56 protein-coding genes and 2 pseudogenes (1 of these 58 running past the window's edge) are annotated in these 57,671 nt (G+C 41.1%); 44 read left to right on the top strand and 14 right to left on the bottom strand.

Translation table 11 applies throughout. From position 1 onward, the window contains the following. The 6 genes from FJG96_RS08910 to FJG96_RS00840 all read left to right on the top strand — a co-directional run. Window positions 1–34, top strand: the 3' portion of a protein-coding gene (locus tag FJG96_RS08910; protein WP_005774735.1) for a DUF5993 family protein. It extends 119 nt beyond the left edge of the window; the window shows 34 of its 153 coding nt (coding positions 120–153); its start codon lies beyond the left edge, outside the window; its stop codon occupies window positions 32–34. 10 nt (window positions 35–44) lie between these two features. After that, on the top strand, window positions 45–620 hold the full coding sequence (locus tag FJG96_RS00860; RefSeq protein ID WP_139412349.1) for a disulfide bond formation protein B: 576 nt from the start codon (window positions 45–47) through the stop codon (window positions 618–620). Window positions 621–674: 54 nt separating this feature from the next. After that, window positions 675–929 (top strand): hypothetical protein, encoded by a 255-nt coding sequence (locus FJG96_RS00855; protein ID WP_139412348.1) that lies wholly within the window; start codon window positions 675–677, stop codon window positions 927–929. Between the two features lie 957 nt (window positions 930–1,886). Then, window positions 1,887–2,024, top strand: coding sequence for a hypothetical protein (locus FJG96_RS08770; RefSeq protein WP_180338214.1), 138 nt, complete (start codon window positions 1,887–1,889; stop codon window positions 2,022–2,024). Window positions 2,025–2,278: 254 nt separating this feature from the next. Beyond that, on the top strand, window positions 2,279–2,530 hold the full coding sequence (locus tag FJG96_RS00845; RefSeq protein WP_139412347.1) for an AbrB/MazE/SpoVT family DNA-binding domain-containing protein: 252 nt from the start codon (window positions 2,279–2,281) through the stop codon (window positions 2,528–2,530). Beyond that, complete coding sequence (locus FJG96_RS00840; RefSeq protein WP_005774742.1) at window positions 2,527–2,925, top strand: type II toxin-antitoxin system VapC family toxin; 399 nt, start codon at window positions 2,527–2,529, stop codon at window positions 2,923–2,925. Before FJG96_RS00845 ends, FJG96_RS00840 begins: the two co-directional genes overlap by 4 nt. A gap of 181 nt (window positions 2,926–3,106) precedes the next feature. On the opposite strand, the gene FJG96_RS00835 is transcribed toward FJG96_RS00840, so the two are convergent. The 3 genes from FJG96_RS00835 to FJG96_RS00825 form a co-directional block, all read right to left on the bottom strand. After that, entirely contained in the window at window positions 3,107–3,496 is a 390-nt protein-coding gene (locus tag FJG96_RS00835) for a helix-turn-helix domain-containing protein (protein WP_139412346.1), read from the bottom strand. 537 nt (window positions 3,497–4,033) lie between these two features. Beyond that, window positions 4,034–4,402, bottom strand: a complete 369-nt coding sequence (locus FJG96_RS00830) for a helix-turn-helix domain-containing protein (protein ID WP_139412345.1) — start codon at window positions 4,400–4,402, stop codon at window positions 4,034–4,036. Between the two features lie 422 nt (window positions 4,403–4,824). Next, window positions 4,825–5,007, bottom strand: a complete 183-nt coding sequence (locus tag FJG96_RS00825) for a hypothetical protein (protein WP_139412344.1) — start codon at window positions 5,005–5,007, stop codon at window positions 4,825–4,827. A 576-nt stretch (window positions 5,008–5,583) separates the two neighbouring features. On the opposite strand from FJG96_RS00825, the gene FJG96_RS00820 reads away from it, so the two are divergent. The 12 genes and pseudogenes from FJG96_RS00820 (at window position 5,584) to FJG96_RS08760 (ending at window position 16,899) form a co-directional block, all read left to right on the top strand. Then, a complete protein-coding gene (locus FJG96_RS00820; RefSeq protein WP_139412343.1) occupies window positions 5,584–5,772 on the top strand; it encodes a TylF/MycF/NovP-related O-methyltransferase in 189 nt (62 codons plus the stop codon). Further along, on the top strand, window positions 5,763–6,971 hold the full coding sequence (locus FJG96_RS00815) for an MFS transporter (RefSeq protein ID WP_246046888.1): 1,209 nt from the start codon (window positions 5,763–5,765) through the stop codon (window positions 6,969–6,971). The genes FJG96_RS00820 and FJG96_RS00815 overlap by 10 nt, the downstream gene beginning before the upstream one ends. Window positions 6,972–7,704: 733 nt before the next feature. Further along, window positions 7,705–8,941: pseudogene (locus FJG96_RS00810) on the top strand (MFS transporter). A 374-nt stretch (window positions 8,942–9,315) separates the two neighbouring features. Further along, on the top strand, window positions 9,316–9,519 hold the full coding sequence (locus FJG96_RS00805) for a hypothetical protein (protein ID WP_139412341.1): 204 nt from the start codon (window positions 9,316–9,318) through the stop codon (window positions 9,517–9,519). 207 nt (window positions 9,520–9,726) lie between these two features. Then, window positions 9,727–9,945, top strand: coding sequence for a translation initiation factor IF-1 (gene infA, locus FJG96_RS00800; protein ID WP_004857577.1), 219 nt, complete (start codon window positions 9,727–9,729; stop codon window positions 9,943–9,945). Between the two features lie 229 nt (window positions 9,946–10,174). Next, window positions 10,175–10,924, top strand: a complete 750-nt coding sequence (locus FJG96_RS00795) for a Maf family nucleotide pyrophosphatase (RefSeq protein ID WP_139412340.1) — start codon at window positions 10,175–10,177, stop codon at window positions 10,922–10,924. Between the two features lie 111 nt (window positions 10,925–11,035). Beyond that, a complete protein-coding gene (gene yacG, locus FJG96_RS08765; protein WP_425456562.1) occupies window positions 11,036–11,290 on the top strand; it encodes a DNA gyrase inhibitor YacG in 255 nt (84 codons plus the stop codon). 86 nt (window positions 11,291–11,376) lie between these two features. After that, entirely contained in the window at window positions 11,377–11,499 is a 123-nt protein-coding gene (yacG, locus tag FJG96_RS00785) for a DNA gyrase inhibitor YacG (RefSeq protein ID WP_139412715.1), read from the top strand. Window positions 11,500–11,585: 86 nt separating this feature from the next. After that, window positions 11,586–11,708 carry a DNA gyrase inhibitor YacG gene (gene yacG / locus FJG96_RS00780; protein WP_425456561.1) on the top strand — a complete coding sequence of 41 codons (123 nt, stop codon included), beginning with the start codon at window positions 11,586–11,588 and terminating at the stop codon, window positions 11,706–11,708. A gap of 77 nt (window positions 11,709–11,785) precedes the next feature. Then, window positions 11,786–11,917: pseudogene (gene yacG, locus FJG96_RS00775) on the top strand (DNA gyrase inhibitor YacG); the annotation flags it as partial. Between the two features lie 1,082 nt (window positions 11,918–12,999). After that, window positions 13,000–15,579 (top strand): ATP-dependent chaperone ClpB, encoded by a 2,580-nt coding sequence (clpB, locus tag FJG96_RS00770; protein ID WP_139412339.1) that lies wholly within the window; start codon window positions 13,000–13,002, stop codon window positions 15,577–15,579. A 1,158-nt stretch (window positions 15,580–16,737) separates the two neighbouring features. Next, window positions 16,738–16,899 carry a hypothetical protein gene (locus tag FJG96_RS08760; RefSeq protein WP_180338211.1) on the top strand — a complete coding sequence of 54 codons (162 nt, stop codon included), beginning with the start codon at window positions 16,738–16,740 and terminating at the stop codon, window positions 16,897–16,899. An 870-nt stretch (window positions 16,900–17,769) separates the two neighbouring features. Here the strand turns inward: FJG96_RS08760 and FJG96_RS00765 are convergent. Together FJG96_RS00765 and tnpA are read right to left on the bottom strand one after the other, a co-directional pair. After that, the gene (locus FJG96_RS00765; RefSeq protein WP_139412714.1) at window positions 17,770–18,159 is read right to left on the bottom strand and encodes a VOC family protein; all 390 of its coding nucleotides are present in this window, start codon (window positions 18,157–18,159) and stop codon (window positions 17,770–17,772) included. A 199-nt stretch (window positions 18,160–18,358) separates the two neighbouring features. Next, window positions 18,359–18,775: an IS200/IS605 family transposase gene (gene tnpA, locus FJG96_RS00760; protein WP_139412338.1), complete on the bottom strand. Its 417-nt coding sequence runs from the start codon at window positions 18,773–18,775 to the stop codon at window positions 18,359–18,361. Window positions 18,776–18,835: 60 nt separating this feature from the next. On the opposite strand from tnpA, the gene FJG96_RS00755 reads away from it, so the two are divergent. Then, on the top strand, window positions 18,836–19,975 hold the full coding sequence (locus tag FJG96_RS00755; protein ID WP_139412337.1) for an RNA-guided endonuclease InsQ/TnpB family protein: 1,140 nt from the start codon (window positions 18,836–18,838) through the stop codon (window positions 19,973–19,975). A gap of 534 nt (window positions 19,976–20,509) precedes the next feature. Here the strand turns inward: FJG96_RS00755 and FJG96_RS00750 are convergent. The 3 genes from FJG96_RS00750 to FJG96_RS00740 form a co-directional block, all read right to left on the bottom strand. After that, a complete protein-coding gene (locus FJG96_RS00750; protein ID WP_026500964.1) occupies window positions 20,510–20,872 on the bottom strand; it encodes a helix-turn-helix domain-containing protein in 363 nt (120 codons plus the stop codon). 446 nt (window positions 20,873–21,318) lie between these two features. After that, window positions 21,319–21,462, bottom strand: coding sequence for a hypothetical protein (locus FJG96_RS00745; protein ID WP_246046869.1), 144 nt, complete (start codon window positions 21,460–21,462; stop codon window positions 21,319–21,321). A gap of 458 nt (window positions 21,463–21,920) precedes the next feature. Next, entirely contained in the window at window positions 21,921–22,064 is a 144-nt protein-coding gene (locus tag FJG96_RS00740) for a hypothetical protein (protein ID WP_246046868.1), read from the bottom strand. Between the two features lie 781 nt (window positions 22,065–22,845). Here FJG96_RS00740 and FJG96_RS00735 point away from each other — a divergent pair. From FJG96_RS00735 to FJG96_RS00655, 21 genes are all read left to right on the top strand, one after another. Then, entirely contained in the window at window positions 22,846–23,160 is a 315-nt protein-coding gene (locus FJG96_RS00735; protein ID WP_139412336.1) for a hypothetical protein, read from the top strand. Between the two features lie 54 nt (window positions 23,161–23,214). Continuing rightward, window positions 23,215–23,370 (top strand): hypothetical protein, encoded by a 156-nt coding sequence (locus tag FJG96_RS08755; RefSeq protein ID WP_246046890.1) that lies wholly within the window; start codon window positions 23,215–23,217, stop codon window positions 23,368–23,370. A gap of 63 nt (window positions 23,371–23,433) precedes the next feature. Then, a complete protein-coding gene (locus tag FJG96_RS08750; RefSeq protein ID WP_180338204.1) occupies window positions 23,434–23,583 on the top strand; it encodes a hypothetical protein in 150 nt (49 codons plus the stop codon). 91 nt (window positions 23,584–23,674) lie between these two features. After that, window positions 23,675–23,881 carry a hypothetical protein gene (locus FJG96_RS08745; protein WP_180338210.1) on the top strand — a complete coding sequence of 69 codons (207 nt, stop codon included), beginning with the start codon at window positions 23,675–23,677 and terminating at the stop codon, window positions 23,879–23,881. 254 nt (window positions 23,882–24,135) lie between these two features. Then, window positions 24,136–24,342: a hypothetical protein gene (locus FJG96_RS08740; protein WP_180338209.1), complete on the top strand. Its 207-nt coding sequence runs from the start codon at window positions 24,136–24,138 to the stop codon at window positions 24,340–24,342. Between the two features lie 127 nt (window positions 24,343–24,469). Then, window positions 24,470–24,691 (top strand): hypothetical protein, encoded by a 222-nt coding sequence (locus FJG96_RS08735; RefSeq protein ID WP_180338208.1) that lies wholly within the window; start codon window positions 24,470–24,472, stop codon window positions 24,689–24,691. Window positions 24,692–24,765: 74 nt separating this feature from the next. Next, entirely contained in the window at window positions 24,766–26,127 is a 1,362-nt protein-coding gene (locus FJG96_RS00720; protein ID WP_005774760.1) for a PBSX family phage terminase large subunit, read from the top strand. Next, complete coding sequence (locus FJG96_RS00715) at window positions 26,112–27,977, top strand: portal protein (RefSeq protein WP_425456558.1); 1,866 nt, start codon at window positions 26,112–26,114, stop codon at window positions 27,975–27,977. The genes FJG96_RS00720 and FJG96_RS00715 overlap by 16 nt, the downstream gene beginning before the upstream one ends. Before the next feature lie 123 nt (window positions 27,978–28,100). Continuing rightward, window positions 28,101–28,244, top strand: coding sequence for a hypothetical protein (locus tag FJG96_RS08730; protein ID WP_180338207.1), 144 nt, complete (start codon window positions 28,101–28,103; stop codon window positions 28,242–28,244). An 89-nt stretch (window positions 28,245–28,333) separates the two neighbouring features. Beyond that, window positions 28,334–29,107, top strand: a complete 774-nt coding sequence (locus FJG96_RS00710) for a hypothetical protein (protein WP_139412713.1) — start codon at window positions 28,334–28,336, stop codon at window positions 29,105–29,107. 428 nt (window positions 29,108–29,535) lie between these two features. Beyond that, window positions 29,536–30,654, top strand: a complete 1,119-nt coding sequence (locus FJG96_RS00705; RefSeq protein ID WP_139412334.1) for a N4-gp56 family major capsid protein — start codon at window positions 29,536–29,538, stop codon at window positions 30,652–30,654. Window positions 30,655–30,738: 84 nt separating this feature from the next. Then, on the top strand, window positions 30,739–31,434 hold the full coding sequence (locus FJG96_RS00700) for a phage adaptor protein (RefSeq protein WP_139412333.1): 696 nt from the start codon (window positions 30,739–30,741) through the stop codon (window positions 31,432–31,434). Window positions 31,435–32,053: 619 nt separating this feature from the next. Next, window positions 32,054–33,517: a hypothetical protein gene (locus FJG96_RS00690; protein ID WP_139412332.1), complete on the top strand. Its 1,464-nt coding sequence runs from the start codon at window positions 32,054–32,056 to the stop codon at window positions 33,515–33,517. A 372-nt stretch (window positions 33,518–33,889) separates the two neighbouring features. Beyond that, window positions 33,890–34,381, top strand: a complete 492-nt coding sequence (locus FJG96_RS00685) for a hypothetical protein (RefSeq protein WP_139412712.1) — start codon at window positions 33,890–33,892, stop codon at window positions 34,379–34,381. Continuing rightward, the gene (locus tag FJG96_RS00680) at window positions 34,378–35,511 is read left to right on the top strand and encodes a tail fiber domain-containing protein (RefSeq protein WP_139412331.1); all 1,134 of its coding nucleotides are present in this window, start codon (window positions 34,378–34,380) and stop codon (window positions 35,509–35,511) included. Before FJG96_RS00685 ends, FJG96_RS00680 begins: the two co-directional genes overlap by 4 nt. Continuing rightward, window positions 35,508–36,512: a phage tail protein gene (locus FJG96_RS00675; protein WP_139412330.1), complete on the top strand. Its 1,005-nt coding sequence runs from the start codon at window positions 35,508–35,510 to the stop codon at window positions 36,510–36,512. The genes FJG96_RS00680 and FJG96_RS00675 overlap by 4 nt, the downstream gene beginning before the upstream one ends. A 1,610-nt stretch (window positions 36,513–38,122) precedes the next feature. Further along, the gene (locus tag FJG96_RS00670) at window positions 38,123–38,323 is read left to right on the top strand and encodes a hypothetical protein (RefSeq protein WP_139412329.1); all 201 of its coding nucleotides are present in this window, start codon (window positions 38,123–38,125) and stop codon (window positions 38,321–38,323) included. Between the two features lie 33 nt (window positions 38,324–38,356). Continuing rightward, the gene (locus FJG96_RS00665; protein WP_139412328.1) at window positions 38,357–38,554 is read left to right on the top strand and encodes a hypothetical protein; all 198 of its coding nucleotides are present in this window, start codon (window positions 38,357–38,359) and stop codon (window positions 38,552–38,554) included. Between the two features lie 3,355 nt (window positions 38,555–41,909). Continuing rightward, window positions 41,910–42,353 (top strand): hypothetical protein, encoded by a 444-nt coding sequence (locus FJG96_RS00660; protein ID WP_139412327.1) that lies wholly within the window; start codon window positions 41,910–41,912, stop codon window positions 42,351–42,353. A 242-nt stretch (window positions 42,354–42,595) separates the two neighbouring features. Then, window positions 42,596–42,763, top strand: coding sequence for a hypothetical protein (locus FJG96_RS08725; RefSeq protein WP_180338206.1), 168 nt, complete (start codon window positions 42,596–42,598; stop codon window positions 42,761–42,763). A 1,378-nt stretch (window positions 42,764–44,141) separates the two neighbouring features. Beyond that, window positions 44,142–44,903: a DUF4167 domain-containing protein gene (locus FJG96_RS00655; RefSeq protein ID WP_139412326.1), complete on the top strand. Its 762-nt coding sequence runs from the start codon at window positions 44,142–44,144 to the stop codon at window positions 44,901–44,903. Between the two features lie 2,001 nt (window positions 44,904–46,904). Here FJG96_RS00655 and FJG96_RS00650 read toward each other — a convergent pair. The 4 genes from FJG96_RS00650 to FJG96_RS00635 all read right to left on the bottom strand — a co-directional run bounded on the left by FJG96_RS00650 (window position 46,905) and on the right by FJG96_RS00635 (window position 50,529). Continuing rightward, entirely contained in the window at window positions 46,905–47,333 is a 429-nt protein-coding gene (locus FJG96_RS00650; protein WP_139412325.1) for a hypothetical protein, read from the bottom strand. Between the two features lie 55 nt (window positions 47,334–47,388). Continuing rightward, window positions 47,389–47,754 (bottom strand): hypothetical protein, encoded by a 366-nt coding sequence (locus FJG96_RS00645; protein WP_139412324.1) that lies wholly within the window; start codon window positions 47,752–47,754, stop codon window positions 47,389–47,391. A gap of 944 nt (window positions 47,755–48,698) precedes the next feature. Next, window positions 48,699–49,712 carry a sensor histidine kinase gene (locus FJG96_RS00640; RefSeq protein ID WP_139412323.1) on the bottom strand — a complete coding sequence of 338 codons (1,014 nt, stop codon included), beginning with the start codon at window positions 49,710–49,712 and terminating at the stop codon, window positions 48,699–48,701. Between the two features lie 22 nt (window positions 49,713–49,734). Beyond that, window positions 49,735–50,529, bottom strand: a complete 795-nt coding sequence (locus tag FJG96_RS00635; RefSeq protein ID WP_139412322.1) for a response regulator — start codon at window positions 50,527–50,529, stop codon at window positions 49,735–49,737. Between the two features lie 166 nt (window positions 50,530–50,695). On the opposite strand from FJG96_RS00635, the gene FJG96_RS00630 reads away from it, so the two are divergent. The 3 genes from FJG96_RS00630 to FJG96_RS00620 all read left to right on the top strand — a co-directional run bounded on the left by FJG96_RS00630 (window position 50,696) and on the right by FJG96_RS00620 (window position 53,111). Next, window positions 50,696–50,899 (top strand): NepR family anti-sigma factor, encoded by a 204-nt coding sequence (locus tag FJG96_RS00630; RefSeq protein ID WP_139412321.1) that lies wholly within the window; start codon window positions 50,696–50,698, stop codon window positions 50,897–50,899. A gap of 7 nt (window positions 50,900–50,906) precedes the next feature. After that, window positions 50,907–51,461 carry an RNA polymerase sigma factor gene (locus FJG96_RS00625; RefSeq protein WP_005774782.1) on the top strand — a complete coding sequence of 185 codons (555 nt, stop codon included), beginning with the start codon at window positions 50,907–50,909 and terminating at the stop codon, window positions 51,459–51,461. Between the two features lie 225 nt (window positions 51,462–51,686). After that, on the top strand, window positions 51,687–53,111 hold the full coding sequence (locus FJG96_RS00620) for a sensor histidine kinase (protein WP_139412320.1): 1,425 nt from the start codon (window positions 51,687–51,689) through the stop codon (window positions 53,109–53,111). Between the two features lie 490 nt (window positions 53,112–53,601). Here the strand turns inward: FJG96_RS00620 and FJG96_RS00615 are convergent, their stop codons facing one another. Together FJG96_RS00615 and FJG96_RS00610 are read right to left on the bottom strand one after the other, a co-directional pair. After that, window positions 53,602–54,753 (bottom strand): metallophosphoesterase, encoded by a 1,152-nt coding sequence (locus FJG96_RS00615; RefSeq protein WP_425456557.1) that lies wholly within the window; start codon window positions 54,751–54,753, stop codon window positions 53,602–53,604. Window positions 54,754–55,292: 539 nt separating this feature from the next. Further along, window positions 55,293–57,272 (bottom strand): M23 family metallopeptidase, encoded by a 1,980-nt coding sequence (locus FJG96_RS00610; protein WP_139412318.1) that lies wholly within the window; start codon window positions 57,270–57,272, stop codon window positions 55,293–55,295. Window positions 57,273–57,362: 90 nt separating this feature from the next. Here FJG96_RS00610 and FJG96_RS08720 point away from each other — a divergent pair, with 90 nt between their 5' ends. Then, a complete protein-coding gene (locus FJG96_RS08720; protein WP_180338205.1) occupies window positions 57,363–57,533 on the top strand; it encodes a hypothetical protein in 171 nt (56 codons plus the stop codon). Window positions 57,534–57,671 lie beyond the last annotated feature (138 nt).

The following is a 57,671-nucleotide window of genomic DNA, read 5'->3' as shown; positions in this document are numbered from 1 at the left end:
TCACGCAACTTCTACTTTGAATTTATCTTTTTGAGAGAATAGCCATGGAAAATGTTGAACAAAAAAATCCTCATTTCGTCATTTTTATGAATACACTAGGACTGATTGGATTGTCCATTGTCTTGGTGGTTGCTTTTTATTATCAATTGGTAAAATTTGAGTTACCTTGTCCCCTTTGTCTACTGCAACGCGTTGGATTGATGCTGGCTGGATGTGGGTTCTTGCTCAATATTCACCATAGGGTGAAAAATACCCATTATGGGATGGTTATTATCGGTTGTATGGTCACCAGTGCTGTTGCTGCTCGGCAGGTATTTTTGCATATCACACCTGATGATCTGGGATATGGTTCAACGTTCTTTGGATTGCATTTTTATACTTGGGCTTTCATTATTTCTGTCCTTTGTATCTTTGCTGTTGCATTCGTCATGATTTTAGGTGAATTGGCACACAAGTTTAAAGAGTTTTCTTCTTTTCCAATCTTAAGTAAAACAGCAAGTTTCTTATTTGTATTTTTAATCGCGGCAAATTTGATTTCGACCATATTGGAATGTGGTGGTGGACAATGCGCCGATGATCCTGTAAGGTACGAATTGTTAACAAATTGGTTCCCTTCATAGTCTTGAATTTTTTAAAATATCCCTCATCATAACTTTACGATTAAAGAGGCGGAGATGTTAAAAAATCCGCTTCTTTTTTATTTGGGCGATGATTCATCAAAATTTTTGATCTTCTCAAAGGGATCCTTTATCCAAGAGATTGGCTTTTACGCTTATTTGCGATTAATCTGTAAAAAAGACTTGGTTTATCGTCTTTTGGGGTTTGTAATTTTTTTTAAAAAAAACCGTGTTATCGTTGAGCGGTGTTGGACGATTCGTTCGAGGGGACTTGTCTTGAGCCGTTGGATTGTCGAGCGGTGGTGGGGATAAAAAAAGCCCACGTTTGTTAAGAGTACATTAACGATAAAAATTTTTATTCTTGATTTTTTTTAACTTTGTGCTAGATAACTCTTTGTATTCATTTTGGTGCTTCTAAAGTATTTTAGGTACTTTTAGAGGGAGTAGTTTAAGATTTTGAAAATTATTCCAATAATTTTCTCTGAGGTTTGTTTATAAGAGACGAACCTTTTTTTTTAATCTTCCTTGTCGATGTTTTTTTCTGTGAAGCTTTTGTTTTAGAAAAGCATGAGCATTTTGATGATGTTTCTTCTTACGAAAAAACATTGACGTAGAAAAACAATTTATCATTGTGGATGTTGAAGGCGAAAAGCAAAAAAGTTTTCTCATGTCTCACTTTTTGAGGGTGAATCCATTCAATAGATCTTTGTTCATTATAAAAAGCACCGCTTGTGGGGCAAGATTCTCTAAAAAATTGTAAAAATGCTTTTTATGACCCCTTTTGATCACCAAAATGGGAGCGTGAAATTTTGTGCTGGTCAATAAAATAATAGACCGATTTATCTCTATGATTGAAATTAAAGTGGGGAATCGAAATTAAAGTGGGGGATTGACGTGAAAATGGACACAAGATTTTTAAGGCGGTTTTTAAAAAGCGTGGCCGTATCATCATTTTGTACAGATATTTCTGTAAATCTTTAAAAGCGTGAAAATAGAAAAACGCAAAAAAGAATGGGGGATTGATCTGTTGTGCAAGCTTTTGGGGAGGGGTGCCATAGTGTGGAATGGGGAGAGAGGATTGGGGTGGAAGCGTTTGTGAATGGGGGGAAGTGGGGGTGAAAAGGGAGATGTGACTGGGGGAGAGCCTCGTGTGCGTGGAAGGGCAAATTGGAATGGAGGGGTGGCATGATTGGAGGAAGGAGAAGTTGGTAAGGAGAGAAAGAGGTAAGGGGGGATGAGAGGATGGAAGGGAGGAGAGGGAAAGTGTGTATGGGTAGGTTAGTATGGTCCTGTACAAAAAAGTGGTGGTGTGAAGGGATGCATGAAAAAGCGCGGAGGATAGGGATTGTTTGGTCTTGTCTGCTCCATGTTTTTGAAGAGGTGATTTGGAATAGCGCGCGGGGTTAAGAGGCTGGCTTGTCGTTTGAAAACTTTTGTTTGCACAGTGGTGTGGGGTGGAGGTTTTGTCTTGTGGGGGCAAGCCAATCGGTCTTTTTATCGGGGGTAATCAGATATTGCCGGTATGAAAACGCATATATCTTACAATTCCTTATGTTCAGGATCTGCCCTATAGCGCTTTGGCAATTTTTAAAAAGTAATTGAATTTTTCATTATTTTTTATATATACTTCATAACGATATCTATATTAAGAGGATTTTTCTATGCCTTCACTAACTGTTACAGCAAAAGGACAAGTGACGCTGAAGCGGGATTTACTCCAGCACCTTGGTGTTAAACCAGGCGAGCGCATCAACTTTGATAAGTTACCAGGTGGTGAACTTCGTATAAAAGCAGCACAGCCTACAAGCACAATTGATCGCTTTATCGGACGATTTGCCGGAAAAGTTAAAAAAACACTGACTGTGGAAGAAATGAACGAAATTGCTGCCTCTGGTTGGGCGGGGAAAAAGTGAAGATTTCTGTAGATACAAATGTTTTAGCCCGCGCTGTTTTACAAGATGATAAAAAGCAAGGTGAAATAGCAAGTAAGATTTTAAGAGAAGCTTCTCTCATCGCTATTTCTTTGCCTTGTCTTTGCGAACTTATTTGGATACTCCGCCGCGGGGCAAAATTATCAAAAGAAGAGATTGCTTTGATGGTTCGTGATCTTCTGGCAACGCGTAATGTCGTCATGAATCGACCAGCTGTTGAAGCAGGGCTTGCTATGCTTGAGGCTGGTGGAGATTTTGCTGATGGAATTATATCTTATGAGGGACATTGGCTAGGTGGTGAAACCTTTGTTTCATTTGATAAATTAGCAATAGATCTGTTAACGCAAAATGGGCTCTCAGCAAGACTCCTTTCTTAACCTTGTCAGTTAAGATCGTGATGGTGTCATTGTTATAGGAATAATGGGGCTTACTTTTTTAAGCTTAGCGCATTTTTCTCTTCTATGATAAATTTTGCCCTAAAACACTGCTCTTTGTGGGGGATGGGAATTTTAAGCTGGGGGAGGGAGATGCGCGAGGAATGTTGCTGTACGCTTTGGTCTAATCAGAGATTAGACACCAAATCGCCTGTTGTTTTTTGTAGGGCTGCTCTCTAAAGTTTTTTAAAAGGGCGTGTTCTTTTGCGCTATAGGTATATTGATCATCATGTGCGTGATGGTCTTTTGTAACAATATCTTTTGTGACAATATCCGCATAAAAAAAGCTTATAGGGACTTCCAGTTTTATAGCGATTTCTAGTAAACATTTGGCGCTTACGCGGTTTAAACCTTTTTCATATTTTTGAATTTGTTGGAAACTCACCCCTAAAGAATTCCCTAAAGCCTTTTGAGTAAGCCCCATGGCAATGCGTCTTTGACGAATTCTTTTGCCAATCGCAATATCAATAAAATGCGGGTTTTTGGTTTGAAACTGTGGATTTTTAGCTTGCACTTTGTTTCCCCGCCTAGTGCGAGCGCCCTCGCATTGGTATTCCGGGAGGCTAAAAGTACTGAGCTCAGTCAGCTTTTTGCTTTTAGTGCTGTTAAGCACCTGGACATAGCAAAATCTCCCGGAATCCCGGGATACCCGCAAAGCGGGATAAATTCATGTACTGAGCGTTCGGGCCTTTAGCTCCCTATTTGACCGTTGCGTGGACGATCAAAAACACGTGCTCATTAATAAAGGAATTTCAAAAGATTGGCAAGAAAAATGAAGATATTGGAAAGGTGAAAATATTTTTTGGAGCTCAAGAATTATCTCATTATGCTCTTATACTGTATTATGCTGTAAAAAACACTCTTTAAGATTCGATATTGGGTATATAAATTTACAATTTAGGTGTTTTTGTGCGCGTGTCATGTTGAATATTTAAGGGACGGCTTGTTTGGTAAGCTTTTTGAAATACAGTCCTTTGTCCTTTGAGGGGGCGTGATCTGAATCTTGTATTTTAGGGGGAGATGAGCGAAGAATGTTTGCGTGCGCTTTGGTCTAATCAGAGATTAGACACCAAATCGCCTGTTGTTTTTTGTGGGGCTGCTCTCTAAAGTTTTTTAAAAGGGCGTGTTCTTTTGCGCTATAGGTATATTGATCATCATGTGCGTGATGGTCTTTTGTAACAATATCTGCTGTCGCAATATCCGCATAAAAAAAGCTTATAGGGACTTCCAGTTTTATAGCGATTTCTAGTAAACATTTGGCGCTTACGCGGTTTAAACCTTTTTCATATTTTTGAATTTGTTGGAAACTCACCCCTAAAGAATCTCCTAAAGCCTTTTGAGTAAGCCCCATGGCAATGCGTCTTTGACGAATTCTTTTGCCGATTGAAATATCAATAAAATGTGGATTTTTGGTCTGCATGTTAAGCCCCTCACCGGTTGCGAGCGCCCTCGCATTGGTATTCCGGGAGTTTGAAAGCACTGAGCTCAGCCAGCCTTTTGCTTTTAGTGCGGTCGAGCACCTGGACATAGCAAAAGCTCCCGGAAACCCGGGAAATACCAGCAAAGTGGTATCGATTTTTATGTACTGAGCGTTCGGGCTTTCAAATCCCTATTTGATCGTTGCGTAGACAATCAAAAACACGTGCTCATTAATAAAGGAATTTCAAAAGATTGGCAAGAAAAATGAAGATATTGGGAAGGTGAAAATATTTTTTGAAGCTCAAGAATTATCTCATTATGCTCTTATACTGTATTATGCTGTAAAAAACACTCTTTAAGATTCGATATTGGGTATATAAATTTACAATTTAGGTGTTTTTGTGCGCGTGTCATGTTGAATATTTAAGGGACGGCTTGTTTGGTAAGCTTTTTGAAATACAGTCCTTTGTCCTTTGAGGGGGCGTGATCTGAATCTTGTATTTTAGGGGGATATGCGCGAAGAATGTTTGAGGGTGCTTTTGTCTCATTAGAAATATCAATAAAATGTGGATTTTTGGTTTGAAACTGTGAATTTTTGGTTTGCATTTTGCACCCCTCATCGCATGCGAGCGCCCTCGCATTGGTATTCCGGGAGTAACAAGTACTGAATCCGAGTCAGCATTTTGCTTTTAGTGCGCTCGAGCACCTGGACAGTGCAAAATCTCCCGGAATCCCAAGACACCCACAAGAGTAGGACAAATCTATACGTCAAGTCTTCGGGCTTTCAAATCCCTATTTGACCGAGGCGTAGATGATTAAAAACACGTGCTTATCAGTAAAGGAATCTCAGAAGGTTGGCAAGGAAAATGAAAAAATTACTATAAAACTTCAAGGGAGTGTATCATTCCACAACCATCTCTTGCTAAAGAGGTAGGGAAGATATAATAGATGCCTACTGACTACAATAGACACTAAAAGAGCGGGGAATTTTCATCGGAAATGTCTTAAACCATTCAAATAGTTACAGCGGAATCTATCCACTTTGGTATGGTAATCTAAGGTTCATTGTATTTATGGCACCATGATATCTTGGCATCATTGGTTGTGAAGAATTTGTAGTATGGCAGAATTTTTAAATTGTGCTTAAACCTCGTCAAACTGAAAGACAAATGGGGGAAATCTATGAGCAACATCATGATAATTGCATTACTGCTTTGCTCTGCAATGGTTGCTGCTGGTTTTGTTATTATTGACGATTATAAATTGCCGGGTTGCAGGACAGTCATTGATGCTTTTAGGGCGCAAGAAAGAAGCAAAAATCCGATCAACTTTGCTGATGAAAAAGCAGGAGTCGTATTTTGGTGCAAGTAAATGCGGCAACAAAAAATCGCTTGCGGGTGATTTTGCTGGGAGATGGCATCGTGTCATTTGGGGGATGGATTGATTACATTGTAATTTTGACCGTCTCCGTGTTCTATTGGAAAGCAGATCAATATGATGTCGCTTTTATTGGAGCAGCAACATTATTCCCTGGAATTATTCTGTCTAAGCCCATTGGAATGCTTGTTAGTAGCAAGTATATGATACATTGGTTGCGGGCGTCACTGCTGTTGCGCGCGCTGTGTACTGTCGCTTTATTGATGGCGACTAGTCTGCAAGGATTTATTGTATTGGCAGTCATTCGAGCGACATTCAATAGTGTCGCCATGCCTGCAATTTCCGTTCTCAGTGCAAATTCTGTCCCTGAATGCGAACGGAGCCGTTACTATTCTGTTTTGAACATGATCAATAGCGCGGCAAAAATGATCGGACCTGCTTTGGGCAGTACGCTCTCTGCACTTTGGTCAGATACCTATACTTTATTGTTTTCTGGATTTTTAACATTGCTAGGCTTTATGGTGTTTTGTGGTATTGGCTCGCAGCCTGTCTCAATGTCAATGATAAAAAAAGCGGACAGCAATAAATCACAGCAGAGGCTTTGTGGGACAACTTGGTATGCCTATGTGGGGGTGTTGTTCATTTATTTTGCTATGGTTTTTATGGTGAATAATCAGTTGCCGGTTATTCTTAAGGCAATGAAGATGAATAAACAGGCACTTGGGATGCTAGTATCTGCTTCGGCGATTGGTAATTTTCTATATGGGTTTTGGAGTGTGAAAAAATCAAAACATAGACCCCTTACAGGCAAAATATCGGAGTTGTTAATGCCAGCGATGTTAACAATGGTTTGTTTTGTCATGATCTCAGTGTGCTTTTTTTACTTAGACTTACTCCATATTGAGACTTTGTTGCTCTGTTTTTTCCTCATTGGAATGGTCAGTGCTTACTTTTCCATATCTTCTAACGTTTATCTGGTAACCAATTTTAATGAACAAATTGGGGGCGCTTCTGGATGGGTGCAGTCTATACAAAATTTAGCGATGTTGGTGGCGCCGTTTATTGGAGCCTTTGTTTTAGATCACACTTCTTCGGGGAAGTTATTCCTTCTTTCTGGAATGATGGGATTATTCTGTTTATTGGGGATCAGAATATTGGTAAACAGTTCTTTATCAATTGTTTCTTCTAAATGATTTACTCATCAATGAAACAAGTATCCTATCATGCCCTAAAACACCGTTCTGTGAGGTTGGTATATTGGATAATAGATTTACAATTTAGGTGTTTTTGTGCGTGTTGAATATTTAAGGGGAGCTTTTTTTGAAATACGGTCCTTTGTCCTTTGAGGGGGCGTGATCTGAATCTTGTATTTTAGGGGGATTAACGGATAATGTTTGAGGGTGCTTTTGTCTCATTAGAAATATCAATAAAATGTGGATTTTTGGTTTGCATTTTGCACCCCTCATCGCATACGAACGCCCTCGCATTGGTATTCCGGGAGTAACAAGTACTGAACCCTAGTCAGCTTTTTGCTTTTAGTGCGCTCGAGCACCTGGACAGTGCAAAATCTCCCGGAATCCCAAGACACCCACAAGAGTAGGCATGACTATACGCTAGGGTTTAGGGCTTTTAGTTCCCTCTTGATCGGTGCGTGGACGATCAAAATTACAGTATTCATTCATAAGGCAATTTCAAAAAATTGGCAAGAAAAATGAAGATATTGGAAAGGTGAAAATATTTTTTGAAGCTCAAGAATTATCCTCTTTTTTTGTTAAAAAATGTTCTTTAAGATCGATATTAGGGTATGGAATACTTAGCGGGGATATTTTGACAAGGAATTGGGCGTTCCTTTGAAGTTCATATCATCAATTCTATGAAAGGGCGGGGAGCTTTAACTGTAAAAAAGTTGAATATCGGGTGGGTGATATGAAGTTATTTTTGAAAAAGAGTCCCTTCGCTCTTTTTTCTTCTCTGTTTATTTCTAAAGTTGGTGATTATGCTTATGAAGTCGTTTTCGTTTTACTGGTCTTAGAAGTCACAGATAATGCCTTTTTGATCGGTCTTGTGTATTTTTTTCGATTTATCCCTTTTCTCTTTTTTGGACCTATAGGTGGTTGGTTCGCAGATAATTTTTCTTTGAAGAAAAATATGATCTGCAGTGAAGTGGTGAGATTATTCGCCGCATTCTTCGTGTTCATAACCACTATAACAGGGACTGACCATATTATTGTGCTTATTTTGGCAGCAATAGGTACAACAATCGGAAGAAGTATTTTTCAACCAAGCTTTCAAGCTGCTATCCTGAAAATGTTTGCAACCAAGGATCTGACAAAGGCAAATAGTCTTGCACAAATTATCAATGAAATTGCCGCTGTCATTGGTCCTTTAGTTTGTTCCCTCCTGCTTCTTTTTGCCAATAAATCCACCGTCCTTATTTTTGATTTCTTGACCTATTTTATCTCTATTATCCTGTTATTGAATCTCATGAATTTAAATGCAAGTGAGACTCAATCATTCAATTTTATAAAAATTTATCGCGAAACAGCTTCTTATCTTAAAACTATTTCTACTGAAAATAATAACTTATTGATTACGCTTATTGGATCGGCGTTTGCTATTCTCTTTACGGGGGCAATTTTAAGATTTTTAATTCCAGCTTTTGTTCTCTCTATAGGGGCAGAGGAAAGCTTTGTGAGTTCACTTTTTTCTCTCATGGCTGTGGGAACAATTGTCGGCGGTTTGTTCTATCATAAAATGATCGTCAATGTTACATCATTAAAGCTTATGATCTTTTGGCTTCTTTATGGGAGCATTTTATTTGTTATGCCTTTAGCGGCAATCCTTTCTTTAAAATTCCTTCTCGTGTTCGCTTTTGTTTTAGGCTTTACCGGTGCATTTGTGGATATTAGTTTAGTCTCAGCCCTTCAATTATATTCTCGTCGTGAAGATTTTGGAAAGAGTTTTGGAACCTTTTCAACCCTAGCGAACTCTGCGGAAGCCGTGTCTGGCCTTATTGCTGGACTTTTTGCACTCGTCGGATTAATGAGCTCTTTTTTAGCGATGTCTGCCTTTATTATTCTTACTGGAATGACTGGTGTTATAAAAATTAAAAAAAGTAAAATGTTAACACCCCCTTCACACGACAGTCGAGAATGATCATTAAGCGATTTGAGATCTCCATGCCGTTTCTTTTTTTAAAAAAGACAGTGCGCTCATGATCCTACTATAGTGTAAAACACTAAGCTTTGAAGTGTAGTGATATCAGTTCTATCGCTTTATACATTTAAGGTGCTTTTTTGTCTGCGTGGATTGTGGAGCTTGCTTGTTGCACCTTTTGTCGCACCACTCCCCCCCCAAAAGGGCGGTGATCTCAAGATAGGAGCGTTGCTAAACTGTTTGTGTTGTTTACAAAGTGGCTGTGTATTGAGGAGTGCAGAAGTGTGACCCTTTGGTTGGCTGCTTTTGAGTGAAAATGGGGAAAGCGTAAAGGCGTGTATCTGTGAAAAAGAAAGGGGCGTTTAAGCCGTGGAGGATTTTATGCGTGGTGCAAGCTTTGGGGGGGGCCATAGTGTGGAATGGGGGGATTGGGAAGAGCATCTTGTGAAGGGGGCAAGATGGGAAGGAGAGAGAGGTGTGGGGGGGACGAGAGGCTGGAAGGGAGGAGGGGCAAGAGAGAGGGAGAAAAATTTTTTTGGGGGTGGAGCTTCATTTCGCGTCATGCGGAAAACAAGATTATCTTAAAAATTGAAAAAATTGGACGGTAAAATTTGAGAGAATGAAAATGCTCAAAATGAAGGGTGCGGTTTTTTGAGAACAGAAGAGAGAAAACTGGAAAAACCTTTCCCTTTTGTGGAATTTTTATTCACAAATTTGAGAAAATAGGGTATGAACGCTGGAAAATAACGCTAGCTTAATAAAATATGCGCATTGTAAAGGAAATGATTGTTTATGTCAAAAGAAGAAGTTTTAGAATTTTCGGGTATCGTTACCGAACTCTTACCGAATGCGATGTTTCGTGTGAAACTCGAAAATGATCATGAAATTATTGCTCATACCGCTGGAAGAATGCGAAAAAATCGCATTCGCGTGTTAGCCGGTGATAAAATCATGGTCGAAATGACCCCTTATGATTTAACAAAAGGACGCATTACATACCGTTATAAGTAATCTCGTGGATGCCCCGCGCTTTTTTGTAAAAGTCACAATATTTTTTCTGTTATTTTTAACAGTCCTTGAAGGGGTTTTCTCTGCATGAGAAAAGAGCAATGAGTGACCTTGAAAAAGTGTAAAATCAGTGCGCAAAGTATACAAGTAAGGGTAGTGCACAATAAAAAATAAGGAGTTCCATGGCGCTTAAAATGGGGGAAGAAATAAGCCGATTGTAAAAGGGGTGGAAATGAAAATTATAAAAGAGTGGGGGGAAAAGCGTTGGGCAGAAAAGCTTGGGGGGAAAATGCATTTGGGAGAAGAAATTCATTTGGTGCTTGCCTCCGCTTCGCCACGGCGTTTAATGCTCTTAGCGCAAATGGGCATTGAGCCCCAACAGGTTTATGCAAGCGATATTGATGAAACGCCAAAATTAAAAGAACATCCTGCAAACCTTGCCAAACGTTTGGCAAAAGAAAAAGCACTCAAAGCGCAAGAGAGCTTGCGCTGGTACGCTCAAAAATCCCAAGAAAATCAAAACCTCCAAGAAAAAGTGCAAAACGTCCCAAAAAAATTATCTGGGCAGAAAACGATTATCTTGGCGGCTGATACGGTGGTGGCGGTGGGGCGCACCATTCTTCCCAAACCAGAAGAAGAGGATGAGGCTTATGAATGTTTACGCTTCCTTTCTGGAAGAGCGCACAAGGTTTATGGCGCCATTTGTGCCTTGAATGAACAGGGAAAAATAACCGTAAAATTGGTTGAAACGCGTGTCCGTTTTAGACGTTTAACCTCTTCTATGATGAAGGCTTACCTTGCTTCTGGAGAATGGCAAGGGAAAGCGGGTGGCTACGCTATCCAAGGAAAAGCAGGGTCTTTTGTGGTCTATATCGCAGGCTCTTATTCAAATGTCGTGGGATTGTCTTTGGCGGAAACCGCTGATCTGTTGACTGCTTATCACTATCCACTTTACGCTCAGTGGACTGAAGAGATGCCGTAGAAAAATTTGAAGGTAAGAGCTATGCAGGGTGAAAGGCAGCAAAAAGAGTGCCAAAAAGAGCAGCAAAAAGTGCAAAGCAAAAATGAAAAAAAAGAAACAGAAGAAAATTTAATGAAAGAGGAAAGAACACAAACGTCTCAAAGTCAAAAGAAGCTGCATAGCCAAAAAGAATGCTCTGAGCAACAAGAGCCCCCTTTGCCAAAAGACACTCGTCCGCCACATCCTTGTCCTATTTGTGGTCAAATGTCACAAAAATCTGCTTATCCTTTTTGTTCCACCCGCTGCCGCGCCATTGACCTTAATCGTTGGCTTTCGGGAGCTTATATCCTTCCTCCACCTCCGCAGGTTAGCGATGAAGAAGAATAAAGGGGCTAGAGGGTAGAGATTGCGTGCGTTTTGTGTAGTGAGGTAAGGCTTGGGGGGATTCCAGTTATTTTCTAAGTTGTGGTCCAATATCCCCAAAATCTGCTTATCCTTTTTGCTTATCCCGCTGCCGCGCCATTGACCTTAATCGTTGGCTTTCGGGGGCTTATATCCTTCCTCCACCTCCGCAGGTTAGTGATGAAGAAGAATAAAGGAGCTAGAGGGTAGAGATTGCGTGCGTTTTGTGTAGTGAGGTAAGGCTTGGGGGGATTCCAGTTATTTTCTAAGTTGTGGTCCAATATCCCCAAAATCTGCTTATCCTTTTTGTTCTCCCCGCTGCCGCGCCATTGATCTTAATCGTTGGCTTTCGGGAGCTTATATCCTTCCTCCACCTCCGCAGGTTAGTGATGAAGAAGAATAAAGGAGCTAGAGGGTAGAGATTGCGTGCGTTTTGTGTAGTCAGGTAAGGCTTGGGGGGATTCCAGTTATTTTCTAAGTTGTGGTCCAATATCCCCAAAATCTGCTTATCCTTTTTGTTCCACCCGCTGCCGCGCCATTGACCTTAATCGTTGGCTTTCGGGGGCTTATATCCTTCCTCCACCTCCGCAGGTTAGTGATGAAGAAGAATAAAGGGGCTATAGTGGAGAGAATAAAGGGGCTATAGTGGAGATTGCATGCGTTTTATCTATTGAGGCAAGGTTTGAGGGGATAGGGCTTGGTTGGTTCTGTCTGATCCGTGTTCTGTTGGGGGCGTGATTTGAGAGAGGGGCGTGGGGTGAGAAGTTGGATTGTTGGTTTACAGATCTCTGTTTACAAGAGTGGTCTGGCAAGCTTTGTCCTTTTGGGGAATTTGCTTTTTGAAGGGAGATTGTTCGCTGGTGGTGGGGAGTTTCATTGGCTGCTTTTGAGTAAAATCGTAAAATCGTGAAAACGTGGAGCCGTAAAAGGAGGAGTGGAAGTTCAAGGACGTGAAAATTTTTATGCTTTGTTTATGTGTTGTGGAGGCTTGGGGGCGTGGTTGGGCTTGTGGCATGGTATGAAATGGGGAGAGAAGCTTGGGGGTGAAAATCTTGTGAATGGAGCAATAAGTTGGCAGAGAGAGGGCGCGCACGTATTGGGGTGTTGATGGGAGAGAAGAGGAACCAGAGAAAGGAAGGAGAAAATGGGATGAAGGGAGTATGACTGGAGGAGAGAGTTTGTCAATGGAGGATAAGTTGAGATGGAGAAGGGCGCGTACGTATTGGGGTGTTGATGGAGGGAGGGGTGAGAACGATTAAATGTTGGGTGTGTATTGAAGAGGCGTGCGTCGGGCGGGGTAAAGTCAATTTTTGAGAGGGGTGCTTTCATGTTCTTCTTAAAGGCGCTCTTCTGTGTGTTTTGGGCGATGGGCAATTTGTCGCAAGGGACGAGATCATTTTTGGGGGGCGCTGTTTTGCAAAACCTTTTATCTTCTGGTTTTATGATGCTTTTTTGCACGCGTTTCTTCACTTTGTTTTTTCTTTCATGTTTTGCTCTTGCACTCGTTTAGATCATAACCCATATTCATTTTAACACGACAGTTCTTCATGCTTCAACGTTTCTGGTGTTCGTGTGGTGGGCCGGTCTTTATGACATGCTGGGGAGAGCTTTTGGTTTAGTGTTTTGAGAAAACAAAAGGGCTGGGGCGATGACTAAAAAAGAATGCCTAAGAGTTGCCGCAAGAAAGGAAAAAAATGCACTTGGAAAAATATAGCGAACGCGTGCAGGGCTTTTTACAATCAGCACAAAATAACGCTCTGGCTTCTGATCATCAGCAGTTTATGCCAGAGCATTTCTTGAAAGTCTTGTTAGATGATCCGCAAGGATTGGCTGCATCGCTGATCCAAAAAGCAGGGGGAGATCTCAAGCTTATTCAAAAGGCGCTTAAAGAAGCGCTTGAGGCTTTGCCAAAAGTGCAAGGGGGAAATGGACAGCTCTATCTCTCGCAGCCGGTGGCAAAAGTCTTCGCAACCGCGGAGGAGATCGCACAAAAAGCCGGTGATCAATTTGTCACTGTGGAGCGCATGTTGCAAGCGCTGTTGATGGAAAAGTCTGCAAAAACAGCCGATATTCTGACAAAGGCGGGCTTGACCCCGCAGGCGCTTAATCAGGCAATTAATGATCTGCGCAAAGGTAAAACAGCGACAAGTCCCCATGCAGAGGGCCAATATGATGCCTTGCAAAAATATGCCCGTGATCTCACAAAAGATGCCCGCGAAGGAAAACTCGACCCAGTCATCGGGCGGGAAGAAGAAATTCGACGCACCATTCAGGTGCTCTCACGGCGCACAAAAAATAATCCTGTGCTGATCGGTGAACCCGGTGTGGGAAAAACCGCTATTGTCGAAGGGTTGGCGCTGCGTATTATCAATGGCGATGTTCCAGAAACTTTGCGCGATAAACAACTCTATGCACTCGATATGGGCGCGCTTATTGCGGGCGCAAAATATCGCGGGGAATTTGAAGAACGCCTTAAAGCCGTTCTGGCGGAAGTGCAAGCCGAAAATGGGCAGATTATTCTCTTTATTGATGAATTGCATAACCTCGTGGGCGCTGGAAAATCTGATGGTCCAATGGATGCTTCCAACTTGTTAAAGCCGGCTCTTGCCCGTGGAGAGCTCCATTGTGTGGGGGCAACAACCCTCGATGAATATCGAAAATATGTCGAAAAAGATGCTGCTCTTGCTAGACGTTTCCAACCGGTCTTCGTCCCTGAGCCCTCTTTGGAGGATACGATTTCTATCTTGCGTGGGATTAAAGAAAAATATGAACAGCACCATAAAGTGCGCTTGGCAGACAGTGCTTTAATTGCCGCTGCACGACTTTCTTCCCGTTATATTACTGATCGTTTCTTGCCCGATAAAGCTATTGATCTGATCGATGAAGCCGCTGCACGCTTGCGTATGCAGGTCGATTCAAAGCCCGAAGAACTCGATGCGCTTGATCGGCGCATTTTACAGTTGAAAATCGAACGGGAAGCTTTGAAAACAGATGTTGAACCTACAGCAAAAGAACGTTTGAAAAATGTGCAGGAAGAACTCAAAACATTAGAACAACAGTCCGCCGAGATGACAACCGCTTGGCAAGCTGAAAAACAAAAATTAGGGCATGCAGCCGATTTGAAAAAACAACTCGAAGAAGCGCGCAATGCTTTGGCAATTGCACAGCGGGATGGACAATTCCAACGCGCGGGCGAACTGGCTTATAGTGTTATTCCGGAACTCGAAAAACAATTGACTTTAGCCGAAAATGATGACCAACAAAATCATCTCGTTGAAGAAACGGTGACCGCTGAACATGTTGCGCGGATTGTTTCTCGCTGGACCGGTATTCCTGTTGATCGGATGTTGGAAGCAGAACGCGAAGCGCTCTTGCGCATGGAAGATGAAATTGCTACCCGTGTTGTGGGACAGGGTGAAGCGGTTCAAGCTGTTGCGCGGGCTGTACGGCGGGCGCGGGCTGGCTTGCAAGACCCCAATCGTCCTCTGGGTTCTTTCATGTTTTTGGGACCTACCGGTGTGGGAAAAACAGAACTCACCAAAGCTTTGGCAGCGTTTCTTTTTCAAGATCCCAATGCCATGTTGCGGATTGATATGTCGGAATATATGGAAAAGCATGCGGGTGCGCGGCTCATTGGGGCGCCACCCGGATATGTCGGATATGAAGAAGGGGGTGTGCTGACCGAGGCTGTACGGAGAAGACCTTATCAAGTTATTCTCTTTGATGAAATTGAAAAGGCGCATCCAGATATCTTTAATCTGCTGCTGCAAGTGTTGGATGAAGGACGCTTGACCGATAGTCAGGGCAGAACGGTCGATTTTCGTAATACTTTGTTGATTATGACTTCCAATCTTGGTGCTGAATTTTTAACCGCTTTGCCGGAAGGACAAACGGTTGATCAAGCAAAAGACGATGTGATGAATGTTGTCAAAGCCGCTTTCCGTCCGGAGTTTTTAAACCGTATTGATGAGATTATTCTTTTTCAGCGGTTGCAACGCAAAGATATGGAGGCGATTGTTGATATTCAGATACAACATTTGCAAAATTTGCTCAATGAACGCAACATAACCTTGCATATCAAACCAGAAGTTCGACAATTCCTTGCCGATAAAGGCTATGATCCCCTTTATGGGGCACGCCCCCTTAAACGGATTATCCAAAAAGAAATTCAAGATCCGCTTGCAGAAAAAATCTTATTTGGAGAAATTCATGACGAGACGGCGGTGACAGTTACAAAACAAGGGGATCGCTTGGAATTTTTGCCTGAAACATAAGTGGGGGGAAATTCCACGGGAGAGAAGGGGCGACAATTCTCTTATGCCATAACACCGTTGTTGTTAGGGGCGCTTACGCTGTGCTGCTCTGCTTGAGTGGACAATGGTGAAAATCTGCTAGGAAAGCATTTGGATTATTTACGCACACACTGTTATTTATAGAGCGGTGTGTGGTGGTTGGTTTTGTCTTTTGGGGGGGATTGTTCAGTGGCTGGGTGGACGTTTTATTTGGCTGCTTTCTGTAAAGCTGTAAAAGCGTAAAAATGTGGTTCTGTGAAAATGAAGTGAACGTTCAAGAGCGTGGGGGGATTTAGGCGTTGTATAGCCTTTGGAGGCGTATTGGGGTTTTTGTGTGATGTGTTGAGGATGGAGAGGATTGGAGGGCGAAGAGGAGGGGCGACAATTCTCTTATGCCATAACACCGTTGTTGTTAGGGGCGCTTACGCTGTGCTGCTCTGCTTGAGTGGACAATGGTGAAAATCTGCTAGGAAAGCATTTGGATTATTTACGCACACACTGTTATTTATAGAGCGGTGTGTGGTGGTTGGTTTTGTCTTTTGGGGGGGATTGTTCAGTGGCTGGGTGGACGTTTTATTTGGCTGCTTTCTGTAAAGCTGTAAAAGCGTAAAAATGTGGTTCTGTGAAAATGAAGTGAACGTTCAAGAGCGTGGGGGGATTTAGGCGTTGTATAGCCTTTGGAGGTGTATTGGGGTTTTTGTGTGATGTGTTGAGGATGGAGAGGATTGGAGGGCGAAGAGGAGGGGCGATAATCCTCTTATGCTATAACACCGTTGTGGTTAGGAGCGCTTACGGTGTGCTGCTCTGTTTGAGTGGTCAATGGTGAAAATCTGCTAGGAAAGCATTTGGATTATTTACGCACACACTGTTGTTTATAGAGCGGTGTGTGGTGATTGGTTTTGTCTTTTGGGGGGCTGGGTGGACACTTCATTTAGCTTTTTTCTGTAAAGCTGTAAAAGCGTAAAAATGTGAATCTGTGAAAGTGAAGCGGGTGTTCAAGAGCTTGGGGGGATTTAGGCGTTGTATAGCCTTTGGGGGCGTATTGGGTTTTTTGTGTGATGTGTTGAGGGATGGAGAGGATTGGAGGGCGAAGAGGTAGCGTTTGTCAATGGAGGAACACGTTGAGATGAAGAGGGGCGTATGGGTGTGTTGATGGGAGAGGAAGCAGAGAGAGGGAGGAGAGAGTGTCGAAATGGGAGAGAATGGGATGAAGGGGGTGTGGTCATTATAAGAGAGGGAGGAGAAAGTGAAGGGGGAAAGGTTGGTTTTTATGATCATAAGGTATGGAGCGTTATTTTTTAGTGCACTGTCGTGAAATGGCAAAAGCAGTAGGCATGTTTTTTCAAATTTTGTCAAAAATGCGTGAATGAGCAACATAATGATGTTGTATTTTGTGCTTTATGTTTTGGGCATTCTGGTTGCATGAGAGAGATGATTATGAGAAAGAATGACACGAAATATTAAAAGAACAATATAAAAACTTGACAAGGTTAATGTAAAAAGGTATCATAATGACACAATCGGAATTGTATCTTTAAACCAGAGAAGATAAGAGCCCCCCATAAGAGCCATCGGCAAGATGATGGGTGAGAAGATAGCGGGATGAGGGTGCTCAAGGTTTTTTCCAAGATTTTGTTGCTTGTTGCTCTCTGATGCTGTCAAAGGAGGGATGAACAAGGGGATGTTGTTTGAAGTGGGGGGATGTCCTTCTCCATTGGGAGGCTGCTGTACATTATTGGAGGTGGGTGATATCCGATATCAAAAGCTTTAGGTGCAGGGGGAAAGCAAAGCGTAAAGGCGTGAATCTGTAAAAAAGGAAGAGAAGGTTCAAGGAGCTGGAGAATTTACACGTTGTGTGGGGTTTTTTAGGGCGTGTTGTTCTTTTGTTATGGCGTGGAATGGGATGAGAGGTTTGAGGGGCAAGGAGTCTGTGTATGGAGCAGGGGGCTTAGATGAAGAGGGATGACGAGAGAAAAAATATTTTAGGGCTGGCTGGACAAGCTTGATAAAACACTCTGCTTTGAGGAGGGATCTCGAAGTGAAAAATCCGGCTTCTTCTTTAGAAGAAGCTAGACTATTCAAAAAAATGGCGCTGGATGAAGTCTTCGTCCTTTAAGGCGAGGGGAGTGGACGTCAAAATTCAGGCGATTAAAAATTAGGTCTTAAAGTTTTTTAATCCAGTGGACAAACACGAATAAGATGACCGTCGGGATCTTTGATGAGGAAGGTTCGTCCAAATACGTCCGTATAGGGTTCTTTCAAGACATTTATCTCAACGGTGGTTTGTTCTTGCCATTCTGCATAGAGTTTATCTACGTCCTCTCCGTGAGGCAACATAATGCCGATTTCTGAAAAACGAGGCACATTTTCCTCCGGCGTATCGCCTCCAGACCAGAGAGCAAAGAGGGCATCACCCGAAGAAGTAAATGCAACATAGCGTGGCGAGATGAAAATAGGCTCTTTTTTGAAGATGAATTTGTAAAAAGTGGTAGAATACTCGATGTTTGATACGTATATCAACTGTAGGTTCGGGGTAACAGGATAAGAGGGGATCGTGCTCATAAATTCTCCATTCATAGCGGTTTCCTACCACGGTATACCTCTATAGAGGATATTTCAACAAGAGATTGTGAAACTTCCGTTTGCGGAGTGTTTTATTTATCCCATCATGCCGTCAAACACTGCTCTGTGAAGGGGCGTGACCTGAAGCCAATAGAGGGAACGCGCTTTAAGGAAAGCTGGAGTGTTGACGGATTAAGAGCTAGGTAGGGGTGTTTTGTTGTTGGATATATTGACGAATAATGTTAATTGGTGCACCACCACAGCTACTGGCAAAATAAGATGGTGACCAAAGGCTATTGCTCCATAGTTTTCTTTGTCTCATGAGTGACTTTTTTTGCTTTAACATTCTGCTGGAAACACCTTTTAAGCTATTAACGAGTGTGGAGATAGAAACCTTCGGGGGATAATTGATAAGCAGGTGAATGTGATCACTTTCTCCATCAAATTCGATACATTCTGCTTCAAAGTTAAGACAAACATTTTTAAAAATAACATGTAAATCTTCTAACATTTCTTTAGTAAAAATTTTTCTACGATACTTGGTTACGAAGACTAAATGGACATGTAGATTAAAAACACAGTGTCGTTTGCGTTTTAATTTCGTTTCTTTTTTCATAAATTAAGTATAAGGTGTTAAAAGTGAAGTAATAAAAAGAGTCGATATTTAACAAATTCTATGCAATTACGTAAAGCCTTTAAATTTGAGATTTTGCCCAATGGTGAACAGATTAGCAAAATTAAGAAGTTTTGTGGGTGTGCACGTGTAGTGTATAATCGAGCTTTAGCATGGCAAAATGAGCAATATAAACAGGATAATGACTTTAAATTCCGCTATACGCAAATTGCAAATCTGTTACCACAATGGAAACAAGAGCTGCATTGGCTTACAGAATGCCATTCACAAGTTTTACAGCAATCTTTAAAAGATCTTGAGAGTGCGTTTAAAAATTTCTTTCAAAAACGGGCAGATTTTCCAAAGTTTAAGAAAAAAGGCGTGAAAGAAAGCATCCGTTTTCCACAAGGTTTTAAGGTTGAGCAGGACAATAATCGTTTGTATTTACCGAAAATTGGTTGGATTCGCTATCGCAACAGTCGTGTGATTACAGGAAAAGTCAAAAATATCACGGTTAGTCAAAAATGTGGTCACTTTTTTGTGAGTATTCAAACCGAATGTGAGGTTGAGATTCCGTTCCACACCGGTGGAGAAATTGGTATTGATATGGGGGTTGTGCGTTTTGCAACACTTTCTGATGGTCATTTTTTTAAACCTCGTAATGCTTTTAAAACGCAAAAAGACAAATTAGCTCGTCTGCAAAAACAACTTAAAAATAAAGTGAAATTTAGTCAAAATTGGAGGAAAGTAAAAGCGAAAATCGCTCATTTGCATTACAAGATTGCTCATTGTCGTAAAGATTTTTTGCATCAAATTTCAAGTCAAATCAGCAAAAGCCACGCAAGGATTTACATTGAAGATTTACAAGTATGCAATATGTCTAAATCGGCAAAAGGTACAGTAGAAGAACCGGGCCGCAATGTGAAACAGAAATCAGGTTTGAATCGCTCGATTTTAGATCAATCTTGGTTTGAATTTAGAAGACAACTTGATTACAAAAGCCAATGGAAAGGTGGTATGTTAATGTCTGTGCCGCCGCATAATACAAGTCGGATTTGTCCTTGTTGTGGTCATATTTCTAAAGAAAACCGGAAAACACAGGCTACTTTTACATGTGTAGAGTGTGGCTATAGTAATAATGCCGATCTTGTTGGTGCATTGAATATATTGTCACGTGGGCAAACGCTCTCTGAAACAATATGAATATTCAGGGCAGGGCTTGCCCGTAGAGCCTATGAAGTGAACCGCATGAGTGGTCAGCAGTAGGAACCCGCTGAGAGAAGCCGGACTGTTCAAAGATCGGCGCTGGTAGGAATCCTCGTCCTTTAGGGCGGGGTGGAGGTCAACGAGCTCTTGTCTTGTATTATCCCATCATGCCGTAAAACACCGTCGTTTAGGGCGGTGATATCAGGCATGGGAAACTTTAGGCGGGGGGGTATTTAAAAATTGATTGGGTGTTTTCCTTTGCTGTTTAAGCAAAGATAGAGGATATGTAAAACGCACTGCTTCATCATTTTTTAGATGATGAGCGTTTTTCTGCTTTAAAATTTTACTATCAAACAGCGTTGTTTGAGGGGTGGTAATTTGAAGCACATGAAGTGGGAAGCCAAGGGGGATGGGCAAGATTTTGGTTATCGTTTAGTGAGAAGGGTGGAGGTCATTTTTCGTAAAAATGCAAAAGCGTAAAGGCGTGGATCTGTATGAAGTAAAGGATTGGAGCTTTGTGGGCGTTTTTATCTAATCGGAAATTAACCACCAAATTGCTTTTTGTTTTTTAGGGTGGAGTTCTCTAAAAGTTTTCACAAGGGTTTGTTCCTTTTCACTATAGATTTCTTGATCATTGTGTGAGAGATTTTCTGGAATATCTTCTTTTGAAATATCCGCATAAAAAAAGGTAATGGGAACCTTCAGTAGCTTGGCAATTTCTTGTAGCCGCCCTGCGCTTACACGATTGAAGCCTTTTTCGTATTTTTGGATTTGTTGAAAACTGACACCTAAATGGCTTCCTAATTCCTTTTGAGAAAGCCGCATTGAAATTCTTCTATGACGAATTCTTTTGCCAATAGAAATATCATTAAAATGTGAATTTTTGGTTTGCACTTCAAGCCCCCTCCGGTTGCGAGCGCCCTCGCATGAGTATTCCGGGAGGTTGAAAGCACTGAACTCAAATCAGCATTTTGCTTTTAGTGCGTAAGACACACCTGGACATAGCAAAATCTCCCGGAATCCCGGGACACCCACAACAGTGGGGTAAATTATTGAGTTTTCGGGCTTCAACTCCCTATTTGACCGTTGCGTGGACGATCAAAGCACCTTTTGAGTGATAAAGTAATTTCAAAAGATTGGCAAGAAAAATTAAAACATTGGCTATGCTGCACACGCATAAAAGAGTGGTGAAGAGAGCAGGAATATTCAGGATAAGGCGTGCTTTATGAAGTTCTATCCGTTTGAAGGGTGATGATCTGAAGTTCGTAGGGGATATTTTACTCCATAAGAAGCCCGATTGTTAATGGACCAGTGTTGACTAAAGTGGTGTGGGGTGTTGGTTAGAAGGCTTTTTCGTATTTTTGGATTTGTTGAAAACTGGCATCTAAGTGCCTTCCTAATTCCAAGCCGCATTGAAATTCTTCTATGACGAATTCTTTTGCTTGATAAGAAATATCGTTAAAATGTGAACTTTTGGTTTGCACTTCAAGCCCCCTCCGGTTGCGAGCGCCCTCGCATGGGTATTCCGGGAGGTTGAAAGTACTGAGCCTAATCAGCCTTTTGCTTTTAGTGCTATTGCACTTGGACAGAGCAAAATCTCCCGGAATCCGAGAAGCTTCACATAGTGAGCTAATTTTTTTAGAACTTAGGGCTTCAACTCCCTTATTGACCGTTGCGTAGACGATTAAAGCACCTTTTGAGTGATAAAGTGATTTCAAAAGATTGGCAAGAAAAATGAAAATATTGTCTATGCTGCACACTCATAAAAGAGTGGTGTTCTGAGGTGTGGTGAAGAGAGCAGAAATATTCAGGATAAGGCGTGCTTTATGAAGTTCTATCCGTTTGAAGGGTGATGATCTGAAGTTCGTAGGGGATATTTTGTTAGAACCAGAGGTTGTGTTGTTAATGGACCAGTGTTGACTAAAGTGGTGTGGAGTGTTGGTTAGAAGGCTTTTTCGTATTTTTGCATTTGTTGAAAACTGGCATCTAAGTGCCTTCCTAATTCCAAGCCGCATTGAAATTCTTCTATGACGAATTCTTTTGCTTGATAAGAAATATCGTTAAAATGTGAACTTTTGGTTTGCACTTCAAGTCCCCGTCGGTCGCGAGCGCCCTCGCATGAGTATTCCGGGAGGTTGAAGGTACTGAGCCTAATCAGCCTTTTGCTTTTAGTGCTAGAGAGCACTTGGACAGAGCAAAAGCTCCCGGAATCCGAGAAGCCTCACATAGTAAGCTAATTTTTTAGAACTTAGGGCTTTGCTATCCCTCATTGACCGTTGTGTGGGGTGTGTGGACGATTAAAGCATCTTTTGAGTGATAAAGTGATTTCAAAAGATTGGCAAGAAAAATGAAAATATTGTCTATGCTGCACAGTCGTAAAAGAGTGGTGAAGAGAGCAGGAATATTTAGGATAAGGCGTGCTTTATGAAGTTCTATCCGTTTGAAGGGTGATGATCTGAAGTCCGTAGGGGATATTTTGCTAGAACCAGAGGTTGTGTTGTTAATGGACCAGTGTTGACTAAGGTGGTGTGGGGTGTTGGTTTGGAGAATTTTTCTGTAAAGATTTAAAAGCGTAAAGGCGTGGATCTGTAAAAAAGGAAGAGAAAACTCAAGGAGCTGGAGAATTTACACGTTGTGTGAGCTTTTAGGGCGTGTTGCCCTTTTGTGAGGGCATGGAATGGGATGAGAGGTTTAGGGGTGAGGGTTTCAGCATTATGGCAGCTTTTGGCTTTTTGCTTGGGGCTTTTGGCTTGTGGGGGTGGTTTTCCTTTTTTCATTGTGGAGTGCTTTTAAAGGTTCGTTGCTGATTTTCATGGCATTGTTTCATGGCATGGAATGGGTTTTTCTTGATTGAAAGGAACATGATGATGGCTGAGAAAAATTGTCTTCCCTTACGTCGAAGAGGACGCAAAAAAGGGACTTTGAATAAAATAACAAAGCGGTTTAATGAAGCCTTACTTACAGCCGCTGAGCAGGCTGGATCTCAGTATGGAGAAGATGGGCTCGTGTCTTATCTGCAATATCATGCCCTGAATAATCCTGTGCCTTTTTTCTCACTGCTGGCAAAAGTTTTGCCTCTGCAGGTGACCGGAGAAGGAAATGTCAAAACAATTTCGCGGATTGAGATTGTTCCCGTGAAGTCAAAAGAGACCCAATCCGAAAAGCGTGATCTTGAAGCGTGACCTTAAGGAAATGCAAGCGTGTGATGTCGGAAAATATGAGGCGGATCAGAGAAGATGCCGTCTTGGAAGGGGGCGCTTTTTTCGCTGTTAGCAAAAGTTTTGCCTCTGCAGGTGACCGGAGAAGGAAATGTCAAAACAATTTCGCGGGTTGAGATTGTTCCCGTGAAGTCAAAAGAGCCCCAATCGGAAAAGCGTTATCTTGAAGCGTGACCTTAAGGAAATGCAAGCGTGTGATATCGGAAAATATGAGGCAGGTGAGAGAAGTTTTCTGTCTTGGAAGGGTGCGCTTTTTTCTCACTGCTGGCAAAAGTTTTGCCTCTGCAGGTGACCGGAGAAGGAAATGTCAAAACAATTTCGCGGGTTGAGATTGTTCCCGTGAAGTCAAAAGAGCCCCAATCGGAAAAGCGTGATCTTGAAGCGTGACCTTAAGGAAATGCAAGCGTGTGATGTCGGAAAATTATGAGGCGGATCAGAGAAGGTGCCGTCTTGGAAGGGCGCGCTGTTTTGAGAGACGATGGGGCAAGGGCGTTTAGAGGTTATCAGGCTGGTGGGTGCTTGTGATACTGGAAGGTGTTCAGTGGAGAGCGATGAGGCGTCAAGGGTATGTGCTGGAGGGGCTTTGGTGGATGATGCCATAGGTGTCGTGGGGAACAGAGGCTTTGGATGTTTGGGTATCTTGGGGTGGTTAGGGAGCAGTGTTTTGATGGATGAAGGAGTGTGATGCTTTCGATCTTAGGCTGGGCGGCTGGTCGTGCTTTAGGGCTATTTTGAGGGATCGATCACGTGTTAAGGCTTGGGGGTGGGGGCGTGGCATGTTCGCGGATTGAGATTGTTCCCGTGAAGTCAAAAGAGCCCCAATCGGAAAAGCGTGATCTTGAAGCGTGACCTTAAGGAAATGCAAGCGTGTGATGTCGGAAAATATGAGGCGGATCAGAGAAGGTGCCGTCTTGGAAGGGCGCGCTGTTTTGAGAGACGATGGGGCAAGGGCGTTTAGAGGTTATCAGGCTGGTGGGTGCTTGTGATACTGGAAGGTGTTCAGTGGAGAGCGATGAGGCGTCAAGGGTGTGTGCTGGAGGGGCTTTGGTGGATGATGCCATAGGTGTCGTGGGGCACAGAGGCTTTGGATGTTTGGGTATCTTGGGGTGGTTAGGGAGCAGTGTTTTGATGGATGAGGGAGTGTGACGCTTTCGATCTTATGTTGGGTGGCTGGTTGTGCTTTAGGGCTATTTTGAGGGATTGATCACGTCTTAAGGCTTGGGGATGTGGGGGCGTGGCATGATGTTGAGCTTTTAGGGACTTTTGTGAAGGATTGGTGAAATTCGGGGGGAAAATACTGCGCTTTTGTGGGGGACAGGGGTGCGGTGTTTTAAGGGGCGGGGCTTTTCGCGCGCTTCGAGGGAGTGGGGGTGTTGGGGCGTCAAAAGGGGCGCATGCAAAAAAGGAGTGTGCCCAAAAAGCCGGACGTATCGCGTATCAGGATGAACAGAGCGCTTTTGACATAAGCGTTTTTCCTTCAATGGTTCTGGAATAATGAAACTTGGCATCATCAAATTGGCATCATCAAAAATGTGGAGCGCAATTGTTGCTAAAGTATAAAAATTTATCATGACAACGGTTCAGAAAATTTCTCAAAAAATAGGGCAGAAAACGGCGCAAGTGGCTCTTATTCCAAAGCTTATTCCTGTCTTTACTGGAAAAGCAGATGTCCGAGCTGCTTGGGGCGGACGGGGCTCTGGAAAAACACGCTCTTTTGCTTTGATGACAGCGGTGGTGGGATATCGCCATGGAATGGCAGGAGAACGCGGGATTATCCTTTGTGCGCGCCAGTTTCAAAATTCTCTCAATGAGAGCTCTTTAGAAGAAATTAAACGCGCAATTGAAGCTTACCCTTTTCTGCAAGATTATTATGAAATCGGCGATAAATATATTAAATCAAAAGATGGACGCATTTCTTATGTGTTTGCGGGGCTTGATCGAAATATCGCCAGTATTAAGTCTATGGGGCGGGTGTTCCTTTGCTGGGTTGATGAGGCAGAGCCGGTCACTGAAACCGCTTGGCAAACCCTTATCCCAACTTTGCGCGAAGAGGGAGACGATTGGAATGCAGAATTATGGGTCACTTGGAACCCATATCATGAAAATGCACCGGTAGAAAAACGTTTTCGAAATGTCGATAATCCCAATATCAAAGGCGCACAAATTAATTGGCGCGATAATCCGCAATTTCCCGAAAAGCTTAATCGAGATCGATTGGATGATTTGCAGCAAAGACCAGAGCAATATAACCATATTTGGGAAGGTGAATATCTCCAAGCTGTGCAAGGGGCTTATTATCAAAGGTGTCTTTTGGAAGCCGAAATGGAAGGGCGGATTACTACCGTTCCACGGGATCCTTTGATGCAGGTGAAAATCTTTTGGGATATCGGGGGAACCGGTGCAAAAGCCGATGCAACTGCCTTGTGGGTCGCGCAATTTGTCGGACGCGAAATTCGTGTGCTCGATTATTATGAAGCTCAAGGTCAACCGCTCTCTGAACATGTGGGGTGGGTTTTTCAAAGGGGATATGAAAAGGCGTTGATGGTCTTGCCCCATGATGGCGCAACAAAAGATCGTGTTTATAATGTCAGTTTTGAAAGCGCCCTCCAACAAGCTGGTTTTCAAACCAAAATCATTCCTAATCAGGGAGCAGGCGCGGTGAAAATGCGTATCGAAGCCGTCAGGCGTTTGTTTCCTGCTCTATGGTTTAATCGTGACACAACAGCTGAGGGGAGAAAAGCGCTCGCTTGGTATCATGAAAAGCGCGATGAACAGCGCAATATTGGTCTTGGCGCTGAACATGATTGGGCAAGCCATGGCGCTGATGCCTTTGGACTGATGTGTGTGGCTTATGAACAGCCCCATGCCAGACCACGAAAAAAAACTTATCGCTCTTCTCTCCATTCTCAAACTTCATGGATGGCTTTTTAATGAATATGTCTACAGATTCTTCTTTTTCTTCTTTCGATCAAATCGAAACACTTGAACAGCAAGCGCTTTTTAAAAAACTCGTGCGGTGGTATCAAGATGATATCGCGCATGTCGAAAAATGGCGAAAAAATGCCCAAGAAGACTACGATTTTTATAATGGGCGGCAGTGGAATGAACAAGACTTGGCTGTTTTGAACGAACAAAATAGACCAGTGATGACTTTTAACCGTATTGCCCCGCTGATTAATGCTGTCATTGGGGCAGAGCGCAATAATAAACGACAAGTGCAATTTATTCCACGACAAGAAGGTGCTGCCTTTGCTAACCAGATCTTGACAGGGGCGGCCGAATGGTTTCGCGATGAAGCTGATGGGGAATATGAAGATTCCGATGCTTTTCAAGATGCCATTATTTGCGGTATGGGGTGGACAGATACCCGCCTTGATTATGAAGAAGATCCACAAGGAAAACCCGTCATTTCGCGGCTTGACCCTATGAAAATGGTCTGGGATGCCAGTGCTGTTAAGCCTAATCTTATTGATGCACAACGCTTATGGTATATTGATGAAAAACCTCTGGCGGTGGCGCAAGAAATGTTTCCTCATGTGCATTGGAGTGATCTTCATGCCGATTGGGTGAAACATCAAGGGTTTTTACACTCAACCAGCAATGGGATAACGAAAAGCTATCAGGGAGAAGAAGCCTATCTGGAAGAGGGGGTAGAGGCTGGCGGTTCTCAACGACCTAAAATGGTGACATTGGTTGAATGTCGCTGGTTTGAGCGTGAGGTGGTCTATAAAGTACTCGAGCCACAAAGTGGACAGTTTATCGATTATTTAGAGCAGGATTTCCAAAATTTAAAGCAAGAATTTCCGGATCTTCAAGCAACAAGGTTGACCAGAAAAATTGTCAAACGGGCATTTTTGGGGAGAAAATTGCTCGAAGCACCGGATAGACCTTTGGTTCCAGCAGGTCAATTGGGGTGGGAGTGTATTACCGGTACTTTTGATAAATTAAGCCGGCACTTTTACGGTCTTGTGCGCCCTACAAAAGATCCGCAACGCTGGGCAAATAAATATTTTAGTCAAGTGATGCATTTGCTCAATAGCCAATCAAAAGGCGGCATTATGGCTGAACGGGATGCTTTTGATGATGATCGACAAGCTCTCGAGAGCTGGGCTAGAGCCGATAGTATTACTTGGTTGAAAAGTGGGGCTGTCTCTGGGGGCAGAATCCAGCCTAAACCGGTGGCGCAATTCCCCCAAGGTTTTTTCCAATTGTTTAATGAAGCAAAGAGCGCTCTCGAACAGGTGACGGGCTTGTCTTCTGAATTTATTGGAACAAGGGCGGTTAATCAGCCGGGTATTCTGGAACAACAACGCCGACAATCCTCCCTTAATCTTTTGGCTTCCTTTTTTGATGCTTTGCGTCGATATCGGCAACGACAGGGAAAAATTATCCTCTATCTTATTCAAAATTATCTCTCCGATGGGCGGTTGGTGCGTATTGCTGGGGATGAAAATGCCCAGTATGTTCCCCTCACACGCGAAATGGTGACCAGTTTGGAATATGATATTGTCGTCGATGATGCGCCAACAAGTCTTAATGAAAAAGAGCGGACTTTTGCTCTCATCATGCAATTGCTGCCTTTGATGCAAAATTTTGCAACACCAGAGATTATGCTCGATCTCTTACGCTATTCGCCTTTACCAGCCTCACTGATTCATAAAATTGCCATAAAGGCGCAAAATGCTCTGCAAGAAGAGCAAAATGCTTCTGCGCAAATGGGGCGTAATGTCGGAGCAGAGCAGATCATGCAGATGTTGCAAAGCGCAAATGCACAACAATAGGACACTTTATAATGCGCAATGTTGGAATACATTTGATCAAGTAAAGGGTCTCCATAAACTTTCATCTTTAGTGTTGCTGATACCGCGCAATGGCGCCTCTCTTTATCTTTGGGAAGCGTTGTTTTGTGGGATAAGGCGGGTTGGGGAAAACGTTTGATAGAGCCTCGTTGTTCATGGTGGGCAGCAGGGTGGGAGGTATCTGGCCGTCTTGGGTTGAGGGGACAAGATGTCGATAGGCTGGAGCCTAAGTGCTTAGAGAGCCTTTAGGGGTCAAGGTTCGCGGGAAGCGTGGCTCGCAGGCTGTTTTATCGGAAAAATTTCATTGTATTGTTTTTAAAAAAGAAAAGGCTAATGTCATGGATCAAGAACACTTAACGCCGGCAGAACAAAACCATTTGAAACAAGATTTTCTTGCCTCAACACAAGTGGGAGAAGAGGGTGAAAGTGGAAGAGAAGAAAAAACTTTGGAAGAAAATTTTCAAGGACAAGCACTTCAACAACAGCCTTCTTCTCAAGAAGGCGGAAAAGAGGTGCGGGGGGAAGAAAATACACCACCCGATCCGCAAAAGGACTTTATGGGCTATATGCAATGGTTGGGAAAAACACTGCAAAAACAAGGGCTGTTACAGGAAAAACAACAACCTTCCTCTGTTTCCGAAGCAGAACAGCTGCAGGCGTTTTATCAGCAGTCTGTGGCAAGTGTTAAACAAAAGCACCATGATTTTGATCAAGCCGCCGATTTTATTTATGAAACACGCGCGAAACAGTTGGCAGCTTTTGCTTCGCTCTATCCTGAGCTGGCCGATCCCCAAAATATTGATGCAAGGATTGGTGATGAATTGAAGCAGATCTTGCGCGATTGTGCGCAAAAAAATCAAAATCCAGCTGAAGTGATTTACACGATTGCACAAAAATTTGGCTATACCAATGTTCTGGGTAACATGGGGGAAAATTTGCAGGAAAGACACAATTCTGCACGGACTCTTGCTGCTTATAACGGCTTGACACCCAGTGAGCCGATTTCTTTGGATATGCTGGATAAAATGTCAGAAGCAGAATTTAGCACTTGGGTTGCTGATCCTAAAAATAAAGCTGCTTTTAATCGTTTAATGGGGGGAAGAGAATTTTAATCACAAGAATAGTGTTTATGCGAAAATGTGAGGAAGCTTTTGGTGCAGCAGGGATGAGGGAGAAGTTCTTTTGTGGTCCCCATGAGAGGGTTTCTGGTGCGTGAAATGCGGGGGGGATTTTTAGCTGGACACGTGCGTGGGGGTTGTGAGGCTGGAAATGCGGGGGCTATTTTTTTTCTGAATACGTGAGAGGCTTTTTCGCGCATGAAATGCGGCGGGATACGCGTGGGCTTGAGGCTCCCGCGTGGGAGGGACGTTCTCAAAGTAGGGATGCGGGTGAGAAGTGCTCTTATCAGGGGGAGGCGAGAGGCTAACAGAAACAAAACACACAAGAACAACTTAAGCCACCATTTGAAATGAAATGTGGTGTTTTGAGCGCTCGGCGTTTTGCCGGGTTTTTTTATGTCAATAAACTTTTAGAGGACAAAATGACTGTAACTTATATCGGACTCAATGACCCAATGGCAGTGCGCACATGGTCTAAACTCTTAAATCAAGAAGTCTCAAAAGCAATCCCAATTGCACCGTTAATTGGAAATGATTCAAACAGTATCGTACAGTTAAAGGATGAAACCACAAAAGCAAGTGGCGATGCCATTAGCTTTAATTTGCGTGTGCAGTTGCTCGGTGATGGGGTTAGTGAAGGGCAAACATTGGAAGGCAATGAAGAAGCTCTACAGTTTCTCAATGATCGCTTGGCGATTAATGAACTCGTTCATGCGGTGCGGGTCAAAAATGAAGGCACCATTGATCAGCAACGTATTCTCCACGATTTGCGCACAGAAGCAAAAAATGGTTTGGTCGATTGGTATGCGGATCGTCTGAGTATGATGTTCTTCATTCAAGTGTGCGGATATACCGCAAAATCCATTAACTTTGAAGGACGATCTATTACACTTAAACCCGTTCATTATGGTTTTAATACTCCAACGGCGCCAACCAATAAACGCGTGGTGCGTCCGAATGATAAAACAAAAGATGAAGATTTAAAAGAAAACGATGTGTTTAATCTTAAACTAATCGATAAAGCGGTTGAACGCGCTAAATTAGCCAATCCTAAAATTCGTCCCGTACGGATTGATGGGGAAAATGTCTATGTGCTTTATCTTCATCCAACTCAAGTGACGCAATTGCGAACCAATACCGATGCTGGGCAATGGCTCGACATTACCAAGGCAATCTATAGTGGAAGCCGTATTAAAAATCCACTCTATGATGGATCTTTGGGCATGTATAATGGTGTCGTTTTACGCGAAGCTGAACATGTTACCGAAGGAGTTGAGTCGGGAACAACAAATAAAGCTGTCCCTAATGTGCGTCGTGCGGTGCTGCTTGGGGCACAAAGTGCTGTGATCGCTTTTGGAAAAGATCGAGGCGCTACACGCTATAAATTGGTGGAAGAACTCTTCGACTATGAAAGAGAATTCGGGGTCGCAGCAAAAACCATTATCGGCATGAAAAAAACCTGCTTTACCTTGCCAGGAAGTACGCAAGGGGCTCAAGATTTTGGAACAATCGTCATCCCAACTTATGGGGCTCCTGCTTAAAGCAAATGCTTGCTTCTTTTCCCCCAACAAGAGGGTTCTGTTGGGGGAAAAATTTAAAATACTCCCCAAAAAAAGGACAGGCTTATGACCACTCTACCCGATGATCCTAACAATCGCGATTTTACACATTCAGATCGCTTGAAAACTTTTGCTTCTATGGTCGCGCTTATTCAAGATGAAATTGACGATACAACAGCGGAATATTCACAGCAAATTCAAGATTCAATTGTTACAGCTTTGCGTTTGTGTGAACGCGAACCCTTTTTCTTTAATGAAAGGAGAAAAAGCACGTTTAACACACAAAGTGGAAAAACATGGTATGGACGAGAAGAAGGGGTTGTTATTGAATCAGACAAAAGCTTGGCTGAGGTCTTTTTAGCAACAAAGAACGCAACACCAACAAAGTTATTCTTTAAGCCTTTGGAAGCACTCCATCAACAATATGGTATGCATCCTGAGTTGGGAACGCCATTCTTTTATACGTGCCTTGAGCAAAAAATAGGACTCTTTCCAACGCCAGAAAATGTCGAAACCGTACAGCTTTCTTATACGCCTCTTCATTTAGCCGATGAACAGCTTAAAGAGGACAATAATCCTTGGTTGATTTATGCTTTTGATCTCATTAAAGATCGGGCAAAATATGAACTTTATAAAAATATCCTTAAAGATCCTGAATATGCTGCCGTTTCTTTTAGAGATTTTCAAGAACAGCTTCAAGCTTTACGCATTGAAACATCACGCAGAAAAGGTTCTTCAAAGATTCAGCCAATGTGTTTTTAAAAAAACGTCTTTCCAATTTTTATGCTTAAGATTGCGCTTGAGGACTAGAGCAGGGCTTATGTTTAAGAGTCGCTTTGGAGCTTTAATCGGGCTTTCATGCGTGTTGGAGACTGGATTGGCGTTGAAGTCTAGATTGGCTTTGAGGGTTGAGGTTAAGCCGCTGTTGGGGGACTTGTGGACGTGTGAATATTTTTGGAAATAAAATCAACTGTAGATTGTCTTTTGAGGTTTTTTTTGTTCTCGTTTTAAGGGCTCTTGTGGTTTTAACCTCATCAACTTTGGTGTTTCTTGAAGGGGACTGATCTCTTGGCATTGGGTTCTTCAAAGATTTTATGAAGGTTTTTTTCTCAATACTGAGGAGGTGCTGGTATTGGGGTGGCTGGTGTTGAGGCGGCTGGAATTGACTGAGTGCTGGCGGGTGATTTTGCTGGACCCGCAAGTAGCGGCACTGGGTTTGCCATGATGAGGGGATCATTTTTCTCGAGGGTTTAGCAACTTATAGTTGTGTCTTTATGCAATTTTATGTCCTTAGAGCTTTATTCTAGGGGCTTTTTTTGGTTTCAATGAGCAAGCCTTGGTGTTTTGGCACTGGGTGCTTGAAACATTTTAGGGGGGCTTGATGGCTTTTTTCCCAATCGCTGATTATCGACCCGATGTGGCGGATATCAATGGAATTTTTACCGATGAACTTGTCAATGTGCTCCCAGCAGATGGCTCTTATATCCCTATGCCAAATTTTGAAGCTTTGTCAGAGCCATGTCCGGAGCCCATTTTAGGCGCTCTTGCGGTTAAAACAAAAAATGGCGTTTCTATTCTTGTCGGGACAAGAGAAAAAATCTTCTTGCTTGATAATACAACAATGAAGTGGAAAGATATTAGCCAAAAAGGAAAGGCTTATATGGCCAATATCGATGCGCCGTGGTCTTTTGCTTTGTTTGGTGATTTTATTATTGCGGTAAATGCTAATGATAAACCACAAGTGATCGATATTATTCATGATAAAACATTTAGAGATTTAGGGGGAAATCCACCACAAGCAGGGATTGTTCGCGTCTGGGGAGATTTTGTTTGTTTGATGAAATTAACCGAGCATCCAAGACGGGTGCATTGGTCGGGATTGAATGATGCAGAATTTTGGACCGTGGGGAAAAAAAGCTGCGATTATCAAGATTTTCCTGATGGCGGTTTTGTGCAAGGGGCAACGGAGACAACAAATCCCATTATCTTTATGCGCTCCGCAATCTATTCCGGTTCTTTTATTCCAGGCTCTAAAATTATTTTTAGTTTCCAAAAAATCCACGATAAAAGGGGTGCTAAAAATGCTGAATCAATTGTTTGTCGCGGTGACTTGGCTTTCTTTGCCGATGAGGGCGGTTTTTATCAAATAACAAATGACGGACAGATTATCCCTATTGGCTTTGAAAAAGTTGATCGCACCATGACCGCAAAATCAAGACAGAGTAATCTGTATACCATGTCGGCGGCGATTGATGGCGTGTATAATCGTGTTTATTGGATGGTTGATAGCGATGAAAACCTTCATAAACGGATCTTGCTCATTTATGATTGGGGGTTGCAAAAATGGACAAAAGCTCTGGTGGATATCAAAATGATCCTCCCCATTTTCTTGACCGGAACAACGCTAGAAGGTCTTGATTTTGTGGCTAAGAATATTGATGATTTGTCCTTTTCTCTTGATAGTAAAGCTTGGAAAAATGAATCACCTATTCTGGGCGCATTTGATCAAAAGGGAAGATTGGGGTCGTTTTCTGGGTCTCCTATGGGGTGTGTGGTCACTTCACAAGAAATGGGGCAGACAAATGGCATGATAACACGGGTGAAAAATATTATGCCTCAAGTCAATAGTGGAAAGTTTTATTTGTCTGTGGGAATGCGCTTTCGACAATCTCTTGAAGAGGAAACCGTTTGGTTGCCAGAAAAACAGCCTTCTCATAATACGGGTCAAATTCATTGTCGCGCAAGGGCACGATTTTATCGCTTTAAATTGCGTATCCCTGAGGGGATGAATTGGACGCATGTCACGGGATTTGATGTGGAATTGATGCCAGCCGGCATGCGATAGCATGCCTCTATAATAAAAGTTTTATGCGATAGCATGCCTCTATAATAAAAGATTCATGCGATAGGCATGCCATAACAATAAAAGAACCATGCGATAGGCATGTCTTTATGATCAAAAATGCATGCGATAGCTAAGCCTCTATTATTAAAGAAGATAGGCGATAGCTAAGCTATGATCATCAAAGGACAGAGGGGGATGTCCTTATCATTAAAGAAAAAGGTGGGGCTGATGTTTCTTTATGATCGGAAAAAGTTTGCACCATGGCTTTTGATACAAAAGTAGCTCTCTTAATCTTATGACACAAGGGATAGTGGGGGATTCCTTTTGAAAGGAGTGCGCTCAAGCAGGGAATGCGTGGAGGGTGCAAGGGGGATGTTCGGTGTGCGTAAAAAAATTAAGAAAGCTAAAATCATGATGAAAGAGCATCAAGATGCCTATTCTGCTCACCTAACACAGCACTGGTCATGGGAAAAAATAGCGCCCTATCAAGAGGGACTTAATGCGGCATTGAAAAAATATGCTCAGCGCTTTCCAGATGATGTTTGTCTGGAAAAAATTGCGGAAGAAATCGCTACAGGACAAGCTCAATTGTGGCTGGTCTTAAAAAATAAAATCCAATTTAGTGCTTTTGCAATTACCAAAGTTGAAAGTACCCATACGGGGAAAAAATGCGTCATTCTCTCAGATTTGGCTGGAGAGGGAGGGCTGAAATTGGTCAAATTGATTGATGAGGTCGAAAAATGGGCGCGAACAATCAAAGCTGAAGAAATACATATGTTTGGAAGAACTGGATGGGCGAAAAGACTCGCGCATCACGGATATTCTCGTAATCTTATTCAATATAGAAAGGTTCTGGGTCCATGAGTAGAAAAAAAACACCTCAAGTGCAAACGACTACACAAACAAATGCACCCCCCGCTTGGGCAGCGGATATTCTTAAACAAGCCAGTAGCGACGCACAGGGGCTTTATAAAAAGGGAATTGGTGGAAATGTTTATCAAGGAGAGCGCGTTGCCGGTCTTAGCGATATGACACAAAATGCGCTGGCCGGTTTACAACAAGCTGCAGGGCTTTATAACAATCCTACACTCACACAGTGGTTAAATGCACCAACCAACAGTGCAACAAATCTTGCCGGTATGGCGAAGGGAAATTGGATTGGAAATAATAGTAAATTTAATATGGCATTGCAAAATGCTCTCAATAAAACTTCTGATGCTATTAATCAATCGATGTCTGGGGCGGGGCGTTATGGCTCTGGAGCCCATACCGGCGTGCTTGCTGATGAACTAGGCGCCTTGGCTACAAATGCGGCAGCTCAGCAGTATAATCAAGATATTAACAATATGATGAATGCAAACCAGATGATTGATCGCGCGCAGCATGATCAAGTGAATGCGGCAAACGCCTATTATCAAGGGCAGAGTAATGTGCAAGGAAATGCTCTCAAAGGGGGGATGATTCAAGATCTCAATCGACAAAATATCTTAGATGCGGAGCGCCAAAAATGGTCAGAAAAAGATAATCAAGATTGGAACCGGTTGGAACGCTTGTTACAGGTCGGAACACAGGCGGCTGGAAATTACGGAACAACTTCCGGAAAATCTACAACAATCCCTTCTGTGACAAAAGATCCATTGCGTGATGCCCAGCAAGTGCTGGGATTGGTTGGAGGAATTCTAGGGCTTTGTGATGTGAGAGCAAAAGAAAATATTACCCTTGTGGGAAAGAAAAAAGGATATTCTCTTTATAGCTTTAATTATAAAGGAAATCCACAACGGTATCAGGGCGTTCTGGCACAAGAAGTATTGCGTGTGAAGCCAGAAGCTGTCTTTGTCAATGCGAAAACAAAATTACTGCATGTGGATTATGACAAAATAGGGCTGAAAATGAAGAAAATGAAGGAAACACCAGCTTCTAAAAATAAAATTCTGGCTTTCTTTTCTTCCGTTTTTGCGCGTCTTTCCTTTTTGCAAAAAGAGTGTCTCCTATGAGTTCGATTTATGATTGGTCAATCATCGCATCAGAAAATGCTTATGTCGATGAGAGTATAAACTGGGCTGAAGGGCAACCGCCAAGTTCAGTCAATGATAGTGCACGCGCGATGATGCAACGTATCAAAGAATATTTGTTGGATAATGGGGGCGTGATTGAAACACAGTTTACGGTTGATAACGAGAATGAGAGAACATCCCTTCGTTTGGCGACAAAGTCTTTTTTTGAGACCTATATCGATGGCATTGTGGTGCGCTTTAAAGCACAAGGCGTCAATAGAGGAATAACAAATGTTTCTTTAAATCAATTGCCCCCAAGACCAACCTATATGGCAACGCCAGAGGGGATTATGCCTTTAAAGGGGGGAGAAATCCAAAAGGGAGGGCTTTATGAAATCGTCTATACGCATGATATTGCTGGGAAAAATGCTGATGGCTGGTTTTTAACCAATCCGACTATAAAACCTCCTGAAATTCCGCCCTTTCCTCCTTTGCCGGAATCTTTTTCACCTGGGTTTATTGGAACTTTTGCGAGTGAAAAAATACCCTCTGGGTGGCTGTTGTGTGATGGGAAAGAATATTCGCGAAAGAGCTATGCCAACCTTTTTGCTGTTCTGGGGGAAACATGGGGAAAAGGAGATGGAAAAACAACATTTAATGTTCCCGATTTGCGGGGAATGTTTTTACGGGGGCTCGATAGTGGAAAAAACATTGATAAAGGACGCCTCTTGGGAAGTCGACAAGAGGAGTCTTTTAAAGCCCATACCCATGAAGGAAAAACAGATTCAGCAGGTAAACACCAGCATAGTTTGTCAGAGACTGAAAACAGAATTTTCGAGGCGAATTGGGGTGAACTTAAAAGGTATGCAGCTCTCACCCTCATTAAAACAATGTTGACAGATCCTGCGGGAGAGCATGAACATAAGATCTTATTGCAAAAAACAGGGGGGGATGAAACACGCCCCGTCAATATGGCGGTGGTTTATGCGATCAAAGCCTGAAAATGAAAGCTGAGAGATAAAAGAGAGAGCAAAATGGTTGCAAAATCTTTATGATGAAAAAAAGCCTTCTCGAATCTATCGTGCAGAAAGTTTTGAGGTGCTCCTGAAAAAAATGCTTCCTTAAATCCTCTTGATGATTTTACTTTTTGTTGCACCTTTATTGGAGAGAAAGGTCTTTTTGCCTTTTGTTCTTTAGAGGATCAAGACAATAATTATTAAGGTGAGGGGATCATTAAGATGAGGGGCTAAAAAAGAGAAGAAAATCCTCTTTCGTTTATAGAGTTTTCATCTAAAAAATCAAAGGTTTTATCCACTTTCTCTTTCTTGTATGCCTTTCTCTTGTTGGTTCGTGATACATCCATTTAGAGTATTGGATTTAGCGTTTTTGAAGGGCGATGACAAAAAGCGCAGAGATAATTTTTTTTATGACCTCATAAAAGATGATCATTAAAACACTATCATTTAAGGTGATGATATCTCGTCAGATCGCTTGATCTATTCAGTATTGAAAATATGAGTAAATCTTCAAAGCGGGATTTGTTTGTAGAGCTTAGAACTCATAGAGCTTTATGGTAAGTGAATCATATAAGTGGTTAGCAGATAAAATCCTTTTAGAGTCGTTGGATTGTTAACAAACCCGATGTGGGGTAAAAAATCTTCGTCCTTTGAGATGTTGGGAGGTGATCAACGAATATGGTTTATTAAGGCGGAGGCAGGTGAAATGGAGCGGCTTCCTTGGCAGTGTATGAAAAAAGCGCTCTTTGCTTTCAAGATGGGTGACCTGTTTGTCAGAGCAAGTTTGTGATTTATTGTAACACTTGCTGAGAAATTGAACGGTCCTCTGAAAGAGGCCATTTTGTATTTGTCAGGCAATTTCTTGAAACAGGATGAGCATGCAACGAGAAAATCTGTCAGATAATTGTTTATCCCGTTGTGCCATAAAATACCTTGTTTGAGAGGTGGTTAAAATTGAAGTGTTTTTTATGTGCGGGGTGAATATTGAGGGTTTGCTTGTAGAGTTTTCTTGCCTCCCTTTGGGCTGTGGCGATAGAAAGTATTTAAAGGGGAAATGCAAGTGGAATCTCACTAGACCAAAAAGCCGGATTGTTTTCAGATTTTTGTTTATCGATGGGTATTGTTTAAAGAGCGGTTGAGGTTTGCTTTGTCCTGTTGGAAGAAGTCAACAAAGTATGCCATGTCGTTATGCATTTTTTGGGGGAGGGGGAAAATCACTATGTTAGGTGGAAAACAGAAATAATTTAAAAAAAATGTCTTGTAAAAATTTTCGATAAAGGAATTTTTTTCAAAAGCTTTTAATGGTGTTGCACACGGTTGCACACGGTTGCACACGGTTGCACACGGTTGCACACGGTTGCACACGGTTGCACACGGTTGCACACGGTTGCACACGGTTGCACACGGTTGCACACGGTTGCACACGGTTGCACACGGTTGCACACGGTTGCACACGGTTGCACACGGTTGCACACGGTTGCACACGGTTGCACACGGTTGCACACGGTTGCACACGGTTGCACGAAAAATAAAAGAGTCGGACAAAGAAAAAGAGACTCAAAGGCTCCATGGAGCTGTTCAAAAAGGGGGATATAATGGCACTTTTTCCATTTTCTATTGCGGATATTGATGATCCTGAATGTATTCGTGTGGTGCTTTATGCCAGCGGGAGAATGGGCCATGCTCCTTTGAACGCATTGTTGAAAAAAGCATATGAAGATATGACAAAAATTTCAGAGCGTATGGATGCTTTAGAAGACAGGATAGATATACTTGATCTTATCGGTGTCAAATAGAAATGAAATGTGAAAGAAAATGATCAAAGCATTATGAACAGGATTGTAGGCGGTGGAATAACCTTACCAGAGACTAAAATAAATGCAGCAGAAATTAAATTAGAACCATCTGGTGATAAAAGCCGTTTTGTTTCTCAATTGACAATACCGAAGACGTCAAAAGATTACAGCTCTTTTGTTTCAGAAATTACAACACATAAGCCGCGAGAAATACACAGGCGTATTGATTAAAACATCCCTATTGGGTTCTAGAAGGACTTCTTCTGAAGCTTATAGGGTATTCCTTCTTTTTTGCAAAAAGCAAAAATAGAAAAGAGTGATGATAATGATATGCCTGCGTTGAAGGTATCGATAAAGAAAAACCTTGGTTCTATTTTCGCTGCGACATGGAATTTCTACGCGTTTGAAATATTTTTTTAAATGTCAAAATTGATAGAGTGTGCTTCTTCAAAAAGAAAAGCTTTGTTTTAGGAAGGTTTATCATGATGTTTTTGAAAAGGTGAGAGTGTGTGATGAGGGTACATAGGCAAGTCTTATAGATCAATTTTGAAGCCCACAGAGCAAAAAGCCTTACCCAAACAGAAATCAATGGCAAAAGAAGTTGGCAAAAAAAAACTCTTGCAGTCATTTGAAAAATCTTGTGCATAAAGCATGCCATGATTTTACATCTATAAAAATTTGCCGTTTTTATACTCTTTTCAAAAAATATCAATTTGTGGCAATTTTAGTTGGTTGAAAATCCTATGAAAAGAAATTTTAAATTGCCAAAAAGATCAAAGCAGAGAAAATTATCAATAAGAAAAAATGCTTGGTATTGTGTCTTTTCGTATCGGGGAGAGAAACGGTGGGTGATGGGAGCAGGCTTGCGTTTCTCTTGTTTCCCTATCAGACAGTGCTGTACAAAACAAGGGGTATACTTATAGGGAAGCAGTTGTTTGTTTGTCTTATCTTGCTGATGTCGTAAAATACCATCCTTAAAAAATTGATTTATTAAATCTATTTTGTTTTTAACATGTGCTTTACTGCAAACGGCCCCCTTCAATAAAAAGATATTATTCTTCATATGGTTAGAGCTAGAAAAAAGACAACAAGCTTTTTTATCCAAATGAATGAAATAAAAAGTCCTTTTATCGCTCATTTTTTATACTTATCTTTGGATAAACTTTATAAATATAATTAAAAATCTTGCAATACTATACATTTTGTGTATAAGTACTGGTTATTGATTTCTTTTTTATGTTATTTAAATTATATCTCTATTCATAAGCCGCACCATGTAAATGGTGCGGCTTTTTTTTATTGCCTCACAGGTGGAGCGCTTGATCTCTGTTTTTGAGATGACTTTGGATTCTTTATTCATTATTCTCATCATTGTATTTTGTGATGTCCTTTTGCAATGAAATTGCTCAATTCTTAGGTATTTTTTTATCCTAATAGGGGTATTTAAAGTAAAAACGCAGGTGTTTGTTTTTTGCATTGATTGTCTTCAAGGTTGCTGAAGAGGAGGGGATCTTTGTTCCTTTTTGACCGAGAGTGATATAAGGGAAAATTACATGAAGGAAATGACGTGGGGGGAAATGAAATAGGGAATAGCATGGGGGGAAAACGTAAAATGGGGAGTGCGTTCAAAGGGACATTCTCATAAATGCCAGCATGACCAACAATGCCAATATGTTTTTAAGAGAGTTTGTTGATTTCGATCAGAAAATCTATTCTTTTTCTTTATGTGGGAAGCCTTTGTATGGAAATCTTAGTGAGGAATTTTACACCAATAATCTCTTCTGCCCTTGTTGTGACGCTCCTTTGAGGAGGAGGTGTGTGAGATTTTACACATGAGAGTTTGTGCGTGTTAAAGCATGAGGGAGTTTTTTTTCTGTCGTACTTCATGTAAATGAGGTTTTTTCGTCATGTAATGAATTTTGCGAGCATCTTTTGTCTATAACACTTTTTGAGTTATGATGCTAGAGATCTCATGAGAGAAGAAAGCCGAAGGGGAAAGTTAAGTGGATTCTGTGCGCCGATCACGCAAACGGGAACAAAACTCATGTGAACCATACTACATCAAGCGCTGTTTGTTGCATAACTTGTGATAGGAAATTCGGGAAGTTTAAGAGAATTTTTATCGGCAACAAATAAAAACATTACGCGACAGCAGAGATCTTTATTTCAGAACCTCTCATGCTTTGGATGAGAAAATCTCGCAAAACGCTGTTACGCTTTGCTTTCATCTTTGCAAGCTCAGGATTGTTATTTCTTTGATCTTTATGCAAAGGAGACAAGGGGGGTGGAGACAAAAATCGGATATAAAAGGGCTGGACACAAGAGGGTGAATATAAGAGGAGGGATATCAAGGGAAGCGATATCAGGAATCTAGACGGAAGGGGATAAAGGCAAGAGATGGGTATGAAATATTTCAATCAGTAAAGCTAATGGTGTTATGATTGTTGTTTTACAGCGTGTTTGAACAAAAGCTGGTTCATTGTTTTAATCCATTGCTGTTTGTAACCTTAACGCGTTGTTTTCTTAAGATAATGCATGGCTTTTTCTGTTGTTTGTTAATCAATATCAAATCCTAACGCTGCAGTATGTTTGAGAGAGAATAAGACGAACTAAGAGTTCTCAGATTAAGACGGACGCAACTCTATCCGTGACTGCACCTTTTGTACGTTCGATGAGGCTCTCTGTTTGGGCTCATTCCTAAAAATGGGGAGAGAGTTTCATTGCAAATGTAAAGGCGGACAATTATGCTTCTGGTCCGTACCTTTTTGCTTTACGACTTTCAAAATGATCCCTATCTTTTAAATAATAACGATCATGTTTTACATTTTTATTTCTTACATGTCTTTGGGGAATCATACTCCTCTGGGAAAACAGAGGCCCTTAATATATTTCTCCAGCGTTCAATGTTGTGATAAGCTTTAAAGAGCTATCCTACTCTTAAGCTCATTTCGCGAGGGGGACTATGGAATGGTATTATCTTCCCATGCCGTGTATAATCCCTGACGTGTATAAAATGGATAGGGTCCTTCTCTTCTTGATGTTTCATAAAAGAGCGTGCTGGCGTTTTTATCTACTTTTCCAGCCTATAATGTTGCGATAAGCTCTTAGAATTTGAGACGGGTAAAGGCGCATGCCTTTCTTGGACAGTCTTGATAAATGGGACAGCTTCGCTTGTAAGGTTAAACCAAGTGACTTTGACCGATGTAATAGGGAAAACAGATTTGAAATAAGAGAATCCTATGATATGCGGATTTCTTATTCAACATGCAAATAATAAATATTCTTTATCAATAAATAGAATGTATCTTAATGAAGATGAATTGTTTACAGATTGAGATGCATAAAGAATCTTTGTCTTTTAAGCTGGTGGGAGAAAATTATAACCTGTTCTTTCCATAATGAGAGAAGGTTTTTCATAAGAGTTTTATATGATAAAAACAGTAAAAATATTAATGCTACAGAGAAAAAAGAGTCCTTCAAGCATATTGATCGTTTGCTGTTATACCCTGTATTATGTAGAAGAGATACTTCTATCATTTTGGGTTGTAAAAAGCTTTTCTTGGGATGTTTAAAGGGTATAGTCTTTATGGAAAAAAGAATCCGCGCAAGACAAAAGGCTTATTTCAAAAGATTATATCGCAAGATTGCTTTTGTTTGCGTGATACTCTTTTGTATCGTGATTTTGTGTTTTGTTTTTGCAAAGGCGATCAGTTACTTTTCTTCTCACAAAAAAATAGCACAACAAGCGCCTGTTGAATTAACTATTCCTGTTTTTGATCTGCGTGTGTATTGCAAGGAAATTTCTGCTTCCGTGATGCCTGATATGAAAAGAGAAGTTTATCAGCATTGCCTTAATTTGGAAAGTGAGGCTTATTTTGCTATTCGTGAAATGTGGGATAAGCTTTCTGATACGGCAAAAAAACAATGTTTGACAAGGGTTCGACCGGGGGATGGAAATTATTTTCTCTTACGAGATTGTTTTCTAAATGAAAAAGAAAGTGAAAAAGGCAGAAAACGCAATTACTTTTAAGATGTTATACGGAAAGTTAAAAGAATGCGAATTTTGATGAAAAGATAAAAAACGCCTCATTATTCTCTGCCTTTATTACCCATAACCTTTATACCACTAAAATGTATTTATTTTGTACAAGCTCTGATCCATTTAAGGTGTGATCGTATAAGTTATGGATGCCTCTTTGAAGTATTTTAAGGGGTATGGTGCGTTTTCAGGGGAGTTTTTGTGCGCGTTTCATATAAGGGAAATAATTAGGTATGGGACGCTCATTTTGTGACGGTGCTTTGGTCAATGGGGTAGGTGCTCATGAAGTGTATAAAATTTATCAAACATTCTCTTCTTTCACGTTTCATAAAAGTGCAAACTGGCGGCGTTCTCATATATTTGGCTCTCTAATTTACGGACAGCTTTTGCTTGGCCTTTGAAATGACTTATAAGAGGTATTTTTAGTCTTGCCTTTTGCCGTTTTTATTCTGCGTAGGCTCTCCTTTGCATGTAATGTGCAAGTCAATGGATCTGGATTGATTGAATAGGGAACAGATTGAGGATGAAAAAATCTTATGCTCTGAAGTTTTTTTACTCAATACAAAAATTTAAGACAAAAAAGATGAATGATCTTTAGAAATCAATTTGTTGTACAAATTTGAAAAAAGTTCGGATTTTTGACAGACCAATGTGGAGAAAGAATCTGCCTCCTTTGAGGGAGCTTAAGCCAACAGGGATGACAAAGGGGGCTATAGATATGATAAAACTGAGATATGATAAAACTGAGAAAAAAACATTTCTTTCTTTAAAAGGGGATAAACATCAAGGTTATTTTTGCGTAAAGCGCTTTATTGGGGGGAAATGGGTTATTTTATTCTTCCCAGTTTTCTTGATAAGACAAGGGATAAGAGAAGAAATGCATATTATGCTATTCCTATTGATAAACTGTGAGGGGAAGCATTTTTTTGAGAAGAATCCGATTTTTAAGGAGTGTAACGTGTTGATCGTTGTTTTAATGATTTTGATATTTTTTGTATTTAATTATTTCCTTTTTAGGATCGATTTGTTATCAATAAAGAGGGGTAATTAACTTCAAAATCTATGAGGTTAAAATAGAAATTGAGAGGATCATTGGCATGGTTGAGAAAGAAGAGTGGTTTTTTGATGATTATAGGGCTTGAATAATCTTTCATATTAATCTATCTATAAGAGTCTTAAGAGATTTTGTGAAGCGATCGTGAATTATCGCTCGCAAGGGGTTGCTTTAGCGGTGAAGAGAGGCTATATTCATACAATAAAGAGGTTCGCGCAGTGACTCGTTAGGGCAGAAGTGCTTATGAGTTGTGAGGGCACGAGGGGGAAGGAATATCGGCGTTTTTAGGAGCGGTGGTTTTAGAGCAAAAGGTCGTTTTAGAACAGAAAAAGGGAAGCTTCCCATGTTCTCTGGCAGGAATTTTTTCTTTGTCAGGTATGTTCTATGTGTGTTCTCCTTTTTGTTTTCCACAAGGTAATTATTTTTTTTAGTGAAATATGGTATATTTTAAAAAAAACACTTGGCATTTTATGTGAACATCACTAGGTTTCTGCTGGTTGACAGAGAAATGGGGAATTTTTGATTTACAATTTCCCTGCTGTTTTGTGATTTTCAAGAAAATATATGCTTTTATCAATATCAGTAGGGTTCGTTTGAGTGAAATAAAACGCGGATAGCTTGATAACCGTATGTTAAACATGAGCAGCATGATCAAAAAATAATGCAATAAAATAATGCAATGAAGAAGAGTCAATTAAGACACACACTCCAATAAAGGGATAAAGATGAGGCCACAACAAAATAGACGGGTACGCGGTCGCAATAATAACAATAATGGTAATAACAATAATAATCGTCGCGGTCCTAATCCGTTGTCTCGCAATTATGAAAGCAGCGGTCCGGATGTTAAAATTCGCGGAAACGCTCAGCAAATTGCCGATAAATACATCAGTCTTGCGCGGGATGCACAAGGGGCAGGTGATCGCGTGATGTCCGAGAATTATTTACAGCATGCCGAGCACTATTTGCGGATTATTTTAGCCGCAGCTGGGCAAATGGCTCAATCAGCTCGACGTGATGAAACGCGTGGGGATGAAAACAACGGACAAGAATGCAATGAAAGTGATCCTGAAGGGCAAAAAACAGAGGCTATCGCGTGTGACGCAGATGGATTACAGGACACAGATGGATTGCAGAAAAAGTCGCAAAAAAATGGTCATGATTCATATGTCGAAGCACAAAATGGTAATGCGCGTGAAAGTGTTGTCGAGGCTCTATCGGATGAGAAAACAGGTCAGGAGAATGGTTGCTCTGAGGAAAATGGTGAACCGGTTAAAAAAACACGTCGTTCTCCGCGCCGGCGTACGGTACGGACTAAAGAGCAATCATCTCTTGAGCTTTCACTGACTACAGCAGAAAATTCAAAAAATGGGGATGCATCACCATCAACAGAAGAGGTTTCTCCTTTGCCAGGATTAAGTGAAGGGATACAGAGAAAAACGCGTCGTCGCCGTGTGGTCAATCTTGAAGCAGAGGAAAATGTTTAAATCCTTCAAGTAAGCTATGTTAAGTGTTTAATAGGGCTTTTGGTGTAAGAATCTGTACAGGTGCGGTTTTTTGCACTTTCTTTGAGTTTTCATTCTTTACGTTTTTATGAATAACATTCGCCAATAGGGGAGACGCCGCCGAGAAGATTATCTCTTGGCTTTAAGTCGGGCGGCTTGGAAGAGATGTGGGGGATGGAGAAAATCCGCCTTTTGTGTATTTTAAGAAGCGGTTCTTTTATAAAGAATAGATTGCTTTGTTGAGGCGCGTGTAGTGTTTAATCTTTCTCAATTTACTCAAGTCCATTTTACTTACGGGAAGGCTATACCGTGAAAGCCATCAATTGCTTTTGCTAAATAAAAGGTGCAAACTTGGGCATTCTTGCTTTCATTATCAATGTTGTAACAGCTTTTCCTTTGGCTTTTGAAATCAGTTCATAAAGAGGTCTCTTTATTCATAGACCTCTCTGCTGTGATGTGTGAGAAAATGATTTTGATGAATTTCATCATGAAGAGATTTGTAACGGGAGAATGTTACGGTGTTTGAAGCGTTCGTTGGGCATAGAAAAAAGGGTCATTATAAATCAATAGGTTGAATTTTCGTCTTCAAGAAGGTATATTTCTTACACTTTCATTTGAGTTTTTGCAGGCGATATCCGTTTTCTTAAGAATGGAAATACATTGACTTGAAAGGTTGTCCCTTTATCTCGATGAGGTGCGGGGAGACGGAGAAAAAAACGCCCTCGTCCAAGTGGTTTCATCTTGAAGCAGAGGGAATGTTTAAATTTCTTAAAAATGCTTTGTTAAGTGTTTGTGGTGCTGTTCGTATAGTGACGTATTGAGGTGCGTTTTTTTGCACTTTCTTTAAATTTTCATCCTTTAATGTTTTTATGAGCAACCTCATAAATGAGGCGGGGGCAGAAGAAGGTTATCTCTTGGCTTGGAATAGAGGGAGGGGAGACGGAGAAAAGCGCGTCGTCGCCCAAGTGGTTCCATCTTGAAGCAGAGGGAATGTTTAAATTTCTTAAAAATGCTTTGTTAAGTGTTTGTGGTGCTGTTCGTATAGTGACGTATTGAGGTGCGGTTTTTTGCACTTTCTTTAAATTTTCATCTTTTAATGTTTTTATGAGCAACCTCATAAATGAGGCGGGGGCAGAAGAAGGTTATCTCTTGGCTTGGAATAGAGGGAGGGGCGACGGAGAAAAGCGCGTCGTCGTCCAAGTGGTCCAAGTTTGAAGCAGAGGAAAACGTTTAAATTTCTTAAAAATGCTTTGTTAAGTGTTTGTGGTGCTGTTCGTATAGTGACGTATTGAGGTGCGTTTTTTTGCACTTTCTTTAAATTTTCATCTTTTAATGTTTTTATGAGCAACCTCATAAATGAGGCGGGGACAGGGAGAAGGTTATCTCTTGGCTTGGAATAGAGTGAGGGGCGACGGAGAAAAGCGCGTCGTCGCCCAAGTGGTCCCATCTTGAAGCAGAGGGAATGTTTAAATTTCTTAAAAATGCTTTGTTAAGTGTTTGTGGTGCTGTTCGTATAGTGACGTATTGAAGTGCGTTTTTTTGCATTTTCTTTAAATTTTCATCCTTTAATGTTTTTATGAGCAACCTCATAAATGAGGCGGGGATAGGGAGAAGGTTATCTCTTGGCTTGGAATAGAGGGAGGGGCGACGGAGAAAAAAACGCCCTCGTCCAAGTGGTTTCATCTTGAAGCAGAGGGAATGTTTAAATCCCTTAAAAATGCTTTGTTAAGTGTTTGTGGTGCTGTTCGTATAGTGACGTATAGAGGTGCGTTTTTTTGCACTTTCTTTAAATTTTCATCCTTTAATGTTTTTATGAGCAACCTCATAAATGAGGCGGGGACAGGGAGAAGGTTATCTCTTGGCTTGGAATAGAGTGAGGGGCGACGGAGAAAAGCGCGTCGTCGCCCAAGTGGTCCAAGTTTGAAGCAGAGGAAAACGTTTAAATTCCAAGAATGGCTTTGTAAGCCGGTAATGTTGGCTTGTTTAATGAGGTATTGGCGTTGATATCTCTTCTGTCGTTTCAATGGAAAGAACGGCAATCAGTGCACCGGTATGATAATTGTAAATCATAAATTTTGTTTGTCCCTCAGGGGTTAACGTCTTCAGAACAATATTGTCTTCTGAGAGGCTTTGCGACAAAATCTGTGTTTTTTTCGGTAGGGAGAGCGTGTGGTGGATAACGTGTGGATTTTTGCTGTGGGAGGAAGAGAGCTCTGTTTGTTTTGTCGCTGATCCCGTTGTAACTTTATAAACGATTAAAAACAGGACGGTTAGAATGAGGAAGAGCGTTATTAAAACGGAAATCATCATTAAACCCATCAGTTTTTTTCTCACTCGTTCTACAGCAGGATCTAAGGGGAGATCTTGGGGCACAGGATTTTGCTCTGTGTGAGGGGCTTTTGAGGAGGGCATTAGCTTATTTATCCATCATGTCTTCTATTGATTATTTTCTGATGGGTTTATGCGTTTAAAGTTTTTTGTGCAAGAGGTTTGTGGAAGAAGAACGCAGAAGAGAAGGCAATGTTGGTAAAATGTCTTCTTTTTGGACTGTTGATCGCTTGTCATTGACATTTTGGCTTTCAAGCAGGAAATTTCCCTGGTTTGTTACAGACCAGATCAATTTTACTTTTTGTTGATGTAATTGGGGGTGTATGTTTATACATTGCGCAAAAACTTGCTGTCCATAAAATGCAGACTTTTTTATGGATGGCACCATGGCTTGTTCACAGGCTTGAGCCGTTGGGTAGATTTTAGCCATGGTATTGTTGGAATAGCAACTGTTAAAATCATCCGTACATGAAACCAATAAGAGAATAAAAATAAGGGGATTCATAAAATATCTCCCAAATGAGCGGTTGATAGCGTGGGCTCCAATTTGTCAGCTGAGAAGCTTCTTCGTTGTTAAACGTTTTAAAAGTTTGTTCGTTCCAAGGGCTTCCACACCCCCAGAATCTTCTAGATTGAATCACTCAAAATCATTGGCTTGCACTTCATAAAAGCCAAGCTTTTGGAGAAAACTGCTAGGGGGAAAAAATATTTGTAAAAAACACTCAAAATAGCGCTTGTGAATGCTCTCTCATGTCAAAAGTTTGTTGTAAGGGGAAATATATAATGGGTTTGTTGTAGGCGGGTATAATGGTGCACAACAGCTGCTTTTAGCGCGTAAGGGCTATAGAAGGGCTTGGTGGTTCACTTTTACAGGGGAGAGGAGCCTATTTGCAGGCGCTGTTTTGAAATGAGCTTGGAAGCATTGAGAAATATTAAAAAAGTGCGTGAAGGGAAAAGGGATTTGCTGTTTTGGATGTTCTCTTTTGTGTGAAGAGGATGTGCCAGAACGCAATCAATAAAAGCATTAAAATTGTATAATTTCATTCGTTTATTGATTTTGTCGTAGATGCTTTAAGCTCTGTTAAGCTCTGAAGCGTGATTGTTGGCTTTAATCCTTAAAATTTCATCATTTTTCCCAAATGAAAAGGTATGCGCAGGGTAAAAATGACACACGAACATTATACAAAAAGACAGGGGGAATAGGTCTGCTCTTATGGGGTATATAAAAAACTGAAACGGCTTCTTCTTCACTGTTTTGGTTTCTGTTTGAGAGAAGAGGCAGTAATGGGAGGGATGGAGGTTGAGGGACAGCGGGAAGGTCTTTGACTGGAGCATTTTCATTGTGATGGTTTTTTGCGAGGGGAAAAATATCTTTATGCTGAACAGAAATAGGGCTGAATAGGTTAGAAATTTTCCTGAAGAGAGGAATTTACGGTTTAAAAGGCTCTTTTAAGAAAAAATATCAAAATAAGTATCAGGAACAGAAAGGCAATAAACAATCCCTTCTTTTGTCCATTTGAAGGAAGCTGAACCATTGACAGAAATGGGAACAATTTTTTCGAGAACAGCACTGCCAAAACAAGCTTTTTTATCATTTGCCGGAAGGGCGTCGGATTCAAAGTGTTCATTCCAAGTGATAAGTAGATGCGTTTTGCCATTCAGTTGTGTTTCGATTTCACAGCCTACATAGACGTGGCCCTTTTCTTGGGAAAGGGCTCCAAAAGAAAGAGAATTGACAATCAATTCATGAAAAGCCAAACCAATATGCAAAGCGGCATTGGGAAAAAGATAAGGATCAACACCTTCAAGTGAAAAACGTTCTGTTTCTTTCATTAAATAGCCAAACGCTTGCGTTTGGACCAATTCACGAAATTGGGCGCCTCGCCAATCAGAATCGGTGATCAGATCTTGAGAATGAGAAAGAGAATGAAGACGACCTTGAAATTTGCGTAAAAAAACCTGAAGAGATTCAGTATAGCGGGCCGTTTGGCTGGCAATACTTTGAATGATCGCGAGAAGATTTTTAGAACGGTGGCTGACTTCGCGTAGAAGAATTTTAAGCACTTGTTCACGGCGGCGTAAGCCGGAAATATTAACACCGGTGGTAATAATACCAATGATGTCTCCGTTGTCATTGCGGTGGCAATCGATCGAAAATTTGTACCAAATCTCTTGTTTACTCGTATCTTCAAAACGTGCTTCAACGGTTTGCATTTTGCCACTGGCTAAAACCTGCAGTTTAATGGTTTCCATATGGTCTGCAAGGTCAAGCGAAAAAAAGTCGCTGTCACGACACCCAACCCGCCATTTATGATGCAAATGGTGTGGCAAGTTTTCAGCCCATAAATAAACCAGATTTGTTGCCTGATAGAGAACACAAATATCAGCACCTCGAATCGCTTGCATGAGCGCGCTGATATGAGATCTATCTAGGGGAGGCTTTGAAAGAGGCGTAACGATCATAATGGAAAAGGTTTACTTTGCTCTAAGCCGCTTTAGAAGCATTCTCTTGAAAAAATAAAGCCTGCGAAATAAGCGCTTTCACCATATCTGGATTAAAAGGTTTGGTCACTAAAAAAGTCGGTTCTGGACGCTCGCCGGTCAATAACCTTTCCGGAAATGCCGTGATGAAAATCACCGGTATACGATCATTTTTCAAAATCTCATTGACCGCATCAATGCCTGAGCTGTTATCGGCTAACTGAATATCCGCTAAAATCAACCGTGGCTTTTTCTTATGATACATGATCACAGCTTCATCACGCGTGCGTGCTATGCCCACAACATGATGACCTAAGCTTTCTACCATTTGCTCTATATCGAGCGCAATAAGAGGTTCATCTTCAATAATCATCACTTGTGTGGCAATTTGTTGAGAAATATCAATCGAGGCTTGGTTAAGAAGCTTGCGAAACTCTTTGGTATCTAGATCCATAATTTCGCTGGCCTCTTGTTCATTAAATCCTTCAACGGCAATGAGCAAAAATGCTTGGCGGGCGCGGGGTGTCAGATAGGATAATTTGGCACTGGTTTTTTGTTCAAGTCCAAATTGTGGCAGAGGTTCAGGGATATTCGGGGTTGTTTGGTCAAAAAGATGACAAAAAAGCCAATAGGTCCCAATCCGATCACTGGATTTTCTAGGAAAAATAGAAATATCAGCAATGAGCGCTTCCAACATTGCAGAGACATAAGCATCGCCAGAGGATTGGCTTCCTGTGACAGAACGGGCAAAACGCCGAAGATAGGGAAGATGCGGGGCAATGCGCGTGGATAATGACATAATTTGTAACTCCTTTGACCTTTCAAGCATTTTGTTGGTTGAAATTCTCAACAGATAAAAAAGTTCCCATTTGTATGGAACTTTTTACCTACAGCCATATTTACAACCATAAGGCGAAAAATTCTTCGCGGCGCTACTTATATTATATGGATTAGGGGGATGAAAAATGAACGACCGTGATGAAAAAAATCTCACCACACCCTTTAAGGTTGGAGATGACCTTCTCGGGCCCAACAGTGAGATAGCACGAAAATTACGCCAATTTTACATGGAAATTCAAGAAGAAGCGCTACCACGGCGTTTGCTCGAGCTTTTAGAGAAGTTGGAGCGTGCAGAGCAATTTGGCTTAAACAATGTGGAAAAGGTTTGAATCCTTTATGTCAAAATGCGCGAAAAACTTTAAACAAGAACTCCTTTTGGTGTTGCCGGCTCTGCGTGCTTTTGCTGTTTCTTTAAGTGGTAAGCACGATAAAGCCGAAGATTTGGTCCAAGATACGGTGATGAAAGCATGGGCTAAACAAAATTCCTTTGAGATGGGAACCAATCTCAAAGCATGGCTCTTTACGATTTTACGCAATGAATTTTATAGTCAAATGCGCAAAAAGGGTAGGGAAGTTCAAGATACCGACGGCGTATTTACTCAAAATGTTGCGGTTCATCCTTCTCAATATGGAACGCTTGATTTACAGGATTTTAAAAAAGCCTTAAATCTGCTTTCAGCCGATCAAAGAGAAGCCATTATTCTCATTGGAGCATCGGGGTTTTCTTATGAAGATGCTGCAGCTATTTGTGGCTGTGCTGTTGGAACCATTAAAAGCCGTGTGAGCAGGGCGCGTCATCGATTACAGGAGCTTCTTCATGTCGATGGTGAATCCGATTATGGTCCTGATTCTTATTCTGCTGGAAGTACATTGTGTTCATTTAACGGCTAAAAAAGCATAATAATTATGATGGATAGCCTTGTTTTTTTTATTCCCGTTATAGCTATTACAGTAAAGTCAGTATCTGAGGAAATTCGGAATGTTTGACGTGTATCCTTTGGAACACAAGAAAAGCCTGTATGAAACGCTTTCGTGGGCTTTTTAGTGTTTGTTCCATAAGGTTGCCTTCCTTTGTGCTGAAAAATGACGACTTTCAGGTTCGCCAATGGAAATTCTATGACAACAAAAACAAATTTGCTGCCTCAAATGCCTTCTTCTGATGCAACGATATCACGCTGGCGATGGGCAGCGATTGTTGTTTCCCTTGTGATGGCTCTTTTAGCATCGGTTTTTATTATGTTGCTTTCCAATGCCGTTGATCGAGAAGTTGCCCAGTTAAATACGAGTTCAGAATTGCGCGAACAGGCTGATTTGGTGCTGATCAGCCTGATTGATATGGCTGTTGCTGATCGTAGCTATGCAAAAACCCGAAAGCCAGAAGATAAGATCCGCTTTGAAAATGCAGAGCGGGAATTGGGAGATATTCTCGACTATATCGGACTTATTGTTTATGCGCATCCGCAATGGGATGAATGGTTTACGGCTTTTAAAGGCGAGGTTGAAGCGCGAAAAGCATTTATGAATGCCCATATGCAGGCGCTTGACACAGTTCCTGATCAATCTTCTCAACCTTCTGTGTCGCTGGATGTCTCGAGGATTCCCGTGGCTCGTTTAGCGCAATTGATGACAAGTTTTATTAATGGCGATGATGTGGTGCGACAAAAACAGCGTGAGGGAATCACATTGATGCGGGCTGCTTTAACATTGGCGGCAATCGTTTCTGTGGTGAGTACTTTTATTTCTGCCTATTTTGTGATTAATCGTTTTCATCGTGATGTGCGTTCTTTAAAATTGTATCAATTGCTGCTTCATAGCGAAAATGCTGCTCTTGAAGCCCGTGTGAAAGAACGAACACAAGAATTAGAAAGAGCCCGCAATCACGCTGAGAAAGAACGCCAACGGGTTGAAATATTGTTGCAGGATGCAAGTCATCGTATTGGCAATTCTCTGGGGACGGTGTCTTCTTTGCTGGGGCTTCAATTAAGTCGGAGTAAAAATGAAGAAGTCCGTTCTGTTCTAGGGGCTGCACGAGATCGTATTCAGACAATTTCCACAGCTCATCGCCGTTTGCGCTTGAGTGATGATATGGAAACGACTTTCTTGGCCGATTTTCTCAGTTCAGTTGTGCATGATGTCGAATTGTCGGTCCCTTTTGAATTGCGTGAAAACATTACCATTCACACGGACTTTAAAGATTGTCGACTGTCTTCAAGAGATGCTACAACCCTTGGAATTATCCTTGGTGAATTGCTGACTAATTCCTTAAAACATGCTTTTCCTGATCAACGGGAGGGGCATATTTATATCTCTTTTGGTCCTCAAGACAATGGACAATTGGTGCTTATTGTTGAAGATGATGGCGTGGGGATGAAAAACCAAACTTTAAAACAAAAGACAGGGCTTGGTCGTGTGGTGGTCGAACAGCTTTGTATGCAATTTGGTGAAAAACCTATCTTTGAAAAGTCTTCTTTAGGAGGAACAAAAATTGTCATTCCTTTGCCAAAATTGAGCACGAAGAGTACAAAAAAAATCTCTGACTGATTTTTAAAAGACCTAAATTTTCTCTGTTTGTTCGTTTTCAAGAGAAAAAATAAAGATGGCTTTGCAAAATTATCGCCATTCATAGAAGAGTTTTTTGTCTCCAAAAGATGCGATAGCCCTTAACCCTTGGGTGAACTGCTGATCAATTCCTTAAAATACATCTTTTCTGATCAAAGGGCAGGCCGCATTAAGATCTCCTTTGATCTTGAGCCCAATAGACAGTTGATGCTCATCGTAAAAGGTGATGGGCTGGGGATGAACAGCCAAACTTTATAGGACAAAAGATAGGACTTTGTCTGATGTGGTGGCAAAACCGCTTTTATATGCAATTTGGTGAAAAACTCTTTTTCAAACTTTTTCTTTAGGAGAGGAGACAAAAATTGTCATTCCTTTATCAAAATTCAGCACCAATCAATCGTTGAAATAACGCACTATTTTTTTTAAAAGAAATTTTTTCAAAATCTGTCTTATGATGAGGGAAAAAATATCTTTATAAATTACTACAACCTTTCAAGGGGAACACTTTAATTCTATTTGCTCCTAAAAAATCTTCGTCCAAAACTGGCTCTCCTGTTGCCCCATTATATGCTTGAACGCTAATATTTTTTCCTTGCACATTGACGAGACGGTAGTTTCCTATAAAGAGAGCTCCTACTGTATAGATTGGGATATTTCCAAAGACTTTATCGTTTTCTGCATGACAATAGAATTGCAGATGTTCGTGTCCTACAAAAATTGCTTTGACATTATGACTTGTAATAATTGATTTAAACTCAGCGAGCTTTTGAACATTTTGGGGTTGAAGAAAATGCGAATCATTATCTTCCAAATAGGGACGCGCATCGTGAAAATTGAGAATTGTAACTTTCCCTCTTTTATCAGCAGCTTCTAAATCTTTTTTTAGCCAATCTAAAGAGTTCTTAATGCGTATAGAAGTTGTGCGTTCCCTTAAACTCACTTCATAGAGTGGATAATTTTGAAGTTGTACGTAGTGAATATCGCCGTGATCCCATGAATAACTTAAACTTCCTTCGATGAGATAAAGACCATTAAAAAGCCATTTTTCAGAGAGGTCCTTACTGAAATTAGAAAGAGTCTTTTCGTATTTTTTTATTTCTGACACCATTCTTTCAACAGCACTTATTGCGCAGGAATCGGAAAAAAAATTTAATGCTTTAGGGATGATACAATCCTGAATATTATCCGCGTAATCGTGATTCCCCAGCCCCTCATAAACAGGAACACCAAGCTTTTTATAAATATTGGCATAGTCGTCGTATGTTTCTTTTCGGCCATATTCTGTTAAGTCACCATTCACAATGATAAAATCCGCCTTATGTGACTTTAGTGCCTGGGCAACTTTTTTATTTACTCTGATCCATGGATCTCTACTGTTTATTGAATTTGGATCTCCGGTTATTAAACGCCATGGCTGGGGGTCAGCTGTGATAATGATGGTGTAGTCTTTGTGAGAGCGAAATTGATTTTGAGGTTGCTGTATTGTTGTTGAATGATCATTTTCTTGAAGCTGAAGTGTTTGAAAAGCTCTAACATTGTTGATTGAAAGAAATCTTCGTTGCTGAGGCTGTTGGATGTTGGAAAGATCCAAGTTTTTCTCAATGTTTGTTTTTTCGCTTGTCAACTGTTTCAGTTGCGTTTTTGATGTCTCTATCCCATTTTGCGCGTGATAAGATATCGCGATTGCTTTTTCGGCGATAAGAAAAATACTCAACGCTATCACAATACTCATATTTATAGTTGAGTATGTCATAAGCTCATTTCCTTATTAATTATTTTTATCTTTATGTTATAAAAGATGAAATAATTTTTCTAATTTGGATTTTACGCTATTCTTTATATTTACCAACTCCCAAGTTAAAATTAAAATTTAGGCTGAAAAAAGGCGTAAATTTAATAAAAACAGTTTTATGGTCATCCTATTTGCTAAAATGATTCTTCATTTTTCTTTTTTATAATTTTACCTTTACGTCTTGATAGGGCAATAGCGCCTATGCCTATTTTAAAACCTTGCTCTATTTTTTGGTGTATCGGTCTTCTTTAAACTATTCTTAAACGCAGAAACCCCTTTGAGGTTGTTTAAACTCTAGAATATTTTTTGAAAGACTTTGAACATGCTGATAAGCTTTTTTGAGAAGGACAGTTATAGGTGCTTTTCATGCTTTAAGTCTCTTCAGAGGGTTTTATCGGGCTGTTGATTAAGGAATCAATATTGTTTCTTTCTTGTAGGAAAGTTTGCAGGTCTTGATTGGTTAAGGCTTTGCTATCAGGTATACGGATACGCATGGGATCAACTTTGACGCCATTGACAATGATTTCAAAATGACAATGGGGGCCGGTTGCCATTCCTGTTGTTCCAACATAGCCAATGACCTGTCCTTGTCGTACTTTCACGCCTGGTTTTATCTCTGGTGCATAACGGCTTTGGTGTGAATAACTGCTGACATATCCATTCGCATGTTGAATTTCTGTATGGTTTCCATAGCCGCCTGTGACGCCTACTTTTGTAACGATACCATCTCCTACAGCAATAATAGGTGAGCCTTTTGGTGCCACCCAATCAACCCCTGTATGCATGCGCACATAGCCTAAAATAGGATGTTTACGTGGACCAAAGGGGGAACCGAAAATGCCATTAGGCGTGGGTTTGCGCAGTAAGAAAGGCTTTGAACTCTTTCCTTCAGAATCATAATAATCAACGCTACCGTCTTTTAATTGATAACGGTAATATTTATAAGTTGTATTGCCAAAAGTTGCACTAATATAACGAATTTCTGGATCCGTGTTTTGAGAGGGTTCTTTTGCTTTCTTTTTGCCGTTTTGGGTTTCTTTATCGCTTTGGGGGACAGCATAAAATATTTCGATCTGATCATTGGGGGTTATCCGGCTTTTCATATCAATATTGGTGGCAAGCAGACGAATAAGACGATAAGAAAGCGATTGTGATATATTGTGGCTGAGCAAAGCACTATAGAGTGCATCATAAGCCGTTGGTAATTGCGCACTATTAATATAAGAATGGGGAATACCATTTTGAAAAGCCGTTTTCAGTGCTTTAGACATCTTAGGCTCTGTGCTTTCAATGAATTGGCCTTTATCATTGAGGGCAATGGTGAGAACATGATACATCCCATGATAAATACTTGCGCGTACGAGATGGTCTTCTTCTCCAGCTTGTGTGACGATACCAATGCGCAATAAACTTCCCTCTTTAAGCGTATCGGAAAGGCTAAATTTTTCGAGAGTGCTTACAACTTGTTCAATTTGATTCTTTGTGTAACTGGTTTTTTTGAAAGCCTCAGCGATTTTTTGTTTTTTACGAATAGGAATAATATCTTCAACATAATTTTTCGCCAAATCGATCCGCTGATTTTGAGGAGAAACGGTCACATTTTCTTGAACGATTCGCACTTCAGGAGATTCTGTTCCTTGGGAATCAGAAGAGATATCTTCTAGTTTTAAAGGATCGATGAGTGTGAGAACCGAAAGGAGTTCACTACTTTTTTCTAAAGTAAATCCAGCTTTTTGTAGCTCTTGTTGCGCCTCTTCTTCTGTTAGTGTATCGGTGTCCTCAAAATCGAATTGATTGACCTTAAAATCATAGCTGCGTAAGGTGAGTTTTGTTTCGATTTTTGCACCGTAAATTTGTCCGGAATCTTTTAGATTGATGCTTTGATTTTTCGAATCACTGGCAAGAATGCTTAAAGAATCAAATTTCGGATAGCTATATTTCTGGGGGCGCTTTTCGGCTAAAGCCATGCGAATCCATTCAAAATGTTGTGTTTGAATAACTTTTTCATCGCCTTTTTTTTGCAAAATTGATAGCTCAAATTGACGTTTACTGTCGAAGCTTTGTCGTGCATGGGTGGGTGCAATACGATCCCCTTTATAGCCATTAGCTTCAGGGTCTTGTGCTTGTAAGAAATTTTCTTTTGTAAACCATTGTGGTGGTGTTACCAATCGCTGTTGTTCATCAAGGGCTGTAAAAAGTGCAATCCCCATAAGAATGCAGGACGTGATTCCCGTTAGAACTGTTCCCGTAAGCCAACGGGCTGAGACCTGTCGGCGTTCAGGGCGCAAGCGTTTAACGACAAGAGCAGGGTCCTGTCCGGGATCATTCTTTTGTTGTTCGTTATCCCACATAGATTTTAAGCGTACTTTTTAATATTAAATGGAGAAAGCTAACATAGCTTAGTACGTTTCTACAAGAATTTGATTGATAGATTAGAGATTATGCAAATTCTTTTATACCGCAATAACCCATCAACCTTATGCCGAGGAATCCCTTTAAAGCACTATTTAAAGGAACGTCAAACACAAGGCTATAAAGGCGATGATGATGAAGCCATTTTAGCGGTATTGCCTCTTTTTATGCCTTGCAATGAGGCTCTATACTTTCTTTAAAATCAGCATGTTTGTTTTATCCTGTTTCGTTATCGAGTTATATATAATTTTTGGTAGAGCTTTTATTGAAATAGTTTTTTTTGCTTTTATATTTTATTTTAGAAAAAAATTAAAAATGATATTGACTCTTTTGTTGAA

The sequence above is a fragment of the Bartonella mastomydis genome (genome assembly GCF_900185775.1).
Lineage (GTDB): Bacteria > Pseudomonadota > Alphaproteobacteria > Rhizobiales > Rhizobiaceae > Bartonella > Bartonella elizabethae.
Note: the sequence above shows the minus strand (reverse complement) of the source record. Positions and strands in the feature narration are given on the sequence as shown.

Coding starts and splice junctions, on each gene's coding strand:
- FJG96_RS00860 (WP_139412349.1), top strand. CDS start 45: ATGGAAAATGTTGAACAAAAAAATCCTCATTTCGTCATTTTTATGAAT.
- FJG96_RS00855 (WP_139412348.1), top strand. CDS start 675: ATGTTAAAAAATCCGCTTCTTTTTTATTTGGGCGATGATTCATCAAAA.
- FJG96_RS08770 (WP_180338214.1), top strand. CDS start 1,887: ATGGGTAGGTTAGTATGGTCCTGTACAAAAAAGTGGTGGTGTGAAGGG.
- FJG96_RS00845 (WP_139412347.1), top strand. CDS start 2,279: ATGCCTTCACTAACTGTTACAGCAAAAGGACAAGTGACGCTGAAGCGG.
- FJG96_RS00830 (WP_139412345.1), bottom strand. CDS start 4,402: ATGCAGACCAAAAATCCACATTTTATTGATATTTCAATCGGCAAAAGA.
- FJG96_RS00825 (WP_139412344.1), bottom strand. CDS start 5,007: ATGCAAACCAAAAATTCACAGTTTCAAACCAAAAATCCACATTTTATT.
- FJG96_RS00820 (WP_139412343.1), top strand. CDS start 5,584: ATGAGCAACATCATGATAATTGCATTACTGCTTTGCTCTGCAATGGTT.
- FJG96_RS00805 (WP_139412341.1), top strand. CDS start 9,316: ATGCGTGGTGCAAGCTTTGGGGGGGGCCATAGTGTGGAATGGGGGGAT.
- infA (WP_004857577.1), top strand. CDS start 9,727: ATGTCAAAAGAAGAAGTTTTAGAATTTTCGGGTATCGTTACCGAACTC.
- FJG96_RS00795 (WP_139412340.1), top strand. CDS start 10,175: ATGAAAATTATAAAAGAGTGGGGGGAAAAGCGTTGGGCAGAAAAGCTT.
- yacG (WP_425456562.1), top strand. CDS start 11,036: ATGAAAGAGGAAAGAACACAAACGTCTCAAAGTCAAAAGAAGCTGCAT.
- clpB (WP_139412339.1), top strand. CDS start 13,000: ATGCACTTGGAAAAATATAGCGAACGCGTGCAGGGCTTTTTACAATCA.
- FJG96_RS08760 (WP_180338211.1), top strand. CDS start 16,738: ATGGGTGTGTTGATGGGAGAGGAAGCAGAGAGAGGGAGGAGAGAGTGT.
- FJG96_RS00765 (WP_139412714.1), bottom strand. CDS start 18,159: ATGAGCACGATCCCCTCTTATCCTGTTACCCCGAACCTACAGTTGATA.
- tnpA (WP_139412338.1), bottom strand. CDS start 18,775: ATGAAAAAAGAAACGAAATTAAAACGCAAACGACACTGTGTTTTTAAT.
- FJG96_RS00755 (WP_139412337.1), top strand. CDS start 18,836: ATGCAATTACGTAAAGCCTTTAAATTTGAGATTTTGCCCAATGGTGAA.
- FJG96_RS00735 (WP_139412336.1), top strand. CDS start 22,846: ATGGCTGAGAAAAATTGTCTTCCCTTACGTCGAAGAGGACGCAAAAAA.
- FJG96_RS08755 (WP_246046890.1), top strand. CDS start 23,215: ATGCCGTCTTGGAAGGGGGCGCTTTTTTCGCTGTTAGCAAAAGTTTTG.
- FJG96_RS08745 (WP_180338210.1), top strand. CDS start 23,675: ATGGGGCAAGGGCGTTTAGAGGTTATCAGGCTGGTGGGTGCTTGTGAT.
- FJG96_RS08740 (WP_180338209.1), top strand. CDS start 24,136: ATGGGGCAAGGGCGTTTAGAGGTTATCAGGCTGGTGGGTGCTTGTGAT.
- FJG96_RS00720 (WP_005774760.1), top strand. CDS start 24,766: ATGACAACGGTTCAGAAAATTTCTCAAAAAATAGGGCAGAAAACGGCG.
- FJG96_RS00715 (WP_425456558.1), top strand. CDS start 26,112: ATGGATGGCTTTTTAATGAATATGTCTACAGATTCTTCTTTTTCTTCT.
- FJG96_RS00710 (WP_139412713.1), top strand. CDS start 28,334: ATGGATCAAGAACACTTAACGCCGGCAGAACAAAACCATTTGAAACAA.
- FJG96_RS00705 (WP_139412334.1), top strand. CDS start 29,536: ATGACTGTAACTTATATCGGACTCAATGACCCAATGGCAGTGCGCACA.
- FJG96_RS00700 (WP_139412333.1), top strand. CDS start 30,739: ATGACCACTCTACCCGATGATCCTAACAATCGCGATTTTACACATTCA.
- FJG96_RS00690 (WP_139412332.1), top strand. CDS start 32,054: ATGGCTTTTTTCCCAATCGCTGATTATCGACCCGATGTGGCGGATATC.
- FJG96_RS00685 (WP_139412712.1), top strand. CDS start 33,890: ATGTTCGGTGTGCGTAAAAAAATTAAGAAAGCTAAAATCATGATGAAA.
- FJG96_RS00680 (WP_139412331.1), top strand. CDS start 34,378: ATGAGTAGAAAAAAAACACCTCAAGTGCAAACGACTACACAAACAAAT.
- FJG96_RS00675 (WP_139412330.1), top strand. CDS start 35,508: ATGAGTTCGATTTATGATTGGTCAATCATCGCATCAGAAAATGCTTAT.
- FJG96_RS00670 (WP_139412329.1), top strand. CDS start 38,123: ATGGCACTTTTTCCATTTTCTATTGCGGATATTGATGATCCTGAATGT.
- FJG96_RS00665 (WP_139412328.1), top strand. CDS start 38,357: ATGAACAGGATTGTAGGCGGTGGAATAACCTTACCAGAGACTAAAATA.
- FJG96_RS00660 (WP_139412327.1), top strand. CDS start 41,910: ATGGAAAAAAGAATCCGCGCAAGACAAAAGGCTTATTTCAAAAGATTA.
- FJG96_RS08725 (WP_180338206.1), top strand. CDS start 42,596: ATGGGACGCTCATTTTGTGACGGTGCTTTGGTCAATGGGGTAGGTGCT.
- FJG96_RS00655 (WP_139412326.1), top strand. CDS start 44,142: ATGAGGCCACAACAAAATAGACGGGTACGCGGTCGCAATAATAACAAT.
- FJG96_RS00650 (WP_139412325.1), bottom strand. CDS start 47,333: ATGCCCTCCTCAAAAGCCCCTCACACAGAGCAAAATCCTGTGCCCCAA.
- FJG96_RS00645 (WP_139412324.1), bottom strand. CDS start 47,754: ATGAATCCCCTTATTTTTATTCTCTTATTGGTTTCATGTACGGATGAT.
- FJG96_RS00640 (WP_139412323.1), bottom strand. CDS start 49,712: ATGATCGTTACGCCTCTTTCAAAGCCTCCCCTAGATAGATCTCATATC.
- FJG96_RS00635 (WP_139412322.1), bottom strand. CDS start 50,529: ATGTCATTATCCACGCGCATTGCCCCGCATCTTCCCTATCTTCGGCGT.
- FJG96_RS00630 (WP_139412321.1), top strand. CDS start 50,696: ATGAACGACCGTGATGAAAAAAATCTCACCACACCCTTTAAGGTTGGA.
- FJG96_RS00625 (WP_005774782.1), top strand. CDS start 50,907: ATGTCAAAATGCGCGAAAAACTTTAAACAAGAACTCCTTTTGGTGTTG.
- FJG96_RS00620 (WP_139412320.1), top strand. CDS start 51,687: ATGACAACAAAAACAAATTTGCTGCCTCAAATGCCTTCTTCTGATGCA.
- FJG96_RS00610 (WP_139412318.1), bottom strand. CDS start 57,272: ATGTGGGATAACGAACAACAAAAGAATGATCCCGGACAGGACCCTGCT.
- FJG96_RS08720 (WP_180338205.1), top strand. CDS start 57,363: ATGCAAATTCTTTTATACCGCAATAACCCATCAACCTTATGCCGAGGA.